The organism is Pseudomonas sp. GD04091, from assembly GCF_029836165.1.
Lineage (GTDB): Bacteria > Pseudomonadota > Gammaproteobacteria > Pseudomonadales > Pseudomonadaceae > Aquipseudomonas.
Window position 1 is genome coordinate 342957 of sequence record NZ_JAOEBG010000001.1, and the last position, 56681, is coordinate 399637.

The 56681-nt window shown below is 62.0% G+C and carries 54 protein-coding genes and 1 tRNA gene (2 of these 55 cut by a window edge); 25 read left to right on the forward strand and 30 right to left on the reverse strand.

Translation table 11 applies throughout. The features are described 5' to 3' along the window. The 3 genes from N7422_RS01545 to N7422_RS01555 all read left to right on the forward strand — a co-directional run. Positions 1-654, forward strand: the 3' portion of a protein-coding gene (locus N7422_RS01545; protein ID WP_279804801.1) for a DUF748 domain-containing protein. 420 nt of this gene lie to the left of the window's left edge; the window shows 654 of its 1074 coding nt (coding positions 421-1074); the start codon falls outside the window, past its left edge; it ends in the stop codon at positions 652-654. A gap of 167 nt (positions 655-821) precedes the next feature. Continuing rightward, a complete protein-coding gene (locus tag N7422_RS01550) occupies positions 822-1667 on the forward strand; it encodes a MoxR family ATPase (protein WP_011535085.1) in 846 nt (281 codons plus the stop codon). A gap of 13 nt (positions 1668-1680) precedes the next feature. Further along, positions 1681-2859 (forward strand): VWA domain-containing protein, encoded by a 1179-nt coding sequence (locus N7422_RS01555; protein WP_279804802.1) that lies wholly within the window; start codon positions 1681-1683, stop codon positions 2857-2859. A 39-nt stretch (positions 2860-2898) separates the two neighbouring features. Here N7422_RS01555 and N7422_RS01560 read toward each other — a convergent pair whose 3' ends face one another. Genes N7422_RS01560 through N7422_RS01575 form a run of 4 tightly spaced genes read right to left on the reverse strand, consistent with a single transcriptional unit; the run spans position 2899 to position 6587 of the window. Further along, a complete protein-coding gene (locus N7422_RS01560) occupies positions 2899-3822 on the reverse strand; it encodes a biotin-dependent carboxyltransferase family protein (protein ID WP_279804803.1) in 924 nt (307 codons plus the stop codon). Beyond that, a complete protein-coding gene (gene pxpB / locus N7422_RS01565; protein ID WP_279804804.1) occupies positions 3819-4514 on the reverse strand; it encodes a 5-oxoprolinase subunit PxpB in 696 nt (231 codons plus the stop codon). The genes N7422_RS01560 and pxpB overlap by 4 nt, the downstream gene beginning before the upstream one ends. Beyond that, on the reverse strand, positions 4511-5290 hold the full coding sequence (locus tag N7422_RS01570; RefSeq protein ID WP_279804805.1) for a LamB/YcsF family protein: 780 nt from the start codon (positions 5288-5290) through the stop codon (positions 4511-4513). Before N7422_RS01570 ends, pxpB begins: the two co-directional genes overlap by 4 nt. Positions 5291-5300: 10 nt before the next feature. After that, positions 5301-6587 carry an MFS transporter gene (locus N7422_RS01575; protein ID WP_279804806.1) on the reverse strand — a complete coding sequence of 429 codons (1287 nt, stop codon included), beginning with the start codon at positions 6585-6587 and terminating at the stop codon, positions 5301-5303. 129 nt (positions 6588-6716) lie between these two features. Between N7422_RS01575 and N7422_RS01580 the strand changes: the two genes are divergently transcribed. Then, positions 6717-7628 (forward strand): LysR family transcriptional regulator, encoded by a 912-nt coding sequence (locus tag N7422_RS01580; protein WP_279804807.1) that lies wholly within the window; start codon positions 6717-6719, stop codon positions 7626-7628. Positions 7629-7638: 10 nt separating this feature from the next. Here N7422_RS01580 and N7422_RS01585 read toward each other — a convergent pair whose 3' ends face one another. From N7422_RS01585 to N7422_RS01595, 3 genes are read right to left on the reverse strand one after another with little or no spacing between them, the layout of a single operon-like run. Further along, the gene (locus N7422_RS01585) at positions 7639-8160 is read right to left on the reverse strand and encodes a DUF2937 family protein (RefSeq protein ID WP_279804808.1); all 522 of its coding nucleotides are present in this window, start codon (positions 8158-8160) and stop codon (positions 7639-7641) included. 9 nt (positions 8161-8169) lie between these two features. Further along, positions 8170-8943, reverse strand: a complete 774-nt coding sequence (locus tag N7422_RS01590) for a class II glutamine amidotransferase (RefSeq protein WP_279804809.1) — start codon at positions 8941-8943, stop codon at positions 8170-8172. Between the two features lie 16 nt (positions 8944-8959). Continuing rightward, on the reverse strand, positions 8960-9466 hold the full coding sequence (locus tag N7422_RS01595; RefSeq protein WP_279804810.1) for an MFS transporter: 507 nt from the start codon (positions 9464-9466) through the stop codon (positions 8960-8962). Between the two features lie 189 nt (positions 9467-9655). Here N7422_RS01595 and N7422_RS01600 point away from each other — a divergent pair, with 189 nt between their 5' ends. Next, positions 9656-11698, forward strand: a complete 2043-nt coding sequence (locus N7422_RS01600; RefSeq protein WP_279804811.1) for a S9 family peptidase — start codon at positions 9656-9658, stop codon at positions 11696-11698. Positions 11699-11795: 97 nt separating this feature from the next. On the opposite strand, the gene N7422_RS01605 is transcribed toward N7422_RS01600, so the two are convergent. Then, positions 11796-12071, reverse strand: a complete 276-nt coding sequence (locus N7422_RS01605; RefSeq protein WP_279804812.1) for a hypothetical protein — start codon at positions 12069-12071, stop codon at positions 11796-11798. Positions 12072-12203: 132 nt separating this feature from the next. Here N7422_RS01605 and N7422_RS01610 point away from each other — a divergent pair, with 132 nt between their 5' ends. The 3 genes from N7422_RS01610 (at position 12204) to N7422_RS01620 (ending at position 13527) form a co-directional block, all read left to right on the forward strand. Then, positions 12204-12569 (forward strand): YajD family HNH nuclease, encoded by a 366-nt coding sequence (locus N7422_RS01610; RefSeq protein ID WP_023632486.1) that lies wholly within the window; start codon positions 12204-12206, stop codon positions 12567-12569. Between the two features lie 71 nt (positions 12570-12640). Then, positions 12641-13111, forward strand: a complete 471-nt coding sequence (locus tag N7422_RS01615; protein ID WP_046856681.1) for an RNA methyltransferase — start codon at positions 12641-12643, stop codon at positions 13109-13111. A gap of 77 nt (positions 13112-13188) precedes the next feature. Next, the gene (locus N7422_RS01620; protein ID WP_279804813.1) at positions 13189-13527 is read left to right on the forward strand and encodes a YgaP-like transmembrane domain; all 339 of its coding nucleotides are present in this window, start codon (positions 13189-13191) and stop codon (positions 13525-13527) included. A 110-nt stretch (positions 13528-13637) separates the two neighbouring features. Here N7422_RS01620 and N7422_RS01625 read toward each other — a convergent pair whose 3' ends face one another. Then, complete coding sequence (locus tag N7422_RS01625) at positions 13638-14846, reverse strand: hypothetical protein (protein ID WP_279804814.1); 1209 nt, start codon at positions 14844-14846, stop codon at positions 13638-13640. A 26-nt stretch (positions 14847-14872) separates the two neighbouring features. Further along, positions 14873-15322, reverse strand: coding sequence for a YcgN family cysteine cluster protein (locus N7422_RS01630; protein ID WP_279804815.1), 450 nt, complete (start codon positions 15320-15322; stop codon positions 14873-14875). 145 nt (positions 15323-15467) lie between these two features. Here N7422_RS01630 and N7422_RS01635 point away from each other — a divergent pair, with 145 nt between their 5' ends. After that, on the forward strand, positions 15468-16061 hold the full coding sequence (locus N7422_RS01635) for a nitroreductase family protein (RefSeq protein WP_279804816.1): 594 nt from the start codon (positions 15468-15470) through the stop codon (positions 16059-16061). A gap of 64 nt (positions 16062-16125) precedes the next feature. Here N7422_RS01635 and N7422_RS01640 read toward each other — a convergent pair whose 3' ends face one another. From N7422_RS01640 to N7422_RS01660, 5 genes are all read right to left on the reverse strand, one after another. Beyond that, entirely contained in the window at positions 16126-17058 is a 933-nt protein-coding gene (locus N7422_RS01640; RefSeq protein WP_279804817.1) for a D-2-hydroxyacid dehydrogenase, read from the reverse strand. A gap of 75 nt (positions 17059-17133) precedes the next feature. Next, on the reverse strand, positions 17134-17427 hold the full coding sequence (locus N7422_RS01645; protein WP_279804818.1) for a YcgL domain-containing protein: 294 nt from the start codon (positions 17425-17427) through the stop codon (positions 17134-17136). Next, the gene (gene rnd, locus N7422_RS01650) at positions 17424-18557 is read right to left on the reverse strand and encodes a ribonuclease D (RefSeq protein ID WP_279804820.1); all 1134 of its coding nucleotides are present in this window, start codon (positions 18555-18557) and stop codon (positions 17424-17426) included. The genes N7422_RS01645 and rnd overlap by 4 nt, the downstream gene beginning before the upstream one ends. A 93-nt stretch (positions 18558-18650) precedes the next feature. Continuing rightward, positions 18651-20288, reverse strand: a complete 1638-nt coding sequence (locus N7422_RS01655) for a phosphoethanolamine--lipid A transferase (protein ID WP_279804821.1) — start codon at positions 20286-20288, stop codon at positions 18651-18653. A gap of 164 nt (positions 20289-20452) precedes the next feature. After that, positions 20453-20818, reverse strand: coding sequence for a 5-carboxymethyl-2-hydroxymuconate Delta-isomerase (locus N7422_RS01660; protein ID WP_279804822.1), 366 nt, complete (start codon positions 20816-20818; stop codon positions 20453-20455). Positions 20819-20934: 116 nt separating this feature from the next. Between N7422_RS01660 and N7422_RS01665 the strand changes: the two genes are divergently transcribed. Beyond that, entirely contained in the window at positions 20935-21171 is a 237-nt protein-coding gene (locus N7422_RS01665; protein WP_279804823.1) for a YdcH family protein, read from the forward strand. Positions 21172-21229: 58 nt separating this feature from the next. On the opposite strand, the gene N7422_RS01670 is transcribed toward N7422_RS01665, so the two are convergent. Then, the gene (locus N7422_RS01670; protein ID WP_279805093.1) at positions 21230-22411 is read right to left on the reverse strand and encodes an aminotransferase class I/II-fold pyridoxal phosphate-dependent enzyme; all 1182 of its coding nucleotides are present in this window, start codon (positions 22409-22411) and stop codon (positions 21230-21232) included. A gap of 152 nt (positions 22412-22563) precedes the next feature. Here N7422_RS01670 and N7422_RS01675 point away from each other — a divergent pair, with 152 nt between their 5' ends. Then, a complete protein-coding gene (locus N7422_RS01675; protein ID WP_279805094.1) occupies positions 22564-23025 on the forward strand; it encodes an Lrp/AsnC family transcriptional regulator in 462 nt (153 codons plus the stop codon). Positions 23026-23080: 55 nt separating this feature from the next. Here N7422_RS01675 and N7422_RS01680 read toward each other — a convergent pair whose 3' ends face one another. Beyond that, positions 23081-25408, reverse strand: a complete 2328-nt coding sequence (locus N7422_RS01680) for an FdhF/YdeP family oxidoreductase (protein ID WP_279804824.1) — start codon at positions 25406-25408, stop codon at positions 23081-23083. Positions 25409-25662: 254 nt separating this feature from the next. Here N7422_RS01680 and moaA point away from each other — a divergent pair, with 254 nt between their 5' ends. Next, positions 25663-26667, forward strand: a complete 1005-nt coding sequence (gene moaA, locus N7422_RS01685) for a GTP 3',8-cyclase MoaA (protein WP_279804825.1) — start codon at positions 25663-25665, stop codon at positions 26665-26667. A 21-nt stretch (positions 26668-26688) separates the two neighbouring features. Further along, a complete protein-coding gene (locus N7422_RS01690; RefSeq protein WP_279804827.1) occupies positions 26689-27588 on the forward strand; it encodes a bestrophin family protein in 900 nt (299 codons plus the stop codon). A gap of 28 nt (positions 27589-27616) precedes the next feature. Here the strand turns inward: N7422_RS01690 and moaB are convergent, their stop codons facing one another. After that, positions 27617-28156 (reverse strand): molybdenum cofactor biosynthesis protein B, encoded by a 540-nt coding sequence (gene moaB / locus N7422_RS01695; protein WP_279804828.1) that lies wholly within the window; start codon positions 28154-28156, stop codon positions 27617-27619. Positions 28157-28345: 189 nt separating this feature from the next. On the opposite strand from moaB, the gene N7422_RS01700 reads away from it, so the two are divergent. Continuing rightward, a complete protein-coding gene (locus N7422_RS01700) occupies positions 28346-29233 on the forward strand; it encodes a LysR family transcriptional regulator (RefSeq protein ID WP_279804830.1) in 888 nt (295 codons plus the stop codon). On the opposite strand, the gene N7422_RS01705 is transcribed toward N7422_RS01700, so the two are convergent. Then, complete coding sequence (locus N7422_RS01705) at positions 29221-30000, reverse strand: AraC family transcriptional regulator (RefSeq protein ID WP_279804832.1); 780 nt, start codon at positions 29998-30000, stop codon at positions 29221-29223. The two genes, N7422_RS01700 and N7422_RS01705, sit on opposite strands and share 13 nt — an antisense overlap. Positions 30001-30250: 250 nt before the next feature. Here N7422_RS01705 and N7422_RS01710 point away from each other — a divergent pair, with 250 nt between their 5' ends. The 5 genes from N7422_RS01710 to N7422_RS01730 all read left to right on the forward strand — a co-directional run bounded on the left by N7422_RS01710 (position 30251) and on the right by N7422_RS01730 (position 36728). After that, positions 30251-31867 carry an APC family permease gene (locus N7422_RS01710; protein WP_279804834.1) on the forward strand — a complete coding sequence of 539 codons (1617 nt, stop codon included), beginning with the start codon at positions 30251-30253 and terminating at the stop codon, positions 31865-31867. Between the two features lie 23 nt (positions 31868-31890). Further along, entirely contained in the window at positions 31891-32817 is a 927-nt protein-coding gene (locus N7422_RS01715; protein WP_279804837.1) for a 4-hydroxyproline epimerase, read from the forward strand. A gap of 41 nt (positions 32818-32858) precedes the next feature. Then, positions 32859-33806 (forward strand): dihydrodipicolinate synthase family protein, encoded by a 948-nt coding sequence (locus N7422_RS01720; RefSeq protein ID WP_279804838.1) that lies wholly within the window; start codon positions 32859-32861, stop codon positions 33804-33806. Positions 33807-33902: 96 nt separating this feature from the next. Then, on the forward strand, positions 33903-35480 hold the full coding sequence (locus N7422_RS01725; protein ID WP_279804840.1) for an aldehyde dehydrogenase (NADP(+)): 1578 nt from the start codon (positions 33903-33905) through the stop codon (positions 35478-35480). 3 nt (positions 35481-35483) lie between these two features. Next, entirely contained in the window at positions 35484-36728 is a 1245-nt protein-coding gene (locus N7422_RS01730; protein WP_279804843.1) for an FAD-dependent oxidoreductase, read from the forward strand. Positions 36729-36874: 146 nt separating this feature from the next. On the opposite strand, the gene N7422_RS01735 is transcribed toward N7422_RS01730, so the two are convergent. After that, entirely contained in the window at positions 36875-37966 is a 1092-nt protein-coding gene (locus tag N7422_RS01735) for an NADH:flavin oxidoreductase/NADH oxidase (RefSeq protein ID WP_279804844.1), read from the reverse strand. A gap of 51 nt (positions 37967-38017) precedes the next feature. Between N7422_RS01735 and N7422_RS01740 the strand changes: the two genes are divergently transcribed. Continuing rightward, the gene (locus tag N7422_RS01740; RefSeq protein ID WP_279804845.1) at positions 38018-38353 is read left to right on the forward strand and encodes a helix-turn-helix domain-containing protein; all 336 of its coding nucleotides are present in this window, start codon (positions 38018-38020) and stop codon (positions 38351-38353) included. A gap of 221 nt (positions 38354-38574) precedes the next feature. Here N7422_RS01740 and mqo read toward each other — a convergent pair whose 3' ends face one another. The 6 genes from mqo to N7422_RS01770 form a co-directional block, all read right to left on the reverse strand. After that, complete coding sequence (mqo, locus tag N7422_RS01745; RefSeq protein ID WP_279804847.1) at positions 38575-40212, reverse strand: malate dehydrogenase (quinone); 1638 nt, start codon at positions 40210-40212, stop codon at positions 38575-38577. Between the two features lie 324 nt (positions 40213-40536). Continuing rightward, positions 40537-40728, reverse strand: a complete 192-nt coding sequence (locus N7422_RS01750) for a DUF4223 family protein (protein WP_023630554.1) — start codon at positions 40726-40728, stop codon at positions 40537-40539. A gap of 350 nt (positions 40729-41078) precedes the next feature. After that, positions 41079-44255, reverse strand: a complete 3177-nt coding sequence (locus N7422_RS01755; protein WP_279804848.1) for a multidrug efflux RND transporter permease subunit — start codon at positions 44253-44255, stop codon at positions 41079-41081. Between the two features lie 18 nt (positions 44256-44273). After that, entirely contained in the window at positions 44274-45464 is a 1191-nt protein-coding gene (locus N7422_RS01760) for an efflux RND transporter periplasmic adaptor subunit (RefSeq protein ID WP_279804849.1), read from the reverse strand. A gap of 6 nt (positions 45465-45470) precedes the next feature. Then, a complete protein-coding gene (locus N7422_RS01765) occupies positions 45471-45704 on the reverse strand; it encodes a hypothetical protein (RefSeq protein ID WP_279804850.1) in 234 nt (77 codons plus the stop codon). Between the two features lie 142 nt (positions 45705-45846). After that, on the reverse strand, positions 45847-46287 hold the full coding sequence (locus N7422_RS01770) for a carboxymuconolactone decarboxylase family protein (protein WP_279804852.1): 441 nt from the start codon (positions 46285-46287) through the stop codon (positions 45847-45849). Positions 46288-46397: 110 nt separating this feature from the next. On the opposite strand from N7422_RS01770, the gene N7422_RS01775 reads away from it, so the two are divergent. The 5 genes from N7422_RS01775 to N7422_RS01795 all read left to right on the forward strand — a co-directional run bounded on the left by N7422_RS01775 (position 46398) and on the right by N7422_RS01795 (position 53896). Continuing rightward, entirely contained in the window at positions 46398-47327 is a 930-nt protein-coding gene (locus N7422_RS01775; RefSeq protein ID WP_279804854.1) for a LysR family transcriptional regulator, read from the forward strand. Positions 47328-47621: 294 nt separating this feature from the next. Next, positions 47622-49193, forward strand: coding sequence for a site-specific integrase (locus N7422_RS01780; protein WP_306579469.1), 1572 nt, complete (start codon positions 47622-47624; stop codon positions 49191-49193). A gap of 474 nt (positions 49194-49667) precedes the next feature. Further along, positions 49668-51506, forward strand: coding sequence for a hypothetical protein (locus N7422_RS01785; RefSeq protein ID WP_279804855.1), 1839 nt, complete (start codon positions 49668-49670; stop codon positions 51504-51506). Positions 51507-51749: 243 nt separating this feature from the next. After that, complete coding sequence (locus N7422_RS01790) at positions 51750-52637, forward strand: replication initiation protein (protein WP_279804856.1); 888 nt, start codon at positions 51750-51752, stop codon at positions 52635-52637. Between the two features lie 872 nt (positions 52638-53509). Next, positions 53510-53896 (forward strand): hypothetical protein, encoded by a 387-nt coding sequence (locus tag N7422_RS01795; protein ID WP_232905576.1) that lies wholly within the window; start codon positions 53510-53512, stop codon positions 53894-53896. A gap of 148 nt (positions 53897-54044) precedes the next feature. On the opposite strand, the gene N7422_RS01800 is transcribed toward N7422_RS01795, so the two are convergent. From N7422_RS01800 to purC, 4 genes are all read right to left on the reverse strand, one after another. Then, a complete protein-coding gene (locus N7422_RS01800) occupies positions 54045-54908 on the reverse strand; it encodes an NgoMIV family type II restriction endonuclease (protein WP_232905575.1) in 864 nt (287 codons plus the stop codon). Next, entirely contained in the window at positions 54908-55864 is a 957-nt protein-coding gene (locus tag N7422_RS01805; protein ID WP_100413323.1) for a DNA cytosine methyltransferase, read from the reverse strand. The genes N7422_RS01800 and N7422_RS01805 overlap by 1 nt, the downstream gene beginning before the upstream one ends. A 367-nt stretch (positions 55865-56231) precedes the next feature. Continuing rightward, positions 56232-56321, reverse strand: a tRNA-Ser gene (locus N7422_RS01810). 91 nt (positions 56322-56412) lie between these two features. Continuing rightward, positions 56413-56681 carry the 3' portion of a phosphoribosylaminoimidazolesuccinocarboxamide synthase gene (gene purC, locus N7422_RS01815; RefSeq protein WP_279804858.1) on the reverse strand. 442 nt of this gene lie beyond the right edge of the window, so only the last 269 of its 711 coding nucleotides appear in the window; its start codon lies off the right edge, out of view; it ends in the stop codon at positions 56413-56415.

Genomic DNA, 56681 nt, shown 5'->3' on the forward strand with positions numbered 1-56681 from the left:
CTGAACGAGGTTCGGGTGGACAACGCCACCCTGACCTTTCGCAATTTCACCTCCAAGCCACCGGTCGACCTCAAGGCGACCCAGCTCGACGCCAGCATCCGCAACCTGACCAACGTGCGCGACGAAAAAGGTCGGCGCGATGCCAGCTTCGACGCCACCGCCCTGCTGCTGGGCGATGCCAGGGTGGAGAGCCGTGCCACGTTCGACCCGTTCAGCGACTTCGATGACTTCCAGTTCCGCCTGCGCGTCACCGGCGTCGAACTGCGCAAGCTCAACGACTTCGCCAGCGCCTACGGCAAGTTCGACTTCAACGCCGGGCATGGCGATGTGGTGATCGAAGCCGAGGCCGAGAACGGCCGACTCAGGGGCTATATCAAGCCGCTGCTGCGCGATGTCGACGTGTTCAACTGGCAGCAGGACGTGGAAGACCAGGACAAGGGCTTCTTGCGCTCGGTATGGGAGGCCCTGGTAGGTGCCACCGAGACCGTGCTGAAGAACCAGCCGAAGAACCAGTTCGCCACCCGTGTGGAGCTCAGCGGCAGCGTGCACAAGCAGGATATCAGCGCCTTCGAGGCGTTCCTGCAGATCCTGCGCAACGGTTTCGTCCAGGCGTTCAACGCACGGTACGAGCAGCCACCGCCCGAATCCGACTGAACCCTGAGTGACGGACCATTCAGGGACTGAATACCTGGTCTGCGTTTGCAGGCACCGGGCACAGGGTTATAGTCGCGGACAAATCACAGACAGATGTTGTCCGAATCGGCCCTTTCGCGGGCAAGACCGCGAAAGGGCCGGTACTGGCACCCATAGAGGATGGCTCCATGAAGTTCGAAGGCACCCGCGACTACGTCGCCACAGACGACCTGAAGCTGGCGGTCAACGCGGCCATCACCCTGGAGCGCCCGCTGCTGGTCAAGGGCGAACCCGGCACCGGCAAGACCATGCTCGCCGAGCAACTGGCCGCCTCCTTCGGCGCGCGCCTGATCACCTGGCACATCAAGTCCACCACCAAGGCTCACCAGGGCCTGTACGAGTACGACGCGGTCAGCCGCCTGCGCGACTCGCAGCTGGGCGTGGACAAGGTCCACGACGTGCGCAACTACCTGAAGAAAGGCAAGCTGTGGGAGGCCTTCGAGGCCGACGAGCGGGTGATCCTGCTGATCGACGAGATCGACAAGGCCGACATCGAATTCCCCAACGACCTGTTGCAGGAACTCGACAAGATGGAGTTCTACGTCTACGAGATCGATGAGACCATCAAGGCGAAACAGCGCCCGATCATCATCATCACCTCCAACAACGAGAAAGAGCTGCCAGACGCCTTCCTGCGGCGCTGCTTCTTCCACTACATCGCCTTCCCCGACCGCGCCACGCTGCAGCAGATCGTCGACGTGCACTATCCGAACATCAGCCAGTCGCTGGTCAGCGAGGCGCTGGATGTGTTCTTCGACGTACGCAAGGTGCCGGGCCTGAAGAAGAAGCCGTCCACCTCCGAGCTGGTCGACTGGCTCAAGCTGCTGATGGCCGACAACATCGGCGAAGCGGTGCTGCGCGAGCGCGATCCGACCAAGGCCATCCCGCCACTGGCCGGGGCCCTGGTCAAGAACGAGCAGGACGTGCAGCTGCTCGAGCGCCTGGCGTTCATGAGCCGGCGCGGCAACCGCTGACAGGAGCCGGGCCATGCTGCTCAACCTGTTCAATGAAATGCGCGCGGCCAAGGTACCGGTGTCGGTGCGCGAGCTGCTCGACCTGCATCACGCTCTGCAAAAGGGCGTGGTGTTCGCCGACATGGACGCGTTCTACTACCTGGCCCGGGCCATCCTGGTGAAGGACGAGCGCCATTTCGACAAGTTCGACCGCGCGTTCGCTGCCTACTTCAAGGGCCTGGAAAACCTCGACCGGCATATCGAGGCCTTGATTCCCGACGACTGGCTGCGCAAGGAGTTCGAGCGTTCACTGACCGACGAGGAACGGGCGCAGATCCAGTCCCTGGGCGGCCTGGACAAGCTGATCGAGGAGTTCAAGAAGCGCCTCGAGGAGCAGAAGGAACGCCATGCCGGCGGCAACAAGTGGATCGGCACCGGCGGCACCAGCCCGTTCGGCTCCGGCGGCTTCAACCCCGAGGGCATCCGCGTGGGCGAGGCCGGCAAGCGCCAGGGCAAGGCGGTGAAGGTGTGGGACCAGCGCGAGTACAAGAATCTCGACGACCAGGTCGAGCTGGGCACGCGCAACATCAAGCTGGCCCTGCGTCGCCTGCGCAAGTTCGCCCGCGAAGGCGCCGCCGAGGAGCTGGACATCGACGGCACCATCGACCATACCGCCCGGGACGCGGGCCTGCTGAACATCCAGATGCGCCCCGAGCGGCGCAACACGGTGAAGCTGCTGTTGCTGTTCGACATCGGCGGTTCGATGGACGCCCATGTGAAGGTGTGTGAGGAACTGTTCTCGGCCTGCAAGACCGAGTTCAAGCACCTGGAGTACTACTATTTCCACAACTTCATCTACGAATCGGTGTGGAAGAACAACCTGCGTCGCACCTCCGAACGCTTCTCCACCTTCGACCTGCTGCACAAGTACGGCGACGACTACAAGGTGATTTTCGTCGGCGACGCGGCCATGGCGCCCTACGAAATCACCCAGCCGGGTGGCAGCGTCGAGCACTGGAACGAAGAAGCCGGGTACGTGTGGATGCAGCGCTTCATGGAGAAGTTCAGGAAGATCATCTGGATCAACCCGTATCCGAAGCAGGCCTGGGACTACACGGCCTCGACCCACCTGGTGCGCGACCTGATCGAGGACAAGATGTACCCGCTGACCTTGCAGGGGTTGGAAGACGGGATGCGCTACCTGTCCAAGTGATGCATTTTCAGGACCGGCCCTGTCGCGGGGCCGGGACCTTCATGCCCAGCGCGTCAGGTAAGCCTGCTGCTCCCGCCACGCCTCATCCTGCACCACCGCCCGAAACCGCACGGCCGCCCCCGGCATGCACTGCGCCAACTGCGCCAGCGCCAACGGCGTCAATGCCCCCAGTCGCGGATAACCGCCTATGGTCTGCCGGTCGTTGAGCAGCACGATCGGCTGCCCGTCCGGCGGCACCTGCACCGCCCCAAGGGGAATGCCTTCGGAAATCATCGGTGCGCCCTGATAGACCAATTGCGGCCCCAGCAGGCGGATCCCCATGCGGTCGGCACGGCTATCCAGAGTCCAGTCATGATTGAACGCCTCGAACAGGCTGGTTCCGCCGAAGTCACCGATCTGCGCGCCCATCACCAGGTCCAGCACAGGCTTTCCCATGTACATCGGGCGCTGTTCTTCTGGCACGTGGGAGCGGGCTTGCCCAGCGATCGCCCCGGCAGCGTGCAACACCTCCCCTTTCACCAACGCCCGGCCATGGCCGTCCACCCCACCCAGCTCTTCCCTGACCACGGTGGCGCAACTTCCCAGCACCGCCTCGCCCAGGAACCCGCCCGGTGCCGCCAGATAGGCGCGTACCCCATGACGCGGCTGGCGCAGCGTCAGGCGCTGGCCTTTGCCCAGGCGCAAGCTGCGCCACGGCGCCAACGGCTGCTCATCGACTCGCGCATCCAGGTCGGCTCCGGTCAGCGCCAGCACGCAATCCTGCTCGGCAACCACGCTGAACCCGCCGAGGGCGATCTCCACCACAGCGCTGTCCAGGGCATTACCCAACAGCCAGTTGGCCCAGCGCATCGCGACCCAGTCCAGCGCGCCGCCCTGGGTCACGCCCAAGTGCCTGACGCCGAAACGCCCGGCATCCTGCAACAGGCACAGCGGCGTGCTGGCTTCGATTCTCAAGCGGCTCATGCCTGGACCTCCAACGGGCTGTCGTCACCGCCCAGACTGATGAATTCTGCGTGGCCCACGGCCACGAAGCGCACGCGATCCCCTGGTTGCAGCAGGCTGTAACCTTCGCGTTCGCGGTCGAACAGACGCACCGGCGTGCGGCCGATGAGGTTCCAGCCGCCAGGCGATACCGCTGGATACGCGGCGGTCTGGCGCTCGGCGATGCCGACGCTGCCTGCAGCCACGCGTTTGCGCGGGGTACTCAGGCGTGGCGTCGCCAGGCGCTCGTCGACCAGCCCCATGAAGCCGAAACCGGGCGCGAAGCCCAGGGCGAAGACCGGATAGTCGCGCCCACTGTGCAGGCTGACCACCTCGGCCTCGCTCAACCCGCTGCGCGCTGCCAGTAGCGGCAGCTCGGGGCCGACACTGGCGTGGTACCAGACGGGTATCTCGTGCCGACGCCCGGCATTGCCGGCATCCGGCCGCAAGCCCTCGAAGGCCTGCAGGATGCGCTGGCGCGCCTCGCCCGGCGCCAGGTCGAACTGCACCATCAGCGTGGTGTAGGACGGCACCAGGTCGACCAGGCTGCCACCGAACACGGCCCGCAAACGCTGGCTGGCGGCAAGGATCCACGGCATGTTGCCTTCGTCGATGGCGTCGAACAGGCGCACCATCAGGCTGTCGATGGCCACGACCTCGATACGTGGCGTCATGCTTGCTCCCATGCATCGAGGGCTTGGCGGATCTGGCGCACGGCGGCCACCGAACCGTCATTGTCACCGTGCACGCACAGGGTGCTGGCGTTCAGCCGTACCTCGCTGCCGTCGTCGGCCAGCAGGGCCTCCCCCTTGGCCAGGCGCAAGGCCTGCTCGACCACCAGCGCCGGATCGTGATGCACCGCGTTGGGCAACCGTCGCGACATCAGGTGGCCGCTGGCGGTGTAGCCACGGTCGGCGAAAGCCTCGAACCACAGCGGCACGCCGATCTCGTCCCCCAGTGCCTGGGCAGCGCTGTCGTCGGCGGTGGCCATGAGCATCAACGGCAGGTCGGCGTCGAACGCCGCCACGGCTTCGAGCACGGTGCGCAGGATGTCCGGGTTGGCCATCATGTCGTTGTACAGCGCGCCATGGGGCTTGATGTAGGCGACACGGCCGCCGAGCACCTTGCAGATGCCATCCAGGGCACCGATCTGATAATGCAGCAGGTCACGGATCTCATCGCTGCTGCACGCCATGGAACGCCTGCCGAACCCCATCAGGTCCGGATAGGCCGGATGCGCGCCGATGGCCACCCGGTGCTCCAGCGCCAGGGCCACGGTGCGGCGCATGGTGGACGGGTCGCCGGCATGGTAGCCACAGGCGATGTTGGCGCAGTCGATGAACGGCATGACCTTGGCATCCTGGCCCATGCGCCAGTTGCCGAAGCTCTCGCCCATGTCGCAATTGAGTAGCAGGCGTTTCACCTGGCGGATCTCCATCTCGATGTTCATGCTGCCTACCTTAGCGCGCCTGGAGCTGTTTGCCGCGTGTTTCCGGCAGGCTCAGGGCCGCCAGGATCACCACGCCATAGGACACCGCGGCGAACGCGCCGATGCCCAGCCCCAGTGGCACCTTCTCGCCCAGCAGGCCGATCAGCAGGGGGAACAGCGCCGCGATGACCTTGCCGATGTTGTAGCAGAAACCCTGCCCCGAGCCGCGGATGCGGGTGGGGAACAGCTCGGTGAGGAACGACCCCATGCCGCTGAAGATGCCCGAGGCGAAGAAGCCCAGCGGGAAGCCCAGCCATAGCATCACCCCATCGCTGACCGGCACCTGCGTGTAGAGCAGGACGATGACGAACGAGCCCACGGCGAACAGGATGAAGTTCTTGCGTCGTCCCAGCAGGTCGCAGAGGTATGCGCTGACCACATAGCCGATGTAGGAGCCGACGATCACCATGGCCAGGTAGCCACCGGTGCCCAGCACGCTCAGGCCACGCTCGTTCTTGAGGAAGGTCGGCAGCCACGAGGTGATGGCGTAGTAGCCGCCCAGGGCGCCGGTGGTCAACAGCGAGGCCCGTACCGTGATCCACAGCATGCCGGGGGCGAAGATCTCGTAGAAGTGCGAAGGCGCCTCGGCCTTCTCTACCGCCTTGGCTTCGCGGTAGACCTCCGGGTCCTTGACCAGGCGGCGCACGAAGATGACGAAGATCGCCGGCAGCAAGCCCAGCAGGAACAGCGCTCGCCAGGCCTGCTCGGCCGGCAGCCAGGAGAACAGCAAGGCATAGAGGATCGCCGTCAGGCCCCAGCCGATGGCCCAGCCCGACTGCACCATGCCCACCGCCTTGCCACGGTCCTGGGCCCGGATCACCTCGCCAATCAGCACCGCGCCAGCGGTCCATTCGCCACCGAAGCCGAAGCCCATCAGGGTGCGTGCGATCAGCAGCTGTTCGTAGTTCTGGGCGAAGCCGCAGAGGAAGGTGAAGAAGGCGAACCACAGCACCGTCAACTGCAGGGTGCGCACACGACCGATGCGGTCGGAGAGGATACCGGCGATCCAGCCGCCCAGGGCCGAGGCGATCAGGGTGCTGGTGTGGATCAGCCCGGCTTCGGCGGTGGAGATGCCCCAGATCAGGATCAGGGTGGGGATGACGAAACTCAGCATCTGGGTGTCCATGCCGTCCAGGCCATAGCCGATCTTGCAGCTCCAGAAGGTGCGTCGTTGCTGGGAATCGATGTCGCGGTACCAGGCGAAGGGGCCGCTCGATGGTCGGGCGGGGGCCTGCTGCTGCACGCCGGTCGGGTTCATGGTTGCCTCGGCTTGTTGGTATTGTTTTACGGGCGACGTCGGGCGTCGCGGCCTGTGCGTCATGTTCAGAGGCCGCGCAGCGGGCGTCCAACGAGAAAAACCTCCGGTCTGGAACAAGAAAAACTGATCATGAACCTTCGCTTTCTCGAAACCTTCGTCTGGGTCGCCCGACTCAAGAGCTTCCGCCTCACCGCCGAGAAGCTGTTCACCACCCAGGCCTCGGTCTCCAGCCGCATCGCCGCGCTGGAGGCCGACCTGGGGGTGAAACTGCTGCTGCGCGACTCGCGCGGGGTCAGCCTGACGCCGGAGGGCGGCAAGGTGCTGGAATACGCCGAGCGCATGCTCGAGACCGCCAAGGCCATGAAACAGTCGCTGGACAGCGACCGGGCCAAGACCGGACGCATCCGCCTGGGGGTGATGGACACTGTCATCCACACCTGGATGAGCGCGCTGGTGGCGGAGCTGGGCGAGCGTTACCCGCAGGTGGAGATCGAGCTGGTGGCCGATACCGCGCTGAACCTGCGTGAACAGCTGCACAAGGGCTTTCTCGACGTGATCCTGCAGACCGACCTGCTGCGCGAGCCCTCCATTCGCAGCCACGACCTGGCCCGCTATCCCATGGGCTGGATCGTCGCCGCCGGCTCGCCGCACCATCGCGACTACGCCTCGCTGGCGGAGCTGGCTCGCGAGCGGATCGTCACGTTTTCAAAGAACTCACGCCCCCATCAGGAAGTGCTCAGCCTGCTGCAGGCCGCCGGGGTAGAGGCGCCCCGCCTGAACTGCGTGAACTCGGTGGCGGCGATCACCCGCCTGCTGCGCGACGGTTTCGGCATCGGCGCGCTGCCGCCGGCGCTGGTGGATGGCGAATTGAATCGCGGGGAACTGGTATTGCTGGAGGGCTTGCAGCCACCGCCGAGCCTGGAGCTGGTGGTGGCCTGGCAGACCGGCGTGGTGCTGGTCGATGAGGTGGTGGCGGTGTGTCGCCAGGTGCTGGGGCGCTATGCGCAGGATGTGGGGGGACAGCGGATCGTGCTGGTGTGAAGGGCCGGCGCTAGCGCCAGCTCTCCTTCACCGCTTTGCGCCGCCCGCCAAGTATCACCCAGCCGATAACCAACAGCAGGCTCTCGACCACCAATGCCAGCACGAATCCAGCGCCGATTCCCCAGCCGATCGCCTCGGGCACCAGCAGGATCTGGTAGCTGTAGCCCTTGAGCGTCTCCTCGCGCAGCGCCGGCTCCGGCCGCACCAGCACATGCCAGGTGCGGCTCACCCAGGAACCTTGCAAGGCCTGCCACTCCTGCTCGAGCAGCTGGTTGCGGATCAGCAGGCTCTCGATGCTGTTGGCATCGCTGTTGAACACCGGATCGTCACTGGTACGGTAGTGACGCACCAGTGCCTGCAGATCACCCTTGAAGAAGCGCTGGGCGGTCTGGCGGAAACCGTCGAGCGCCTGGCGCGACTCGAGCAGGTGCGCCTCGACCCGTTGGCTGTAGTCCTTGACCAACCCTGGCACCTGGATACCGGCCAACAGGCCGAGGGTGAACAACAGCAACCGCAGGTAACTTCTGAACATGCCGCGTCCTTAGCTCTGTCCGTGGGCGACGCACTCACCATGACGCCACAGGCCCCATTGACCCGGCTCGTAGCGGTTCCAGGTCTCGTTCTCGGTCAGGGCCTCGGTGGCGATCACCGTGACCACGTCATTGGGCGTGGTTTGCGTGTGGAAGTCGACGATCAGGTCGACATCCTTGAGCCGCGCCGCACCGAACGGCGCGCGGCGGGTAATGTGCACCAGTTTGGTCGAGCAGAAGCAGAACAGCCAGTCACCGTCGCTGAGCAGGCAATTGAACACACCCTTGCCGCGATAACCGCTGCAGGCTTCGACCAGCACCGGCAGCAACTGCTCGACCTCGACCGGTTCCGGGAAGGCTTCGCGCAGCCGGTTGAGCAGGTCGCAGAAGGCGGCCTCGCTGTCGGTGTCGCCGACCGGGCGGTAGAAGGTGCGCTGGCCACTGAACTCACCCAGTTGGCCGTTGTGCGCGAAGCACCAGTTGCGGCCCCACAGCTCGCGCACGAACGGATGGGTATTGGACAGGCAGACCTTGCCGACGTTGGCCTGGCGGATATGGCCGATGACCACTTCGCTCTTGATCGGGTAACGCTGCACCAGGTTGGCCACTTCCGACTCGCTGCTCGCCGCCGGGTCCTGGAACAGGCGCAAGCCACGCCCCTCGTAGAAGCCGATGCCCCAGCCATCGCGGTGCGGGCCGGTTCGCCCGCCGCGCTGCATCAGGCCGGTGAAGCTGAAGACGATATCGGTGGGGACGTTGGCGCTCATGCCCAGCAGTTCACACATGCTCGCGGCTCCTGGCTTACAGACGAGGTTCGACGCGGCCCTGGCCGGGGCCGGCACGCCGCGCAGGCGCAGGCTGCGGCTCGTCGCGGTAGCGATCCTGGCGGTTGGCGGCCACCGGTGCCTCAACCATCACTTCATCCTCCTGCGCCTCGCGGCGGGCGGCAGCCTCACGCTGGACACGGCGCTCACGGGCGCGTTTTTCCAGCGGCCAGCGAATCAGCACGAAGACGATGTACAGGGCAAAGGCGATCATGCCGTACATGGCAAGGTCGGAGGCCGCGCGCCAGGCGTTGTTGCCGACCTTGAAGGCCACGTCCAGGGCGGTGATGGCGATGGCCGGCGCGAAGCTTTCCTTGACCGGGTCGACGATGGTCGGGGCGAACAGCAGCACGGCGATGATCACCCGCAGCGGCTCGCGCAGCCAGCGCCACATCCAGCCGGTCAGCTTGAAACCCACCAGCAGGCAGCCCAGGGCGGCAACGGCGTACAGGCCCCAGGCCAGCGTATAGTCGTGTTCGGTCATGGTGTTGATGCAAGCCAGGCAAAGAGACGCCTATGATAAACACTTTTACCGGCGCAGGCTGCCCCCGGCGGCACAGTGAGCCTGTCAGGGCCTCTTCGCGGGTAAACCCGCTCCCACAGGTTCAGCGATGCCTCTGTGGGAGCGGGTTTACCCGCGAAGAGGCCGGTAGCCCCAACCAAGAGACTTCCGATGCCCAATGCTCTTCGCCCCCCTATCGCTCACCAAGCCGAAGGCGCCGACCCCTACGCCTGGCTGCAGAATCGCGACACCCCCGAAGTGCTGGCCTACCTGGCCGAGGAAAACGCCTACCAGCAAGCCTGTCTGGCCGATCAGGCGCCGCTGCGTGAACAGCTGTTCGAGGAAATCAAGTCCCGCATCCTCGAAACCGACCTGTCGCTGCCCTCCCCCTGGGGTCCCTACCTCTACTACACCCGCACCACCGCCGGCGACGAATACCCGCGCCACTACCGCTGCCCGCGCCCGAGCGACGACAGCAACACGGTCGATGAAAGCCGCGAGGAGCTGCTGCTCGACCCCAACGCCCTGGCCAATGGCGGCTTCCTGTCCCTCGGCGCCTTCAACATCAGCCCCGACCACCGCCTGCTGGCCTACAGCCTCGACACCAGCGGCGACGAGGTCTACACCCTGTACGTCAAGGACCTGGCCAGCGGCGCGCTGACCAGCCTGCCGTTCGACGACTGCGACGGCAGCATGACCTGGGCCAACGACAGCCAGACCCTGTTCTTCGCCGAACTGGACGACACCCATCGTCCGTGGCGCCTGCGCCGCCACACCCTCGGCGAGGCGGGTGCCAGCACGGTGTTCGAAGAGCCCGACGGGCGTTTCTTCCTGCACTGCTACCGCGCCAGCTCCGAGCGCCAGCTGGTGCTGCTGCTCAACAGCAAGACCACCAGCGAAGCCTGGGTACTCGATGCCGCCACGCCGCAGGCCGACTTCACCTGCCTGGCGCCACGGCTCGAGGGCCATGAGTACTACCCAGACCACGGTCAGCTCGAAGGTCAGTGGCGCTGGTTCATCCGCAGCAACCAGGACGGCATCAACTTCGCCCTGTTCCAAGCGCCGGCGGATCAGGTGCCCGACCGCGCGCAGTGGCAGGTGCTGGTGCCGCACCGCGACGACATCATGCTCGAAGGGGTGAGCCTCAACGCCTCGGCGCTGTCCCTGAGCCTGCGCGAAGGCGGCCTGCCGATCATCGAGGTGCACCCGCAAGGGTTGCCGGCCTATCGGGTCGAACTGCCGGATGCGGCCTACAGCCTCTATGTGCAGGACAGCCTGGAGTTCGCCAGCACCCGCATCCGCCTGCGCTACGAGGCCCTCAACCGCCCGGCCCAGGTGCGCCAGCTGGAACTGGCCACAGGCGATCAGCAGGTGCTCAAGCAGACGCCGGTGCTGGGCGCGTTCGACGCCGACGACTACGTCAGCCAGCGCCTGTGGGCCGAGGCAAAGGATGGCACGCGAGTACCGATCAGCCTGGTGCGCCGCCGCGCTGACCTCGACCAGTGCGTGCCGCTGTACCTCTACGGCTACGGCGCCTACGGCGAAAGCCTCGATCCGTGGTTCTCCCACGCTCGCCTGAGCCTGCTGGAGCGCGGCGTGGCCTTCGCCATCGCCCATGTGCGCGGCGGCGGCGAGCTGGGCGAGGCCTGGTACCGAGCCGGCAAGCAGGAGCACAAGCACAACAGCTTCGACGACTTCATCGCCTGCGCCGAGCACCTGATCGACGAGGGCGTGACCAGCCGCCAGCGCCTGGCCATCAGCGGCGGTAGTGCCGGCGGCCTGCTGATGGGCGCGGTGCTCAACCTGCGCCCTGATCTGTTCCACTGCGCCATCGCCGAAGTGCCGTTCGTCGATGTGCTCAACACCATGCTCGACCCCGAGCTGCCGTTGACCGTCACCGAGTACGACGAATGGGGCAACCCCGAGGAGCCAGAGGTATACGCGCGGATCAAGGCCTACGCCCCCTACGAGAACGTCAAGGAACAGGCCTACCCGGCCATGCTGGTGGTCGCCGGCTACAACGACAGCCGCGTCCAGTACTGGGAAGCGGCCAAGTGGGTGGCGCGCCTGCGTACGCGCAAGACCGATGACAACCTGCTGCTGCTCAAGACCGAGATGGGCGCCGGCCATGGCGGCATGAGCGGGCGCTACCAGGGGCTGCGCGATGTGGCGCTGGAGTACGCGTTCGTCTTCAACGAACTGGGCGTGGCGTAAGGCCCGTCTGGCACCAGACCCGCGAATGCATCAGCAGGCATGGCCACGCTGCCAGATCCTGCGCCTTCGCGGGCCGACCCGCTCCCACGGCACGGGACTAGTCGGCCTTGCCCGGCGTTTTCGGTGGCTCCTGGCTCAATCCCGGCAGGGGCTGGTCCTTCGGCGGCCCCGGAACGGGCATCGGCGGCAACAGCGGCGCGCCGGGTCGATTGGCGCCAGCCTTGGGCGGCGTGCTCGGGGTGATCTGCGGGTAAGGCGTCGGGGTCGGCGTTCCAGGCGCGCCAGGGACGGGCGTGAGCGGCCGCTGCTGACCCGCGGCGTCAGCCATGGGCACCGCGCCAAGCAGCAGGGCGGCGAGGATCGCATGCAGCATCGGCAGCCTCCTGTCAGGAATCTTCCTACAGGCTACGCCCAATGACGCATTTTCGCCTGTCCGCTCGCCCCACAGGCGCGCTAGACTCGAAGGCATAACCGTCATTGCCCTGATCAGAAGAAAGGTAACACCATGAGCTCCACCTCCGACGCCACCGCCCGCCTCGACCGCATCCTCGCCGACGCCAAGCGCGACAAGGAAATGGGCTACCGCGACAAGGCGCTGAAAATGTACCCCCATGTCTGCGGGCGCTGCACCCGCGAGTTCTCCGGCAAGCGCCTGTCGGAACTGACCGTGCACCACCGCGACCACAATCACGACAACAACCCCCAGGACGGCTCGAACTGGGAGCTGCTGTGCCTGTACTGCCATGACAACGAGCACGCCCGCTATACCGACCAGCAATATTTCAGCGAAGGTTCGCTGAGCACGCCGAAAGTGGCCGTGGCCACCCACAACCCGTTCGCCGGCCTGGCCGCGCTGATGAAGAAGGACTGACCGTCGATTGCTCCCCCCGCGCCATCTGCAAGCCCGTATAATCGCGCTCTTTTTGCAAAGGGCCCCGACTCGTGGCTAACAAACGGTACAGCTGCATCGGCCTGTTCAACCCCAAGTCGGCCGAGAATGTCGGCTCGGTGATGCGCGCGGCAGGCTGCTACGGCGTCAACTCGGTGTTCTATACCGGCAAGCGCTATGAGCGCGCCCGAGATTTCGTCACCGATACCAAACGGGTGCATTACGACATCCCGCTGATCGGCATCGACGACCTGCAGCGCATCATCCCGCTGGGATGCACACCGGTGGCGGTGGAGCTGGTGGACGGCGCGCGGCCACTGCCCGAATACACTCATCCGGACCGGGCGATCTATATCTTCGGGCCCGAAGATGGCTCGTTGAGCGAAGATGTACGGGGCTGGTGCGAAGAGACGATCTACATCCCGACCCAAGGCTGCATGAACCTTGCGGCGACGGTCAACGTGGTGCTCTACGACCGCATGGCCAAGGGCTTGAACACCCGCTCGGGGCCGAAGTTCAAATAGCTCGGCACGCAATTTCACTGAACGCAAGCGTGAGACATGAAGTCTGCTGGTTATCACTGCCCAGAGGAGACTTCCCGATGCTCGATTTCCATTCGACCCCGGTCCTGCGCGAACACAATGTCCACGGCCTGGAGCGCGCCAGCTCCCTGGCTGGCGGTGCGCTGATGATCAGCAAGGGGCTGCGCCACGGCGGCCTGCTCGGGTTGCTGCAGGTGGCGGTCGGCGGGCTGGCGCTGGCCCGTGGCGTGAGTGGGCATTGTTCGACCAAGGCCTGGTGGCAGCGGCATCGTGCGCAGTATCTGCGCCTGCATGCGGACATCGAACGCGGGGCGGCTGAGCTCAAGGCGTTGAAAGCCAGCGCCGATGCGGCGACACGCACGGCGACGGTAACCGGTAAAGACCCGCTGGAGCGTTGAGCCATGTGTCGCCTGCGCGGGCAAGCCCGCCTCCACAGGGGCATTGCCAACCTTGAAAGGCGTGCGAATCCTGTGGGCGCGGGTTTACCCGCGAAGGGGCCGCTACAGGCCTAGCGCAACACCTTGCTCTGCAGCACCTCGGACTGGCGCCCCAGCACATTCTCGCTGATCTGCACGAACTCCTCGGTACTGACGCTCGACAGGCGCATCAGCGCCCGGGCGACATCGTCCAGCGAACGCTTGTCGTGATTGTGCAGGCGGATCTCGCGGTCCAGGGCCTGAAGCAGCAGTACGCCACGGGCGACCTGCGCGGCGTCGGCCTTGGCGCCCTTGAGGTGAGTCACCTTGGCGGCCAGTTTGTGCTGACGGGCCTGCAACGCTTCGTAGCGATCATCGCTCATGCCCCCGGCGCGGCGCAGCAGCTCGGTGGCGTAGTAGTCGGCCAGGCTCTCGCCCAGCCAGTCGCTGCCCTCGCGGTCGTTGATCTGGGCGAACAGCTGCACCAGCTCACGCAGCAGCGGGCTGGTGCCGTTCTCGCTGACCAATGGCCGGCCACTGTGCAGATACAGCGAGTTGTTGCCGCCCAGCACGCCACGCCACATCTCGTCACGGGCACCGACCAGCAGCAGCTTGGGGGGATTGCGCGGGAACACCGCCTGCAGCTGCGGCCAGACGAAGGTCAGCAGGGTCAGCGTGTCCATGCGCCGCATGCCCTGCCCTTGTGGCGCGGCGACAGTCACCTCGGTATCGCCCAGCCGCGCCCGGCGGCTACCCAGGTTGCCGGCGAGCATCCAGCCGGTGGGACGGTCGAACAGCCGCGACACATCATCGATGCGAAACTTTTGCCGACCGATGCGCGGCCAGGCGGTTTCGACACTCTTCCAGCCCGTCGGCAGGTCGAAGGTCAGCCGCGAGACCAGTTCGGTGCCATCCTGCTGGTCAAGGCGCGCCGGCGGCACCAACTGGTCGCCACGCAACAGCGCCCAATGCGGCGTGATGCGCGTCTCATGGGCCGCGCCACGGGGCTGCTGGTCGAGCCGCACGCGGTAACTGAGGCTGGTCTTGCCCGGCGCCGGGCGCCAGATGCCGCGCCCGTCCTGAGCGTGCCATTGGCCATCGGCGAGAAAATCGCTGTAGACACTCCCCTTGCCCAGGTCGAAATCCAGGCTGCGCACCGCGCCGCCGTCGGCCAGGGTCAGGCGCACCTCGGCCTGGCCGCTCTGTGGCAGCAGGCGCACCTGATAATCGAGATCGACCTTCTTCGCCAGGACCTGCGAGCTGACCAGCAGGCCGACAACCAACAACAGCGGGCGACGCATAGCGAAACTCCTTGTTCCCCGGAAACTCAACCAGCGCGGAAGATGAGGTGGTCTTCCCAGTCGTCTTCATCCACGTCGTTTTCGCTGAGCATGCGCCCGGACCGGGAGATACGCTGCTCATGCACCTGCTGGCGATCGCCACTGACCAGGTGGTGCCAGGCGGGCAGGTCTTGCCCTTCGCTGACCAGGCGATAACCGCAGGTGGGCGGCAGCCACTTGAACTGGTCGGCCTTGCCTGGGGTGAGCTGGATACAGTCGGGAACCTGGGCGAAACGATTGGCATAGTCGCTGCACTGGCAGGTCTGCAGGTCCAGCAGCTTGCAGGCGATGCTCGTGTAATAGACGCTGTTGTCCTCTTCGTCCTCGAGCTTCTGCAGGCAGCACAGGCCGCAGCCGTCGCAGAGCGACTCCCACTCCTTGTCATCGAGCTGGTCGAGGGTCTTGCGCCGCCAGAAGGGCGCGGTATCGGCGATCATCACACGGTTTCCTGCAGTCAACATCAATCCGCGGCGCGCGGCGGCGCCAGTCTAGAGGCAGTCCGACGGCAACGCCAGACCGCTTGTCAGTGCTCGGCGGACGCAGTAGCGTGCGGTATTTCCCCCCGCCCTTGCAGGAGCACCCATGAGCGCCACCCCACGCATCGCCGACTACGCCATCAACGAGCAGTTCATCAATCGCTGGTCGCCCCGTGCCTTCACCGCCGAGCCGATCAGCCAGGACACCCTGCTGAGCTTCCTCGAAGCCGCACGCTGGGCGCCATCGGCCTACAACTCGCAGCCGTGGCGCTTCCTCTACGCGCGCCGCGACACGCCGAGCTGGGAGCGCTACCTGGGCATCCTCAACGAGTTCAACCGCAGCTGGGCACAGCAGGCCTCGGCCCTGGTGCTGATCATCTCCAAGACCACCTTCGCCGCGCCGGGCTCCGACGAGGAGAAGCCGGCGCTTTGGCACACCTTCGATACCGGCTCGGCCTGGGGTCACCTGGCGCTGCAGGCCAGCATCAGCGGCTGGCACACCCATGGCATGGCCGGCTTCGACCAGGACCTGGCGCGCCGCGAGCTGAAGATCCCCGAGGGCTATGCGCTGCACGCCATGGTGGCGATCGGCAAGCTGGGCGACAAGGCCTCGCTGGCCGAAGGCCTGCAAGCCCGGGAAATGCCGAGCCCACGCCGGCCACTGAGCGAGCTGGCGGCCGAAGGCGAGTTCAGCCTGTAAGCCTTTCGCTGCCTGTACCGGCCTTTTCGCGGGTAAACCCGCGAAGAGACCGCTACAGGCCGACTCAATAACCGCGGGTGAAGTCCACCTCGCCCCGCAGTTCCTGCTCCGCGGCGTACGCCCGCACATTCTCGACGAACAACCGCACCATCGCCAGCGGCGAGGTCGGCGCGGAGCTGTGCCCGGTCAACAGCAGCCCCCAGGCGGTCCAGAACGGGTGGCGCTGGGGCAATGGCTCCTGGCGGCAGACATCGATCACCGCACCGGCCAGGTGCCCCTGCTTGAGCGCTTCGACCAGATCGGCATCGACCACCGCGACGCCACGCCCGGCGTTGATGAACAAGGCGCTTGGCTGAAAGCACTTGAACAGCGCCGCATCGTACAGGTCATGGGTCGCCGGCGTGTCAGGCAGCAGGTTGAGCACATAGTCGGCCTGGCCGACCAGGCGCGGCAACTGGTCGAGCCCGGCCACCTCGGCGAACGGCGCCTGCTCGCGGGCGCCGCTGGCCACGCCATACAGAGTGACCCCGAACGGCACGAGGAACTCCGCCACCCGCTGGCCGATATCGCCGACGCCGACGATCAGCACCCGACGCCCCTCCAGGGTGCGTCCCGGGCGGTCATCCCAGCGCCGCTCGACCTGACTGACCAGGCGCGACAGCACATCGCGCTCATGGACGAGCATGTAGGTGAGCATGTACTCGGCCATCACCTGGCCAAAGATTCCCACGGCCCGGGTCAGGCGGTAGTCGCGCGGCAGGCCGTCGGCCAGCAGCGGCGTGATGCCGGCCCAGGTCGATTGCATCCACCGGGGTTTATGGCCCTGGCGCAGCAGGCTGGCCAGCAGATCCGGCTGGCCCAGCCATACCGGGCAGTCGGGGGCGAGGCGCGCCAGTTCGGCGGAGTCGCCACTGGTCAGGACCTCCAGGTCCGGCGCTGCCTCGCCCAGCAGGCGAGCGTAGTTGGCATGATCCTGTTCAGCGATCAGAACGCGCATGTGACACATAACCTTGGCAAACAACGAAAGCGGCCCGCCAGGCGGGCCACAGGGAGAAAGGAGACCGTGCCTGGATCAGGCCGGGTCGTTGCGGCGCAGCAGCTCTTCGGGCAAGTGCTCGATGTAGTCGTCTTCCGGCGGCGGCATCTGCAGGTGATAGCCCTGGCTGTCGAGGTTCTCCAGCACCTTGGCGATATCTTCGCGGGCCAGCTTGCGCTCGGGGCTGAGCACCAGGTCGAAGGCATGCATGGGCGTGCCGAAGAACGGCAGCAGTGCCTGCGGCACACGCTCCAGGCCTTCGGCCTTGAGCACATAGAGGTACATCTCGTGCTTGCGCGGGCTCTTGTAGATCGAACAGATACGTTTCATCGGGAATCTCCGGCGCCGGCCAGGTCGTCCAGCAGGGCCTGGCCCATGCGCTCGCGACGCCAGCCGCGCAGCGCATCGGGCAGTTGATAGGGGCCGTCGGGGTAGCCGCTCTTGAGCAGCGCTTCGAGGGCTTTCTTGCGCAGCATCAGCTCCGGGGCGATGCCCAGCCGCTCGCCCTCGGCCTGGCCAATGGCGCGCAGGCGCTTGAGGATGCCGGCGGCTTCGATCGGCAACGGCTCGGGCAGCGGCTCGGGCCACTGCTCCGGCGGCAGGCTGGCGGCGCGCTTGATCAGCTGGATCAGGCTCTCGCCGTCCTGGCGGATGGTGCGCGGGTGCATCTCGTCGATCTTCGCCAGCGCCGCCGGGCTGTCGGGCTGGCTCCTGGCCATGGGCCACAGCGAGTGTTCCTTGAGGATACGATTGCGCGGCACGTCACGGCTGCGCGCTTCGCGCTCGCGCCAGGCGCACAGTTCGCGCAGCACGGCCAGTTGCTGACGGCCAAGCTTCCAGGCCAGCTTGACGTCGCGGTACAGCGTCTGTGGCTCGACCTCGCGGCGCAGCTGGGCGACCAGCTCGGCGCCGTCCTCCAGCACCCAGGCGTACTTGTCATCGGACAGGCGCGGGCGCAAGGCGCTGAACAGCTCCGCCAGGTGCACGGCATCCTCGGCGGCGTAGCTCACCTGGGTTTCCGACAGCGGACGCTGCAGCCAGTCGGAGCGGGTCTCGCCCTTGGGCAGCTCGAGCCCCAGCACTTCCTGCACCAGGCGCGAATAGCCCATCGAGAAGCCGATGTTCAGGTAGCCGGCGGCCAGCTGCGTGTCGAACAGCGGCTGGGGCAGCTTGCCGGTCAGGCGCAGCAGCACTTCCAGGTCTTCGCTGCAGGCATGCAGCACCTTGACCACGCCGCTGTCTTCGAGCAGCTCGGCCAGGGGCTGCCAGTCACGGATCAGCAAGGGATCGATGAGGTAGGCATGCTCGCCGACGCCGATCTGGATCAGGCCGGCCTTGGGGTAGAAGGTGTCGACCCGCATGAATTCGGTGTCGAGCGCTACGAAGGGCAGTTCGCGCCAGCTTTGGCAGTGTTCGGCCAGGGTCTGGTCGTCACGGATCCAGTGAATTTCGATGGCCACGAGGCTCTCCCACTAACATTGGCGCGCAGTATATACGGCGCGGCCCCTGGGGGTGAAACCTCGCGCCATCCGTGGTGCCGGGCGGTCACCCGCTCAGCGGTGCGCCGCCAGCCATGGCCGGCAGCCGGCGAACATGTCCAGCGACGGCTGGTAGACCTCGGTGCGCACCTGCAACAGGCCGAGCATCGAGTGGAACAGGTTGTCCTGGGACAGCGGTGCGTCGCGCAGCCCGGCCAGGCAATCGGTGTCCAGGCCGAAGTCCTGGCGGTAGCTGTCAGAGAACCAGGCCAGCAGTGGCACGTGCTTCTGCTGGTCCGGCGCCATCATGTACGGCGTACCGTGCAGGAACAGGTTGTACTCGCCCAGCGACTCGCCATGGTCGGACAGATAGATCATCGCGGTGTCGACCTTGTCCTGCTTGCTGCGCAGGGTGTCGATCAGCGCGGCCAGCACCTTGTCGGTGTAGACCAGGGTGTTGTCGTAGCCATTGACGATTTCCTGCTCGCTGCACTGGTTCAGGGCATTGCTGCGGCACACCGGGGTGAAGGATTCACTGCCCGCCGGATAGCGCTTGAAGTATTCCGGGCCGTGGCTGCCCATCTGGTGCAGGACCAGCACGGTGTCCTGGTCGAGGTTGTCGATCAGCTCGCCCAGGCCCTGCAGCAGGACCTCGTCATGGCATTCGCCACCCGCGCACAGCGCCGGGTCCTTGAGGTTGCTCACGTCGATGAACCGCACCCGGTCGCAGGTGCCCTTGCAGCCGGACTGGTTGTCGCGCCATTGCACGGCCAGCCCCGCGCGCTGGAGGATGTCCAGCAGCCCCTCGCGGTTCCTGGCCACGCTGGCGTCATAGTCCTTGCGCGCCATGCCGGAGAACATGCAAGGCACCGACACCGCGGTCTCGGTGCCGCAGGAGTGGACATCGCGGAACGCCAGCAAGCCCTGCTCCCTGGCCAGGCGCGGGGTGGTGTCGCGGGCATAGCCAAGCACGCCGAAGTTGTCCGCCCTGGCACTCTCGCCAACCACCAGCACCGTCAGCGACTTGCGCTCATGGTGCTGCCAGGCCGCATCGCGCCGCGCATCCTCGCCATAGCGCTGGAACGGCTGGGCGACCGTGCCGATCTGCTCGCGGACATAACCGAAAGAGGCGCCGACGATATTGCTCGGGGTGAGCATCAGGCGCAGTTCATGGTGATTGCGAAACAGCGACGACAAGCCCTGGTAGTTGACCAGCGCCACCGAGCCCAGGGCCGCGACGCAAGCGCCGCCGACCACCAGCTTGCCGAGCAGCTCGCGGTACCAGGGGCGATAGGCGATCTTCGCCTTCCACACCAGCAGCGAAGGCAGTACGCCCAGCAGGAGGATATACAAGGCAAACTTCAAGGAGAGCAGGTCACGCACTTCCGCAACATTGGTCTCGGCGATATTGCGGAACATGCCGACATCAATAAGTACGCCATATTGATTCATGAAATAAGCAGCCGCCGAACCGCTCATGAACAAGGTGATCAATATGGGCTTCAATACATAACGGAACGCCAGCAGCGTCAGAATGAGATTGAAGGCGAACAACATCAGCACGGCGAATGCCAGGCTCAGCCACAGCCCCACCATGCCGGGCGGCACGATGGACTCCAGGTGCTCCCAGAGCAGCGCGTTAAAACCAATCAGCAGGTACAGGCTGGCCAGCAACGTGACCCACTCGGTCCGCAGGGATTTGAATGTGAGCATGGCGTTCGCAGTAAGAGTTCATCAGCGGCCAACACGCCCGGACGGGCAGGTTGGGAAGTTGGCCGAACTCTAGAAAGCCTACCATCAATTTTTCGTGAAAAAGACGCCAACAATTGGTCGGCCGGCATCTTTCATCAATTAAACAACTTTCATTCAGCTGCCATTCAGCCAGGCAGGCGAAGTTTGGCGTACGGCTCGCGATCGATGTCCAGGACCTCCACGCACAGCTGGATGTCCAGGCCGGGTTGGCCGGGGATCGCTTCGCGCAGCACTTCGAGCAGGCTGGCGGACAGCTGCTGTTTCACTTGCTGTGTGCGTCCGCTGAGAATCGCCAGGCGTACATGGGCGAAGGCCCGCTCGCCCGGGGCGGTGCCGACCCGGTACTGGGCAAAGGCCTGGGCACGGCTCTTGATGTCCAGCTCCTCGGCGAACTGGCCACTGCCGACCAGGGCATGGTTCAGGCGCAGCAACAGCACATCGACGTTGAGCTCACGCAGGTTGTCGCTGTATTCCAGGTTCAGGTGAGGCATGGCGCAGGTTCCGGTTACGCAGGGAGGGGCAACAGACTACCCCAGTCCCGCAATGCGGCAAAGGCGACTATCCTCTTGGTTCAGGCTCGTTTACCAACCCTGAGAGAGGTGAAGAAATGCCAGTTCCGCATGATTTGCTCGCAGACCTGCACGTGACCGCCGACCAGTTCCAGGCCCTCATCGACAAGAACCAGGACCTGCACAAGCTGCACAAGGAATACAACGCCAAGGACAAGGAAGTGGTGGCCGCCGAAGGCAATGCCACCAACGACGACACCGTCAACCTCCTGCGCAAGGAGCGGCTGCTGATCAAGGACAAGATCGAACGAATCGTCCATCCGCCCAAATCCTGACCGACTCGAACATTTGCCGGTCTCTTCGCGGGCTCACCCGCGAAAGGGCCGGCAGCCATCACACAGAAGCTGAAGCCTCGAGCGCTGTCTCCAGGTCCTCGATCAGGTCCCGGTAATCCTCGATCCCGATCGACAACCGCACCAGGTTCTCGCTGATCCCCATCACGCCTTTCTGCTCCGGGCTCAGGGAGTTGTGCGACATGCTCCAGGAGTGGTTGATCATGCTCTCCACCCCGCCCAGCGAATCGGCCAGGACGAAGATCGACAGCGCCTCGACCAGGCGGTTGACCGCCGCCCTGTCGCCTTTGATGCGTAGCGCCACCACCGCGCCGCCGGTGCGCATCTGGCGCTTGCACAGTTCATGCTGCGGGTGGCTTTCCAGCCCCGGGTAGTAGACCTGCTCGACCTGCGGATGCTGCTCGAGGAACTGCGCCACGCGCAGGGCGTTGGCGCTCTGGCGCTCCATGCGCACGTCCAGGGTCTTGAGCCCGCGCAGGGCCAGGTAGCAATCGAACGGCCCCTGGATCGCGCCGACCGCCATGCTGATCTTGCGCAAACGGCCCAGCAGCTCGTGATTGGCCGCCACCACCACGCCGCCGGTCAGGTCGGAGTGGCCGCCGATGTACTTGCTCGCCGAATGCATTACCAGGTCCACGCCGAGGGTGATCGGCTGCTGGTTCCAGGGCGAGCAGAAGGTATTGTCGATGCAGGTCATGACGCCACGGGCGCGGGCCAGGTCGCAGACCGCCTTGATGTCCACCAGATGCAACAGCGGGTTGGTCGGCGACTCGATCCAGATCAGCTGGGTCTCGGGGCGGATCGCCGCGGCCACGGCATCGACGTTGTTGAGGTCGACATAGCTGGTGGTCAGGCCCGAGGTGCGTCCACGGTAATCTTCCAGCAGGCGGAAGGTGCCGCCATAGACACCGTTCATCACCACCACATGGGCGTCCTTGGACAGCAGTTCGAGCACCGTGGCGGTGGCGCTGACGCCCGAAGCGCAGGCCACCGCGCCGACGCCCTCCTCCAGTGCGGCCACGCAGGTCTCGTAGGCGTGCCGGGTCGGGTTGCTGACGCGGCTGTAGGCGTATTCGGGGTTGTCGTCCAGGCCGCGCTTGATGAACGAGCTGGAAGTGACGATGGCCGGGAAGATGGCATTGTCGGCGACGCTGGACTGCTCGCCGGCGTGGATGGTGCGGGTGGCGAAATTGCGCGGCTTGTCGGACATGTTCGGGTCCATGGACTGTGGATGGAAAGCCGCCACTATCTCATATCCGCCAACGCCGGGCGCCCTTGGAACAATTCTGTGCACTCGACGCCCACGATGGTTTCATCGTTCGCCGCGAGCGGCTACTCTCGGAAAACTTTTCCCACTTTCAGCCCCGCGACGATATGGACAGTTTCGACCAGCACATCCTCACCCTGCTCCAGCGCGACGCCTCCATGTCCCTCAAGGACCTGGCCGAGGCGGTCAACCTCTCCACCACGCCCTGCTGGAAACGGGTCAAGCGCCTGGAAGAGGAAGGCTACATTCGCGGGCGTGTCGCCCTGCTCGACCCCGAGCGCCTGGGCCTGGGCCTGACGGTGTTCGTCCAGCTCAAGACCCAGCGCCACGACAGCGCATGGCTGGCGCAGTTCGCCGCCACGGTGACGGCATTCGAAGAGGTGATGGAGGTGTATCGCATGTCCGGCGACTGGGACTACATGCTGCGGGTGGTGGTGGGCGACATCGCCGCCTACGACCGCTTCTACAAGAAGCTGATCACCAGCACCGACGGGCTGTCCAACATCACCTCGAGCTTTGCCATGGAGCAGATGAAGTACACCACGGCGTATCCAGTTTCTCGCCCTTGAAATGTACGGGTCCCTGCGCGGGTTTACCCACGCAGGGGCCGGCCAGTCTGGCCAATCAGTCCGCGCTGGTCGCCGCGATCCGGTTCCCAGCCTTGGCCTTCTCCAGCTTGATCGCCACGAACTTCGAGGTCGGCGTGTAGGTCCCCTCGCCATAACTCTCAAGCGGCACCAGCGGGTTGGTCTCCGGGTAGTACGCGGCGGCCTGCCCCGGCGGCAGGTCGTAGGGCACCAGGCGGAACCCCGACACTCGTCGCTCGCGCCCGTCCTCCCACAACGACACCATGTCCACATGCTCGCCCGGCTCGAAGCCCAGACGGCGGATGTCGGCCTCGTTGACGAACACCACCTCGCGCAGCCCGAACACGCCCCGGTAGCGGTCATCCAGCCCGTACAGGGTGGTGTTGTACTGGTCATGGGAACGCAGGGTCTGCAGGATCAGGTCCGGCTTGTCGCCACGGGCCAGCACCTGGGCATTGACCAGCTGCTCGGGCAGCTGGCTCGGGCTGAAACGCGCCTTGCCGGTGGCCGTGCGGAAATTACGGTCCGCTGCATTGTTGCCCAGGTGGAACCCGCCCGGGTGCTGCAGGCGCTCGTTGAAATCGGCAAAGCCTGGAATCACGTCGGCGATCATGCTGCGGATGCGGCCATAGTCGGCTATCGCGTAGTCCCAGTCGATCGGCCTGTCGTCCAGGGTGGCCTTGGCCATCCCGGCGACGATGGCCGGCTCCGAGCGCAGGTGCGGCGAGCGCGGCTTCAACTGGCCGTGGGAGATATGCACCATGCTGAAGGTATCTTCCACGGTGACGCCCTGCGGCCCTTCGGCCTGGATGTCGATCTCGGTGCGGCCCAGGCACGGCAGGATCAGCGCCTGCTTGCCATGGACCAGATGGCTGCGGTTGAGCTTGGTGCTGATCTGCACGGTCAGCTCGCAATTGCGCAGCGCCGCGTGGGTGCGCGGGGTGTCCGGGGTGGCCTGGGCGAAGTTGCCGCCCAACCCGATGAACACCTTGGCCCGACCCTCCTCCATGGCCTTGATCGCCAGCACGGCGTTATGGCCATGCGCGCGCGGCACCTTGAACTGGAAGCGTTTTTCGATGGCATCGAGCAATGCCGCCTTGGGTTTCTCATCGATACCCATGGTGCGGTCGCCCTGCACGTTGCTGTGACCGCGTACCGGCGACAGGCCCGCGCCCGGCTTGCCGACGTTGCCGCGCAGCAGCTGCAGGTTGACGATCTCCTGCACGGTCGGCACCGAGTGACGGTGCTGGGTGACGCCCATGGCCCAGCACATGATCACCCGCTCGGCCTTGCGGTACATGCGCGCGGCCAGCTCGATCTCGGCCTTGCTCAGGCCGGACTGCTCGATGATGTGCTCCCAGGGGGTGGCATCGACCACTGCCAGATATGCCTCGACGCCGCTGGTGTGCTCGGCGATGAAGGTATGGTCGAACACGGCCGGCAGGCCATTGGCCTGGGCTTCACGCTCCCACTGCAAGAGAAACTTGGCGATGCCGCGCATGGCCGCCATGTCGCCGCCCAGCGCCGGGCGGAAGTAGGCGGTGTTGGTCGGTTCGGAGCCGTTGCTGAGCATCTCCAGCGGGTGCTGCGGGTGCTGGAACCGCTCCAGGCCACGTTCCTTGAGCGGGTTGAAGCAGATCACCTGGGCCCCGCGCCTGACCGCCTCGCGCAGCGGTTCGAGCATGCGCGGATGGTTGGTGCCGGGGTTCTGGCCGATGACGAAGATCGCGTCGGCCAGCTCCAGGTCATGGAACACCACCGTCCCCTTGCCCACGCCGAGGGTTTCGGCCATGCCCACGCCGCTGGCCTCGTGGCACATGTTCGAGCAGTCGGGGAAATTGTTGGTGCCATAGGCACGCACGAACAACTGATACAGGAACGCCGCCTCGTTGCTGGCCCTGCCCGAGGTGTAGAACTCCGCCTGGTCAGGCGACTCGAGATTGTTCAGGTGCCTAGCGATCAGGGCGAATGCGTCGTCCCAGCTGGTCTCGACATAACGGTCGGTGGCCGCGTCGTAGCGCATGGGATGGGTGATGCGCCCCTGGTATTCGAGCCAGTAGTCGGTCTGCTCGAGCAGCGCGCTGACGCTGTAGCGGTCGAAGAACGCCGGATCCACCGAGCGGCCGGTGGCCTCCCAGTTGACCGCCTTGGCGCCGTTCTCGCAGAACTTGACCATGTCGCTTTCCGGCGACTCGCCCCAGGCACAGCCTGGGCAGTCGAAGCCGCCGTTCTGGTTGGTCTTGAGCATGGCGCGCAGGTTCTTGAAGGCGTTCTCGCTGCCCAGCCAGCTCTTGGTCACGCTCTTGAGCGCGCCCCAGCCGGCGGCCGGTCCCTTGTAGTCCCTGATGTGTTCGTCCTGGCTCATGCTCTGTGTTTCCCGCGCGATGTTTTTTCCAGACTAAGAAGCGCCCCTCCCTGCGTCCAATCGATATGAATGAAAGCGTGATAAACAATCTCGATCACTCGATACAGGCCCCGTCAGCCGTGGCCTGCAGCCGTGATAGAGGAGATTGATCGTACAGTCGGGGAAAGCAATTTGACGCCACTGGGCGCAGGTTATAGCTTGAACCTTGTCTGCGGCCTTTCGCCGCCCCTCTCACTTCAATGCCGAGCGCGAACGTGGAAAAGAACCCCCAGGCCCTGATCGACGGTTTCAACCGCAAAGTCGATTACCTGCGGATGTCGGTCACCGACCGCTGCGACTTTCGCTGCGTCTACTGCATGGCCGAAGACATGCAGTTCCTGCCGCGCCAGCAGATCCTCAGCCTCGAAGAGCTGTACCAGGTTGCCGAGCGCTTCGTCGCCCTGGGCACCCGCAAGATCCGCCTGACCGGCGGCGAGCCGCTGGTGCGCCAGGGCATCGTCGGGCTGTGCGGGCGCATCGCCGCCCTGCCCGGCCTGCGTGAACTGTGCCTGACCAGCAATGGCTCGCAGCTCGGCCGTCTGGCCCAGCCACTGTTCGACGCCGGCGTCTCGCGCCTGAACATCAGCCTCGACAGCCTCGACCCCGAACGCTTCCGCGCCCTGACCCGTACCGGCGACCTCAACCAGGTGATCGCCGGCATCGACGCCGCACGCGCTGCGGGCTTTCGCCGCACCAAGCTCAACGCGGTGGTGCTCAAGGGCCGCAACGACCACGAAATCGTCGACCTGGTGCGCTTCGCCATCGACCGCGAACTGGACATCTCCTTCATCGAAGAGATGCCCCTGGGCGTGATCAGCGAGCACGAGCGCGCAGAGTCCTTCTGCTCCAGCGACGACGTGCGCAACCGCCTGGCCGAGCACTTCACCCTGATCGAGTCGGCCGAATCCTCCCAGGGCCCGGCCCGCTACTGGCGCCTGGCCGAAGCCGCCAACACCCGGGTCGGCTTCATTTCACCGCACAGCCACAACTTCTGCGCCACCTGCAACCGCGTGCGCCTGACCGTCGAAGGTCGCCTGCTGCTGTGCCTGGGCAACGAGCACTCCGTGGACCTCAAGCAGGTCCTGCGCCAGCACCCCGGTGACAGCGCGCGCCTGGAGCAGGCCATCCGCGACGCCATGCAGCTCAAGCCCTACCGTCACCATTTCGAAGTCGGCGGCGAAGTGCAGATCCTGCGTTTCATGAACATGACCGGCGGCTGATCGGCCGCCTCTGGAACTGCCTTGATCGTCCACCCACGCCCCGACATGCTGCGTGTGCTGTTCACCCTCAAGGGCTCGATCGTCCAGCGCATCGCCCTGCGCTGCCTGGGCGTGACCCTGCTGGCGGCCCTGATCGTGCTGATCGAGCGACACTACCCGACGCTGTTCTACCCGGTCAGTGCCACGCCCTTCACGTTGCTGGGGCTGTCGCTGTCGATCTTCATGAGTTTTCGCAACAACGCCTGCTACGACCGTTGGTGGGAGGGGCGCAAGGCCTGGGGGCGGATGATCATCGAGGTGCGCTCGTTCGTGCGCGAAAGCGTGGCGATCGAGGATCGCCAGCTGCGCGCGCAGATGCTGCGCGGCCTGTGCGGTTTCGCCCATGCCCTCAACGCCCGCTTGCGCAATGAAGAGGAACTGCCCCTGGCGCGCACCTGGCTGGCCGAAGACGCGCCGATCACCGCGCACAATGTCTGCGACGGCATCCTGCGTGATATCGGCGGGCAGTGCTCACGGCTGGCGCAGGAAGGCGCGATCAGCGAGTTCCGCTACACCGTGCTGGAGCAGCGCCTGACCGGGCTGTCGGACGTGCAGGCCACCTGCGAACGGATCAAGGGCACGCCGCTGCCCTTCCCCTATACGCTGCTGCTGCATCGCACCATCTACATCTTCTGCATGCTGCTGCCGTTCGCCCTGGCCGAGCCGCTGGGCTGGCTGGCGCCGCTGTTCACCACCATCGTCAGCTACACGTTCTTCGGCCTGGATGCGATCGGCAACGAGCTGGAGGATCCGTTCGGCCGAGACGAGAACGATTTGCCGACCGATGCACTGGTGCGCACCATCGAGCGCGATGTGCTGTCGGCCCTGGGACATGAGCCGCTGCCTCCGGCGCTGGTGCCCGTGGATCATGTGCTGAGCTGAAAGCCTGTCCCGTGATGGATCCTGGCGGTCACCCGCGGCTTGCGCAGGCCCCGATCGGCTTCAGGTGCGCCACGAAGTTGCACGGTCGGTGCCGCGCATCCAGCTGCTCGGCGAGGATCCCCTCCCACGCCGTGCGGCAGGCGCCGGTCGAGCCCGGCAGGCAGCACACCAGGGTGCCGTTGGCCATGCCTGCCAGCGCCCGGCTCTGCACGGTCGAGGTGCCGATGTCGAGAATCGACAGGGCACGGAACAGCTCGCCGAACCCATCGATGCGCTTGTCCAGCAGGCAGCCCACCGCTTCCGGCGTGCTGTCGCGCCCGGTGAAACCGGTGCCACCGGTGATCAGCACCACCTGCACCTGCTCGTCGGCGATCCAGGTCGCGACCTGGGCGCGGATCTTGTACAGGTCGTCCTTGAGCAGCTCCCGCGCCACCAGGCGGTGGCCCACGCCGATGGCGCGGCTGGCCAGCAGCTCGCCGGAGGTGTCGGTGTCGTAGGTACGGGTGTCGCTGACGGTCAGCACCGCAATGTTCAGCGGTACGAACACCGCGTCCGGTTTCACGCTCATGGCCTCTGCTCCAGGATTGCACTCGCGGCCACGTTAGAGACAAGCCAGGCAAGCGTCCAATCGATAGCACGTAACGGATGATCGACGCCCTCTATCATCCGCGAAGAAAGCCGTGATCCGCTCACGAATGATTAGCCACGTGCTTCACTCTTGGTTAAGGTCTACCCACCCCGCAACCCAGGCCGCACCATGGATATCAAACAGCTCAAGTTCCTCATCGCCCTCGACCAGACCCGCCACTTCGGCCAGGCCGCGGCGCTGTGCCATATCACCCAGCCGACCTTGTCCATGCGCCTGCGCAACCTCGAGGACGAACTGGACCTGGTGCTGGTCAAGCGCGGCCAGCGCTTCGAAGGTTTCACCGAGGCCGGCGAGCGCATCCTGGCCTGGGCCCGCACCCTGCTCGCCGCCCATGACGGCCTGCAGGCCGAGGCCGCCAGCTGCCGCGGCCAGGTGGTCGGCAGCCTGCGCCTGGGGACCGTGCCGCTGGCCAGCTTCAACCCGATGCAGTTGCTCATGCCATTGCGCGAGAAGTACCCGGAGCTGCACTTCCAGCTGTCGTCGCTGAGCTCCGAGCAAGTGGTCGATGGCCTGAGCCGCAACCAGCTCGACCTGGGCATCTGCTACCTCGACCAGGTCAACACCAGCTTCTTCGACGTGATCGAGCTGAGCACCACCACCATGGGCCTGCTGCACGACACCCGGCACTTCCGCTTCGAGGCCGACAGCCTGCGCTGGGACGACCTTGGCGACTTGCCGCTGGGCCTGCTGAGCAAAGGCATGCACTACCGCCAGTCCCTCGACCTGAGCTTCCGCAGCCGTGGCCTGGAGCCCAATGCCGTGCTCGAGAGTGACTCCACCTTCCAGCTGATCCAGGCGATCAACACCGGCGTGTGCTGCGCGATCATGCCGCTCGATTGCGGCCTGGAAGAACTCAGCCAGCACATGCGCATCATCCCGGTACAGGAGGCCAGCATCCACAGCCCGGTCGGCCTGTTGCTGCGCCGCAGCGAGCCACGCTCGGCCATCGCCGAGCAGTGCTTCGACGAAGCCCGCGCCCTGTTTCAGCCCTCCTGAGCCGTGGCCCGGCGGTACTGGCGCGGCGTGAAGCCGGTCAGTTGCCTGAACTGCCGGCTGAAGGCGCTGTGGTCGGTGTAACCACAGCGCAAGGCCACCTCGATGATCGGCAGGTCGCTGTGCAACAGCTGGTGGGCATGCTCCAGGCGGGCCTTGTGGATCATCTGTCGGGGCGTGAGGTGGAACACGCGCTTGCAGTAGCGTTCCAGTTGCGCCACCGAGATGCCGGCGATGCGGGTCAGCTCGCCCATGCCGATCGGCTGATGGAAATGCGCGCGGATATGCGCGTCCACCGCCGCCAGGCGCTGGTAGGCGGGGTGGGTGTCGGCGGCTGACTGCAGGTCCACCGAAATGCCCACCAGGCCGATGATCCTTCCCGCCGGGTTGAACAGCGGGCGCTTGTGGGTCAGGCACCAGCCTGGTTCGCGGCTGCCATACAGGTGCAGCTCCAGTTGGTCTTCCAGCACCAGCCCCTGCTCCAGCACACGCCGGTCCTGCTCGGTATAGCCGGGGCCGAGCCGCGCCGGGAACACGTCGGCGCTGGTCTTGCCCAGCAACGGTTGCAGGTGCTTCAGGCCGCAGCGCTGCACCAGCGTGCGGTTGGCCAGTACATAGCGGGCCTGATCGTCCTTGATGAAGATCGCTGCGTTGGCGATGACGTCGAGCATGGGCAGCAACCAGATCACCCCGGTCAGCAACGCCTCGAGCGACTCGGGGCGGTGCTGGTCGAGGTGCTGGTACAGGGTTGCCAGTGAGTCACGTGACATTGAACAAGTTCTCCGGTGCCAGTGCCGGCTATGCAATCCAGCCTATCCAGCCACCGCCCCTGCTCACCAGTCTTTTCTGCAACTGTGCCGATTTCGTCACCCACCTTGCAGAAAACCATCAAGAACCCTGGCCGCGATCGGTCCACTCTATGCCCCACGCAAGCCGCCCCACGACCTACAAGAGCGCGGCCCACGAAGCCGCATCGTGACATCAGACCTGCCTATCCAAAACCTACAAAAAGGCGAAATCATGTCAGGCAAATTCAAGAAACAGCTCTCACTGCTGGACCTCACCTTCATCGGCCTTGGCGCCATCTTCGGCTCCGGCTGGCTGTTCGCCGCCAGCCACGTCTCGGCCATCGCCGGCCCGGCCGGCATCCTCTCCTGGTTCCTCGGCGGCTTCGCCGTCCTGCTGCTGGGCATCGTCTACTGCGAGCTCGGCGCCGCCCTGCCGCGCGCCGGCGGCGTGGTGCGCTACCCGGTGTACTCCCACGGTCCGCTGCTCGGCTACCTGATGGGCTTCATCACCCTGATCGCCTTCTCCAGCCTGATCGCCATCGAAGTGGTCGCCTCACGCCAATACGCCGCGGCCTGGTTCCCGGCCCTGACCAAGGCCGGCTCCAGCGACCCGACCGTGCTCGGCTGGCTGGTGCAGTTCGCCCTTTTGGGGCTGTTCTTCCTGCTCAACTACCGCAGCGTGAAAACGTTCGCCAAGGCCAACAACCTGGTCAGCGTGTTCAAGTTCATCGTGCCGCTGCTGGTGATCGGCGTGCTGTTCACCTTCTTCAAGCCGGAAAACTTCGAGGTTCAGGGCTTCGCCCCGTTCGGCCTGTCCGGAGTGGAAATGGCCGTGTCGGCCGGCGGTATCATCTTCGCCTACCTGGGCCTGACGCCGATCATCTCGGTGGCCAGCGAAGTGAAGAACCCACAGCGCACCATCCCCATCGCGCTGATTCTCTCGGTGCTGCTGTCCACCGCCATCTACGCCCTGCTGCAACTGGCTTTCCTCGGCAGCGTGCCGACCGAGATGATTGCCAACGGCTGGGCCGGGGTAACCAAGGAACTGGCCCTGCCCTACCGTGACATCGCCCTGACCCTGGGCGTCGGCTGGCTGGCCTACCTGGTGGTGGCCGACGCGGTGATCTCGCCCAGCGGCTGCGGCAACATCTACATGAACGCCACCCCACGGGTGATCTATGGCTGGGCGCAGACCGGCACCTTTTTCAAGTACTTCACCCGCATCGACGAGCAGTCCGGCATCCCGCGCCCGGCACTGTGGCTGACCTTCGGCCTGGCGGTGTTCTGGACCCTGCCGTTCCCGTCCTGGGAAGCGCTGATCAACGTGGTGTCCGCCGCCCTGGTGCTGAGCTACGCCGTGGCCCCGGTGTCGGTCGCCGCCCTGCGCCGCAGCGCCCCGGACATGGCCCGGCCCTTCCGAGTCAAGGGCATGGGCGTGCTCGGCCCGCTGTCGTTCATCATCGCCGCGCTGATCGTCTACTGGTCGGGCTGGAACACCGTGTCCTGGCTGCTGGCCCTGCAGATCGTGATGTTCGTGCTGTACCTGCTGTGCCGCCGCTTCGTGCCTACCGAACACCTGTCGCTGGGCCAGCAGGTGCGCTCGTCGGCCTGGCTGATCGGCTTCTACGCCGTGACCATTTTTCTCTCCTGGCTGGGCAGCTTCGGCGGCCTGGGCGTGATCGGCCATCCGCTGGACACCGTGATCGTGGCCGCCTGCGCCCTGGGGATCTACTACTGGGGCGCGGCCACCGGCGTGCCGGCGCGGCTGGTGCGGCTCGATGGCGACGATGAGAGCGAAGCCAGCAGCGAAACCCATGCCGGCCAGCATCCCGCCGCCGTCGCCTCCTGACTCACTAGCGAATGGACATCCTGATGAAACACGTTCATGTCATCGACTCCCATACCGGCGGCGAACCGACCCGCCTGGTGATGAAGGGCTTCCCGCAGCTGTCCGGCCGCAGCATGGCCGAGCAGCGCGACGAGCTGCGCGAACTGCACGACCACTGGCGCCGCGCCTGCCTGCTGGAGCCGCGCGGCAACGATGTGCTGGTGGGCGCGCTGTACTGCCCTCCGGTCTCCTCCGACGCCACCTGCGGGGTGATCTTCTTCAACAACGCCGGCTACCTGAACATGTGCGGCCACGGCACCATCGGCCTGGTCGCCTCCCTGCAGCACCTGGGGCTGATCGGCCCCGGCGTGCACCGGATCGATACGCCGGTCGGCCAAGTCAGCGCCACCCTGCATGACGACGGCACCATCACCATCGGCAACGTGCCCGCCTACCGCCATCGCCAGCAGGTGGCCGTCGAGGTGCCCGGCCATGGCCTGGTGCGCGGCGACATCGCCTGGGGCGGCAACTGGTTCTTCCTGGTCAGCGAGCATGGCCAGCGCATTGAACTGGACAACGTCGAGGCACTGACCGACTACACCTGGGCCATGCTCAAGGCCCTCGACGACCAAGGCATCACCGGCGAGCACGGCGCGCCCATCGACCACATCGAGCTGTTCGCCGACGACGCCAACGCCGACAGCCGCAACTTCGTGATGTGCCCCGGCAAGGCCTACGACCGCTCGCCCTGCGGCACCGGCACCAGCGCCAAGCTGGCCTGCCTGGCCGCCGACGGCAAGCTCGCCGAAGGCCAGACCTGGATCCAGGCCAGCATCACCGGCAGCCAGTTCCACGGCCGCTACGAACGCGACGGCGAACGCATCCGCCCGTTCATCACCGGCCGCGCCTACATGACCGCCGACAGCACCCTGCTGATCGACGAACGAGACCCCTTCGCCTGGGGCATCTGACTCCGTTCATTTCCCACTGAATACCGCCAGGAGTGACAACAATGACCGACAACATCTTCACCGGCACCATGCCCGCCCTGATGACCCCCTGCACCGCCGAGCGCAAGCCGGACTTCGACGCCCTGGTGCGCAAGGGCCGCGAACTGATCGACGCGGGCATGAGCGCGGTGGTGTACTGCGGCTCGATGGGCGACTGGCCGCTGCTGACCGAGGCTGAGCGCCAGGAGGGCGTGGCGCGCCTGGTGGCCGCCGGCATCCCGACCATCGTCGGCACCGGCGCGGTGAACACCCGTGAAGCCGTGTCCCACGCCGCCCATGCCGCCAAGGTCGGCGCCGCCGGCCTGATGGTCATCCCCCGGGTGCTGTCCCGCGGCGCCTCGCTGACCGCGCAGCGGCACCATTTCTCGGCCATCCTCGCCGCCGCGCCGAAGCTGCCGGCGGTGATCTACAACAGCCCCTACTACGGCTTCGCCACCCGCGCCGACCTGTTCTTCGAACTGCGCCGCGAGTACCCGAACCTGATCGGTTTCAAGGAGTTCGGCGGCGCCGCCGACCTGCGCTACGCCGCCGAACACATCACCTCCCAGGACGACGACGTGACCTTGATGGTCGGCGTCGACACGCAAGTGGTGCACGGTTTCGTCAACTGCAACGCCACCGGCGCCATCACCGGTATCGGCAACGCGCTGCCGCGCGAAGTTCTGCAACTGGTCAGCCTGAGCAAGCGCGCCGCCAAGGGCGACGCCAAGGCCAGGCGCCAGGCCCGGGAGCTGGAGTCGGCGCTGGCGGTGCTGTCGTCGTTCGATGAAGGCTGCGACCTGGTGCTGTACTACAAGCACCTGATGGTGCTCAACGGCGACCGCGAGTACCGCCTGCACTTCAACGAAGCCGACGCCCTCAGCGACGCCCAGCGCCGCTACGCCGAACAGCAATACGCGCTGTTCCGCACCTGGTACGCCAACTGGTCCGCCGAGCAGAACCAGGCTTGATCGCCGCAACGCCTGTGGGAGCGGCCGTGTGTCGCGAAAGGGGCGCATAGCGCCCCCAACAGGTTCAGACCTCACCCAGATTCTCCAGGACACCCCATGACCCTCACCGGCAACCTACTGATCGGCCAACGCGTCGTCACAGGCACCCAGGCCGCGATCCACGCCATCGACCCGGCCACCGACACCCCACTCGAGCCACCCTACGCCGGCGCCAGCGCCGAACAGGTAACCCAGGCCTGCGCCCTGGCCTGGGCGGCATTCGATGCCTACCGCGAAACCACCCTCGAACAACGCGCCCGTTTTCTCGAAACCATCGCCGAACAGATCGAAGCAGTGGGCGATGCGCTGATCGAACGCGCCTGTGCCGAGACCGGCCTGCCCAAGGCACGCATCCAGGGCGAGCGCGGCCGCACCTGCGCCCAGCTGCGTACCTTCGCCCGGGTGGTACGCGCGGGCGAATGGCTGGACGTACGCGTGGACAATGCGCTGCCCGAACGCCAGCCACTGCCTCGCCCGGACCTGCGCCAGCGCCAGGTGGCCCTGGGCCCGGTGGCGGTGTTCGGCGCCAGCAATTTCCCGCTGGCGTTCTCGGTGGCCGGCGGCGACACCGCCTCGGCCCTGGCGGCCGGCTGCCCGGTGGTGGTCAAGGCCCATGGCGCCCACCCCGGCACCAGCGAGCTGGTCGGCCAGGCCGTGGCACGGGCGGCCAAGCTATGCGAACTGCCCGATGGCGTGTTCTCGCTACTGTATGGTGCCGGGCGTGAGATCGGCATCGCCTTGGTCAGCGACTCACGTATCAAGGCGGTCGGGTTCACCGGCTCGCGCAGCGCTGGCATCGCCTTGTGCCAGGCGGCCCAGGCGCGCCCGGAGCCAATCCCGGTGTATGCCGAGATGAGCTCGATCAACCCGGTGTTCCTCTTCGAGGCCGCCCTCCAGGCCAGGGCCGAAGACCTGGCCCAGGGTTTCGCCGCTTCGCTGACCCAGGGCGCCGGCCAGTTCTGCACCAACCCCGGGTTGGTGATCGCCCGCCAGGGCGCGGCGCTGGAGCGCTTCATCGTCGCCGCGGCCGAGCATGTCGGCCAGGCCGTTGCGCAGACCATGCTCACCCCCGGCATCGCCAGCGCCTATGCAAGCGGCGTCGCGGCGCTGAGTGACAACCACAATGCCCGACAGGCCGCCCGTGGCCAGCCCCGGCAAGGCCCGAACCAGTGCCAGGCGCAGTTGTTCGTCACCTCGGCACAGGCGTTTCTCGCCGACCCGGCCCTGCAGGCCGAAGTGTTCGGCGCCGCCTCGCTGGTGGTCGCCTGTGACAGCGATGAGGAAATCCATCAGGTCGCGGAACATCTGGAAGGCCAGCTCACCGCCACGCTGCACCTGAACGACGCCGACCTGGCCAAGGCGCGCGAACTGCTGCCGACCCTCGAACGCAAGGCCGGACGCATCCTGGTCAACGGCTGGCCGACCGGCGTCGAGGTCTGCGACGCGATGGTCCACGGCGGCCCGTTCCCGGCCACCTCCGACGCCCGCGGCACCTCGGTGGGCACGGCGGCGATCCTGCGCTTCCTGCGCCCGGTGTGCTACCAGGACTGCCCCGACGCACTGCTGCCCAGCGCCTTGCGACACGGCAATCCGCTGGGCCTGCGCCGGCTGCTCGACGGCCAGAGGGAACGCTGAGCCATGCCTGCCACCGACACGGACATCGCCGTGGTCGGCGCCGGCATCGTCGGCGTCGCCTGCGCCCTGCAACTGGCCCGCCAGGGCCGTCGGGTGCTGCTGATCGATCGCCAGGCGCCGGGTCACGGCGCTTCGTATGGCAATGCCGGACACCTGGCCACCGAGCAGGTGTTTCCCATCGCCGACCTGTCGATCCTCAAACGCCTACCGGCCATGTTGCTGGACCCGATGGGCCCGCTGCGCCTGGACTGGAAGTACCTGCCCCGGGCCCTGCCCTGGTTCACCCGCCTGCTGCTGAACCTGCGTCCGGCGCCGTTCCAGCGCAGCGTGGCCGGTATTCGTGCGCTCAACGAAGCAAGCCTGGGGGCCTGGCAACGGCTGCTCGCGTCCATCGAACGCAGCCCCCTGCTCAAGGAGGACGGTTCGCTGCTGGTGTTCGAGCGCCATGAATCGCGCCAAGCGCTCGAAGCCCTGCGTACACGAATGCGGCAGCAAGCCGTGCCCGTGGATTTCTGGACGGGGGAAGCGGTGCGCGAAGCTGCGCCACAACTGAACTCATCGATCCAGGGTGGCCTGTTCTTTCCCCGCACCGGGCATTTCCTGGATCCGTACCAGGTGGTCCGTGAACTGTTCAACGCCGCCAGCACCAGTGGCGTGCGCTTCGTCCGCGCCGAGGTCAGTGGTGGGCACGTCCACGGTCAGGGTGTCAGCCTGGCCAGCGACCAGGGCACGTTCGAGGCTCGTCAGGTGCTGGTCAGCGCTGGCGCGCATTCGGCCAGGCTCACGGCTGCCTTGACCGGCAGACACGTGCCGCTGGACACCGAGCGCGGCTATCACCTGATGCTGCCGGCGGAACGACAGCGCCTGCCATTCGCCGTCACCTCGCTGGAGCGCAAGTTCATCATGACGCCCATGGCCGACGGCCTGCGCCTGGCCGGCACGGTGGAGTTCGCCGGGCTCGAGGCGCCGCCGAGCATGCAACGGGCGTGGCAACTGCATAGGTTGAGCAAGGGTTTGTTCCGGCGGGAGCTGGATACCGAGGGGGCGACGCCGTGGATGGGGTTCCGGCCTTCGTTGCCGGACTCGCTGCCGGTGATCGACCGGGTGGCCGATGGCAAGGTGTTGCTGGCTTTCGGGCACCAGCACCTGGGGTTGACCCAGGCGGCGGTGACGGCGGAATGGGTGGGACGGTTGGTAAATGGCGAAGACTGCCCGCAAATCGGAGCCTATCGATTGTGCCGGTTTTGAAACGGGGCCGCGTCGCGCCCCTTTCGCCGGCAAGCCGGCTCCCACAATGATCGGCGCTATCCAGCGAGAACACCGTCTGGCTGCGTCTAGTACCCTGTGGGAGCCGGCTTGCCGGCGAAAGGGCTGCAAAGCAGCCCCAGCCTCACTCAGCGATAACGCTCAAGCCAGTGCGCATAAGGCGCCGGCAGCGTCCACGCCGCCTTGTCCACGCCCAGTGCCTTGGCAGCGGCATACGGCCAATGCGGGTCGGCCAGGTGCGCACGCCCCACCGACACCAGGTCGAGCTGGTTGGCCTGCAATGCGCCTTCAGCCAGCTCCGGCGTGCCAAAACCCCAGGCCGAGGTCACCGGCAGCTTCGCCTCGCGGCGCACCCGCTCGGCGATCGGCCCCAGGAACGCCGGGCCCCATGGGATGCTGGTCTCGGGAATGGTGAAACCGACGCTGACGCTCAGCAGATCCAGGCCACCGGCCTTGAAACGGCGAGCCAGCTCGATGGACTCCTGCAGGGTCTGCTCGTCACGGCCGTCGTACTCCACCACACCGAAACGCGCGGTCAGCGGCAGGTTCTCCGGCCACACTTCACGCACCGCCGCGAGGGTCTCCAGCAGGAAGCGCGTGCGGTTGTCGAAACCGCCGCCGTAGGCGTCGGTGCGCTGGTTGGAGTGCTCGGAGAAGAAGCTCTGGCCCAGGTAGCCGTGGGCGAAGTGCAGCTCGATCCATTCGAAGCCCGCGTCACGGGCACGGCGTGCGGCAGCGACGAAGTCCTGCTTGACCCGGGCGATGTCGTCCAGGCTCATGGCCCGCGGCACCTTGGCCAAGTCGGCGCCGTAGGCGATGGCCGAGGGCGCGATGGTCTCCCAGCCACGGGCATCGTCGGCGGCGATATGGTCGTCACCTTCCCACGGGCGGTTGGCGCTGGCCTTGCGCCCGGCGTGGGCGATCTGGATGCCCGGCACGGCGCCGGCGGCCTTGATCGCCTGCACCACCGGCACGAAGGCCTGGGCCTGAGCGTCGTTCCAGATACCAGCGCAGCCGGGGGTGATACGCCCTTCCGGCGACACGGCGGTGGCCTCGACCACCACCAGCCCGGCACCACCACGGGCCAGGCCTGCCAGGTGGACGTGGTGCCAATCGTTGATCATGCCGTCTTCGGCCATGTACTGGCACATCGGCGGAATGGCGATGCGGTTGCGCAGGGTGACGTCTTTGAGGGTATAGGGTTCGAACAATGCTGCCATGACGAGACTCCAGGGACGGGTTGGATACGATTGTTCGATCATATTCGAACTATGGCAATTTGTGAAACCCCCGTTATCATGACGACCATGCGAGCCTATACCCATCCCAACCCCGAAGACCTGACGCTGGAGCGCCTGCTCTACGCCCTGAGCGATCCTGTGCGCATGGAAATCGTGCGTCGCCTGGCTGGAGTCGCCGAAGCCAGCTGCGGCGAGCTGGACGGCGGCCGGCCCAAGTCCAGCATGTCCCATCACTTTCGCGTATTGCGCGATTCCGGGCTGGTGCACACCCGTAATGTCGGCACCACGCACATGAACTCGCTGCGCAGCGATGAGCTGGAAAGCCGCTTCCCAGGGCTGCTGGGCAGTATTCTCGAGCAGCGTTGAGTTTCCAGGCCACGCGGAGCCAGGCACCGTAGCGCCTGCTTCGCGGGCAAGCCCGCTCCCGCAGGGATACAGTTCCCTGCACGACAGCGCAGCCCCAAAGGGCTGGGCGATCTCCTCCAAGGCCCCTGGTCCGGGCAAAACTCAGGCACAAAAAAACCACGAGGCCGCCAGGGGCGATCCTCGTGGTCGGTGTTGCCGGGCAAGCCCGGCAAGCATGGGCCTTACAGTGCCATGTCGTTGGCAGGCTTGCTCTCGACCGGTGCGGCTGGCGCGACGCGGGTCTCGACGCTCTGGTCGATCACTGGCGGCTTCTCCAGCTGCAGCACTTCGGCGGTGTAGTCCCACTCTTTCTGGGTGGCGGCCGCCGAATCGTTCAGCTTGGTACCGTAGCTCGGCACGATCTCCTTGATCCTGGCCTGCCACTCAGGGGTGGCGACCTTCTCCTTGAACACGGTTTCCAGCACGTTGAGCATGATCGGCGCGGCAGTCGAGGCACCTGGCGAGGCGCCCAGCAGGCCGGCGATGGTGCGGTCCTGGGAGGCGACGACTTCGGTACCCAGCTTCAGCACCCCGCCCTTCTCTTCGTCACGCTTGATGATCTGCACGCGCTGACCGGCCTGCCACAGCTTCCAGTCTTCCTTCTTGGCGTTCGGGAAGTAGGTCTGCAGCGCGGCGAAGCGGTCGTCGTCCGACTGCATCAGCTGGCCGGCGAGGTACTCGACCAGCGGGTACTGGTCGATGCCGACGCGGGCCATAGGCCAGACGTTGTGGGTGGTGGTGCTGCTCAGCAGGTCCAGGTACGAGCCGTTCTTCAGGAACTTGGTCGAGAAGGTGGCGAATGGCCCGAACAGGATCACGCGCTTGCCGTCCAGCACGCGGGTGTCCAGGTGCGGAACGGACATGGGTGGCGCGCCGGTGGAGGCGATGCCGTAGGCCTTGGCCATGTGCTGCATGGCCACGGTCGGGTTCTCGGTCACCAGGAACGAACCACCTACCGGGAAGCCGGCGTATTCCTTGGCTTCAGGAATGCCCGACTTCTGCAGCAGCTTCAGCGCGCCACCGCCGGCACCGATGAACAGGAACTTGGCGTCGGTGGCCGTTACGCTACCGTCCTTCAGGTTCTTGTACTCGACGTGCCAGGAGCCGTCTTCGTTACGGGTGATGTCCTGCACTTCGCTGGACAGCTTCAGGTCGAAGTTCTCTTTGGTCTTCAGGTGACCGACGAACTGGCGGGTGATCTCACCGAAGTTGACGTCGGTGCCGATCGGCGTCCAGGTCACGGCCAGCTTCTGGTTCGGATCACGACCTTCCATCATCAGCGGGACCCACTTGGCGATCTGCGCGTGGTCTTCCGAGTACTGCATCGAGCGGAACAGCGGGCTGGCCTGCAGGGCCTCGTAACGCTGCTTGAGGAACTTGATGTTGTCATCGCCCCAGACGAAGCTCATGTGCGGCGTGGTGTTGATGAACGAGTGCGGGTTCTTCAGCACGCCCTGGCGTACCTGCCAGGCCCAGAACTGGCGGGAGATCTGGAACGACTCGTTGATCTCGATGGCCTTGGTGATGTTGACCTTGCCATCTTTGTCCAGCGGGGTGTAGTTCAGCTCGGCCAGCGCGGAGTGGCCGGTACCGGCGTTGTTCCAGCCGTTGGAGCTTTCTTCGGCGACGCCGTCCAGGCGCTCGACCATCTCCATCGACCAGCTTGGCTCCAGCTCGTTGAGCCAGACAGCCAGGGTGGAGCTCATGATGCCGCCGCCAACCAGCAGCACGTCGACTTTCTTGGTGTCAGCAGCGTGCGCTTGCATGAAGCTCGCCGCGACAGCCAGACCCAGCAAGGTCTTGCCAGCTTTCTTGAACATTGATCGATTCCAGTCAGTAGAACGGAGGGTGGGCCTGTGGCTGGCCCCGGTTTCCATGTTCTTCAGCGCAGGCTTGTTGTGATCATTGTTCAGCAGCCAGAGAGCATTGGACGCGCCAGCCTTTGGTCGGATTGACCGACAAGGCTGAAACGATTTACGGATTGTAACCGAATTGCCAGCACAAACAAACGCGGGCCGGGGCGTCAAGACGACAGGTTGCCACGCGACAAGCCACCACGCCCGGAAAACAAAAACCCCCAGCCACATCCATGGCCGGGGGTCTTGGATCAGGTCGCGAACGACCCGATCAGGGCATTTCCAAGATTACTGCTGTTGCGGCAGTTTATCGATCGGGCCGCAGCCGCCGATGATCTTGGAGATCGAAACCGATGGGTGGAACAGGTAGTCGTACGAGCAGTTCTTAGGCTGGTTGTAGACCTGGCCGGTGCAGCCGGACAGCAGGGCAACGCCCGAAACGACAGCAACAGCGACAGTAGCTTTGATCAGCTTTTTCATAACAATCCTTATAATCCATGATCCACCATCAACTCTGATGGCGCGCGGATCATACGGGAAAAGAACGCAGGAGAGAAAGCCGTTAGTTCTAGCGCACTCGCTACAGCATCGACTTTCATATGCGCTCCGCGCGCAACTTTACCTGTTCAGCGCCTGCTTAAACGATACAGTCGTGACACGTTCAACACCGTGACAGTTAATAGCCTGAATTCTCGCAGCACACGCGGGGACAGGAACTTTCCGAGTAGCGGACCGGCAAGTAACTATCCCCCGGCGCTTCAGATCTGAAGGCCAACCTTAAACTTTCAAGCAACATGACGCGATCTTTCGCCCTTCAGCAGTGACACTTTTCAGCCAGGCACGACATGAGGATCCGGCCGCGTCATGCTTGAAGGATGGGCGGGAAGGCTCGCCCCGAGCTTCCTCAGCACAACGTAGAACACCGGCGTCAGGAACAGGCCGAACAACGTCACCCCGAGCATCCCGCAAAATACCGTGACCCCCGTGGCATGGCGCACTTCGCTACCCGCACCGCTGTCCACCAGAAGCGGCACGGCACCGGCGATGAAGGCCACGGAAGTCATCACGATCGGGCGCAGGCGCAACCGACAGGCTTGTAATGCCGCCTCGAGGGTGGCGCGGCCCTGCATCTCCAGCTCCCGAGCGAACTCGACGATCAGGATCGCGTTCTTGCAGGCCAGCCCCATGAGCACCACCAGCCCGACCTGAACGAACACGTTGTTGTCGCCACCGCTCAGCCAGACTCCGGTCAGCGCGGCGAACATGCAGATGGGGACGATCAGGATCACGGCGAGCGGCAAGGTCCAGCTTTCGTACAGCGCCGCCAGGACCAGGAACGCGAGCGCGACAGCGATCGGGAACACGATCGCCGCCGTGTTGCTCTGGGTAACCTGCTGGTAGCTCAGATCGGTCCATTCCAGCTCGATACCCCGCGGGAGCGTGCGGGCCGCAATCGCTTCGAGCTTGCTGATGACCTCCCCCGAAGACATCGCTTTCGGGTCGGCATCGCCGATCAGGTCCGCGGCGGGGTAGCCGTTGAAACGCATCACCGGATCCGGCCCGTAGGTCGGCACGATCGTGACCATTGCGCTGACAGGCACCATCTCGCCCCGAGCGTTTCGTACGCGCAGGTTAGCGACATCTTCCCTGGTTTGCCGGAAGCTGGAATCTGCCTGGGCGACCACTCGGTAGACCCGGCCAAACAGGTTGAAGTCGTTTACGTAGACCGATCCGAGATACGTCTGCAGCGTATCGAAGATGGCCGTCAACTCCACGCCCTGGGCTTGAGCCTTGGTGCGATCGACCTTCACTTCAAGCTGGGGGATGTTGGACTGGTAGGAGCTGACCGGGAAGGTCATGCCAGGCGTACTGGCAACTTCTGCCTGGAACCTGGCAAGGGCTTGCTGCAACGCGGCATAGCCCAGACCGCCCCGATCGGTCAGGAACAGGGAATAGCCGGAGCCGTTACCCAACCCCTGGATCGGCGGCGGCAGCAACGCGTAGGCGGCACCGTCCTTGATCGCCGCGAACCGGCTGTTCAGCTCGGTGTTGATGTCCTCTGCGCTGCGCGTGCGTTCGCCAAACGGCTTGAGGATGACGTAGGCGGTCACCAGGTTCGGCGTGGTGGTGCTCTGCAGTGCGTTCAAACCCACATAGGAGTTGGCGTAGTCGACACCCTCCACGGTCGAGGCTATCGCCGACATCTGCCGGGCGACGGCCTCGGATCGGGACAGCGAGGCACCTGGCGGCAGTGTCGCCCCGGCGAACAGGTAGAGCTTGTCCTGGTTTGGAATGAAACCGCTGGGAATCGTCTTGAACAGCACCCCGGTAATACCCAGCAAGGCGGCATAGACCACGAACACCACCCCTTTACGTGGCAAAAGCCGTGCAATGCTGCCTTCGTAACGCGCCGAAGTCCGATTGAAGAACCGGTTGAATGGGCGCAACAGCCAACCCAGCGCGCAATCCATCCAACGGCTCAGGCGATCCTTGGGGCTGGCGTGGTGACGCAACAGCTTCGCCGCCAAGGCCGGCGACAGGGTGAGCGAGTTGATCGTCGAGATCACGGTAGAGATGGCGATCGTGACCGCGAACTGCTTGTAGAACTGCCCCGTGACGCCGCTCATGAAGGCCATGGGAATGAACACGGCGCACAGTACCAGGCCGATCGCCAGAATAGGCCCTGATACTTCGCGCATGGCCTGATGGGCCGCCTCGAGCGGCGTCAGGCCAAGTTCGATGTTCCTCTCGACGTTTTCCACCACCACGATCGCGTCGTCCACCACGATGCCGATGGCCAGCACCATGCCGAACAAGGTGAGGGTATTGATCGAATAGCCGAGCAGGTAGAGAAACGCGAAGGTCCCCACTATCGATACCGGGACGGCGATCAACGGAATGATCGACGCGCGCCAGGTCTGCAGGAACAGCACGACCACCAGAACGATCAGGACCATCGCCTCGAACAGCGTGTGCTGGACAGCGCTGATCGACTCGCGCACGAACACCGTCGGGTCCCAGACACTGACGTATTTCACGCCCTCGGGGAAATCCTTCGATAACGCATCGAGCTTCGCGTAGACCTTGTTGGCGACATCGATGGCGTTGGCTCCCGGCGTCAGGAAGATACCGACCGCGACTTCCTGATTCTTCCCACGAAACACCCGCATCGTGTAGTCGCCGGCGTCCAGCTGGACCCGAGCCACGTCGCCCAGGCGCGTGACCTGCCCGTCGCTTCCGGTCTTGAGGACGACGTCGGCAAACTCCTGCTCGGTCTTCAACCGGCCCTGGACATTGATCGAGATGAGGAACTCCGTCCCTTGCGCAGAAGGCTCGGCGCCCAGCTGGCCCGCGGAAACCTGCACGTTCTGCTGACGCACCGCGCGGATCGCATCCTCGGCCGTGATGTTACGCGCGGCAAGCTTGTTCGGATCGAGCCAGATGCGCATCGCGTAATCGCCCGAGCCGTAGAGCACGACGTCGCCGACCCCTTGAATACGGGCCAGCTCGTCCTTCACGTGCAGGCGCAGGTAGTTACGCAGATAGAGCGCATCGAACGTGTCGTTGCTGGAGTACATGTCCACGTACATCAGCGGCGTCGGCGATTGCTTCTGGGTGGTGATGCCGTATTGACGGACCGATTCCGGCAAGCGCGAAAGCGCCTGGCTGACGCGGTTCTGGACGCGAACCGCGGCAGTGTCGGGGTCGATCCTGGCATTGAAGGTGACGACCACCTGGAGGGTGCCATCGGAGCTGGCCACCGACTTCAGGTACACCATGTCCTCGACCCCATTGATCGCCTCCTCCAGCGGAACGGCGACCGACTCGGCAATTTCCTTGGGATTGGCGCCGGGGTAGGTCGCTTTCACCACCACGGTGGGCGGAACCACTTCCGGGTACTCACCGACCGGCAACAGCGGAATCGCGATCAGGCCGGCGGCGAAAATAACGATCGACAGGACTATCGCGAAGATTGGCCTGTCGATAAAAAACTTAGAGAAGTCCATGGTAAGAGCCTTTGCGGATCATCGTCCGTCATGACGGGTGCTGGAAACTTTCAGCTCATCGTTTTCAGGCGCGAGCACATTGGCCAAGACCGGTGTTCCGGCGGCATAGATTTGCTGCAACCCGGAAACGATGACTTTGTCGTCCGGGCCAAGGCCCGCCGTGATGACCCGCTGCCCCTCCAGCAACCTGCCCATTTCGACATAACGCTTTTCGGCCGTCTTGGCGCCGCTCAGCACATAGACATACTGCTTGTCCTGGTCGGTCAGAATGGCTCGATCAGGCACCACGACAACGTCCACCGGCTCGCCTACCGAAAGCTGCACCTTGGCGTAAAGGCCGGGGGTCAAAAGCCTGTCCGGGTTGCGCACCACGGCGCGCGCGCGGATCGTGCCTGTCGCCGCGTTGACCTGGTTGTCCAGGAACGTCAGGTCACCTTCGTACGCAAAGCGTTCGTCGGTGGCCAGGCCAATGCGCACGGCCGTCTTTGCCGAGGTCTTGAGCGTCTTCTGATAATTCAGGTAACTGTGCTCGTCGGGGTCGAAGTAGACATGGACCGGATCCTGCGACACGACCGATGTCAGCACGGACTGATCCGCCACCGCCAGGTTGCCGACGGTCAGTTGAGCTCGGCTGGTACGGCCGTCGATGGGCGATCGAACCTCGGTAAATTCAAGGTTCAATGCTGAGGTGGCCACTGCAGATTCGGCCGCATGCACCTCGGCAACGCCCTGCTCGTAGGCCGTCCGCCGCTGCTCGGCCAGCTCCTTCGACACAGCGTTGGCGCTGATGAGCTTTTGTGCGCGCAGGTCCTGCTGTCTGGCAAACGTCAGCGAAGCACGTGCCCGCTCCAGCTGGGCGCGCGCGCTGTCCAACGCTGCGCGATAGGGGCGCTGATCGATGACGAAAAGCAGATCGCCCTTGCGGACCTCGCCACCTTCCTTGTAAGCCACTCGGGTGATATATCCGCCCACCCGAGGGAGGATTGCCACCGTTTCCATGGCGCCAACGCGGCCATTGAAACTGTCCCAATACCGGACGTGTCGAACAGCCACACTGACCACATCGACGACTGGAGGGCTTGCGGCTATCGGGGCTGATGCTTCGTTGCAACCGCTGATAAATAAAATCGCGGTGATGATTCCGATAACGCTGACTGAATGGGCGCGCACAGGGCAGTCCTTCCTAAGCCAATGGATGATGAGGGCCATTGCAGATCACTTCGCAATCCGTTCATGGCCCGTCTTGTTGTTTCCGGACGCTTTCTCCATGAGCGCTCTGGAAGACTCGAGCTCGCGCTGTTCACGCGCAGCGCGGTCTTTGATCTGCTGAGCGAAAACAGCCCTGTTGTGATCGTGAAAACGTTTTGCTGCCTGCGCCCCATCTTCGGCATGAGCGAAGAACGGCAGTGCAAGTACGACAACTGCACCGAACTTGATTATTGAACTCATGTCATTTCCTCGAATGACGCGCACAGCCATGCGCCAACTGAACTTCAGTCTGAAATCGATATTTGATGTAAGTACCCGGTGGCTCTCAGCGGGCGATCAATTGACCCACCGCTCTGCAGGCCGCTGAATGTTGGCGCAGGACTTATCGCGGTTGCATGGCGAAGCCGACGCCAAAACGGTTCCAGGCATTGATGGCCGCGATGACGAAGGTCAGCTCGGACAACTCCTGTGGGTTGAACTGGGCGGCCACCGCTTCATAAATCTCGTCGGGCGCGTGCGTCTGTGCAACCAGCGTCAGGGTCTCCGTCCACAACAGTGCCGCCCGTTCGCGTGCGTCGAAGAATGGGGTTTCCTTCCAGGCACTGATGGCCATCAAGCGACGCGGGGTTTCCCCGCCCTTCATGGCATCGCTGGTGTGCATGTCGATGCAGTAGGCGCAGCCGTTGATCTGCGAAGCGCGGATCCGCACCAGTTCGCGCAGCGATGCCGGCAGGATCGATTGAGAGGCCGCCTTTTCCAGGCCCATCATGGCTTTCATCGCTTGAGGGGCCGCTTCGTAGTAGTTGATGCGTTTGTTGCTCATGGACGTTCTCCGACAGTTTGACCACACGCCGTGGCATGGGCGTACTGTAGAAAAACCCAATAGCCGGATAAACTAGGCCACATCGTTTTGTTTTTACGGAATTACGGACAATGGCATTGGACCGATTGGAAGCCATGCGCGCGTTCTGCCGCATCGTCGAAGTAGGAAGCTTCAGCGGGGCGGCAGCGTCGCTCGATCTGGCCAAAACCACGATTTCAGGCCAGGTGCAGGCGCTGGAGGCCCTGCTGGGCATCAAGCTGCTGCACCGCACCACGCGCAAGGTCTCTCCCACCACGGAAGGGGCTGCGTACTATGCCCGGGCGCGCGCGGTGATTGATGATGTGGACGAGCTCGAGGCTTCGGTGTCCCAGAGCCGCAACATTGTGCGGGGCCGTGTGCGTATCGAAATGCCCTCACCGGTCGGCATTCTGCTCATCGTGCCGGCACTGGCCAGTTTCACCGCCAGGTTCCCGGAGATTCATCTCGACATCGGCTGCAGCGAGCGGGTCGTCGACCTTGTCCAGGAAGGGGTCGACTGTGCGATCCGTGGCGGCGTGGTGGCCGACCAGGACCTGGTGTGCCGCCCGATCGGCCAGATGCGCTTCTGCTTCTGCGCCGCCCCTGCCTACCTGGCGGCGGCCGACACGATCAGCACCCCTGCCGACTTGCCCCAGCACAAGCACCTGGGGTTCAAGTTTCCAGCCACGGACAGGCGCTATGTGCCAACCCTTAGCCGTGGAGCCGAGCACTTCACCCTCGATCATCCGCCGAGCATGTATTTCAACAACGGCAGTGCGATGGCAGGCGCGGCGGTCGCGGGCCTCGGCGTCGCATTCCTGCCCAGAGCCGAGGCCGAGCCTCACTTCAGAAGTGGCGCACTGGTCGAGATCTTGCCGCAATGGCAGATGGCGAGCATGCCCATGTCCATCGTCTATCCCTACACGCGGCATTTGTCGGCGAGAGTCAGGGCGTTCGCCGACTGGGTGACGGCGTTGATGGCGAGCGATCCACTGTGGTCACCCGAGGAGAATGCGTCGTAGCGGCAATCGTGGGACGTGCCTGGCGTCGGCAAAGAACTGCGGCCATGAATGACCTGGCCCTGCCCTAAAGCAATCCCCTGAAACGACGAAGCCCCCGAAAACTTCAACGTTTTCAGGGGCTTCGACTACTTCGCGCATGGCGGAGAGATAGGGACTTTCCGAATCCAACCCCTCAGCCCTTTAAAATCAATGGCTACATGGCTTTCAGGCGATTTTGCTACAAAATTTCGCTACAAATCCAAACCAAAAACAGCTACCTTTTTGCCATCAAAACCCACTCGGTCAGGGACGAAAATGGCAAGCGAAAACCTCCTTTTACGGTCAGGAACGTGGCACGTCCGTCTTAGCGTCCCGAAGGACGTTCGGCACGTCCTGAACCGAAGCGAGTTCACCGAATCGCTCAGGACCGGCAGCAAGCCAGAAGCTCAGGTGAAAAAGCTGGCCTACCTCTACATGTGGAAGGAGGCCATTACAAAAGCCCGGCAGCTCGTGGCAGGGCCTACCCCCGACCACCTCCCAGAAACGTCGTTTAGCGTTTCCCAGATGATCCAGACGAGCCAGCAAAACGGGCTGCTAGGCCTTGTCATGCCTAAAAATCCCGATGACGTAGACCCGAGGCTCAGCCGGGAAAGCTTGGACGAACTCGGAAGTTACATCATCGATGTAATCCTCCACACTCAAAAATGGACAACCACCAAGGAAGCCTCAGAAGCGAAATTTGACCTATACGGCCAAAAACCCTACCGCGAATATCAAGCTTTCAAAGAAAAATGGTATGAGTTGGGCGAGGAAATCCCGCTCGAAAGGAAGATTGAACGGTTCAATGACTACATTAAATTGCATAAAGCAGTAGAGCACTACGCCATCACTGCGGGGCAAGCCATCAGCGTTGGCACCATTGAAGAAATTAAGTCAATCCTCGAAGACCCCAAAAACTACAAAACCAAGTCCCCCATTACGACGAACAGAATAGCCTCATTTGAAGCCTATCAGACGAATACCAAGGGTATTATTCAAAAGACAGTCGATACGCAGGCCAATCGATTGAAAATGATGGGTGCTTGGCTTGAGGCAGAGCAACGCGACCTCAACCACGAAAGCATTGCCAGTTATCTCGATACGCTCGACCTATCCATTAAGACCAAAAAACAATACCTATTCGCAGGGTCAAGCTTTTGGAAATGGGCGATTAAACACGATGAGAATTTCAAAAAACTGCACCGTGACCAGCAGTCCCCCTTTGAAAAGCACGATTTCCCAGTCAACCGCAGCAAAAGGAACGATGGATCAATGGAAAGGAAGGCATTCACCCCGGAAGACGTTACAAAGCTCCATGAAGCCGCAAAAGCCACCAAAAACCGCGAAACCCTTACAGATCTCATCCTTTTAGGTGCTTACACCGGAGCACGTATTGAAGAGCTTTGCCAGCTTCAGGCCCAAGATATCGTCAGTGAGGAAGGGATTAAATGTTTCTACTTCTACGATGGGAAGACTGCCGCCAGCGAGCGACATACCCCAATACATCCGGCGATACAGGACACCGTAGAAAGGTTGATCCGTAATTCAAAAGACGGTTTCTTGATTGAGTCACCTGCAGGAAATAAATACGGCAACCGCTCAGACGCTCTCAGTAAGCAATTCGGGCGATTAAAGACCAGCCTCAACTATAATAGCCAGTTTGTATTCCACAGCTTCCGCAAGACCGTTATCACGCAATTACAACGTGCAGACGTGCCGGGAATACTCATTGCCTCAATTGTCGGACATGAGACAGGTACAGTCACGTTTGACGTATACAGTGCAGGGCCAAGTCCAAAGCAAAAACACGACGCGATATCAAAACTAAAATACGAGCTAAAATCTTAAAATCGCAAGCGTTACACGTTAAAATTCAGAACAATAATCAAAGGCTCCAAAGCTCTTACCCACCAGAAGAGCTTTTGACCTTCCCTAAACTACCATCTTTTTTTACAAATCGTCTCGCATAATGCACTCCCCTGCACACGCCTCATGTGCACGCACACGCACGCCCGCGTCTTTAGTTATCAATATATAGATATCAAATATACTAGATAACAATAATAAAGATTACTACACCGCACGCACGCATACACAACCGCCACACACAAACAATCAGCACAATCATGCTTGATATACATTTTTTATGTGGTTCAATATATGTATATGGCTCAAATTTTCAAAGAAGCCCTTTAAAGCATACCTGCTATGTTAACCATCCCACTTTTGCTACGCAAAAGATGTGACGGTTAACGCAGGTGCCTAGTCGGCAGGACAGAAGCAAAAGCCAAGAGCAAAAACAAACCCACCACTGAGGATAAAATGAATGACACCAATTTGCAGACAATCACACTAACCAAAAGAGACAGGAACTATTCCAACCTCAAGGGGCTGGACAGTTCGCTGAAACACTCGCTTAGACTGGACCAAAACGAGTATGACGACTTTGAATTCAACCCCAATCCAGACCACCCAAATATCGCCATTGTAGGTGGCGTTGAACAAGTATTAACTAGGGAATTGGCAGAGCAATTGCTGGCCGACTTCAACGACCAACTACAAACCAAACTCAAAGCAACAGAAGCGACTGACGAGATAGCAGCAGAAAAAGAAAAGCTCCGAAAACTAAAATCCAAGCTGGTTAAATTCATCAACGCAACCGAACCCACCCAAATAAAAGAATACGTCACATCGGTTATGGAGGGAGAAAGGCCGTTGGTAGTCGGAGACTACGCCGCCCTACTCAATCAGCACAGAATCAGCCGTGTAGCTCAGCGTATCGACCTTCTAGAGAACTACACCACCAAGAAGCGAGAGATCGAGCAAAACGCACCAGATCGAGCCGTATCAAGGACGGTCAACAGGGTTAAAGAAATCATCCTTGTGATACCTGAACCCAATAAATTGGCTATCACAAAGGGATACACAGACCTTTTGCAGAAAGCCATGCATCAGTTCTATCAAAATAACTTCCCTAATAACGACATCTTATTTTCATTCAGCCACTTGGACGAGACAACCAACCACGTTCACGCCTTCCTTGACCTTCAAAATACGAAAACTGGAAAATATGATTTTTCAGCCCAAGAATTTGAGTTCGCATCGCAATACTATGCGAAGAACAAGGCCCGACTTGACAAGATATCCGAGCCGCCGAAATTAGAAGACTTCAAACTGCCCAACCGCAGCGAAGAAAAGCAGAACCACAGATTTATTCGAGCACGCGAATCATGGAAGTCAAAAGTGATGCAGGTGGCTTTCTATGAGCACTTTAACAGCTTAGCGGCTGCATATGGCTTGCAAGCCAAATTCCTACCTAAAACAAAGGAAAACACCGAATATTTAAGCCCTATTGAAAAGGAAGCCAAAAAACCGAAAAGTGAACGAAGCCACAACTATTACACCAGACAGCTAGAAAAGCTGCAGCAAGAACTAACCAGTAAGAAGGTCGAACTTATCGAGCAAAGGGCCACTGTCGTCACACTTAACACCACGATAAAAGACCTACAAGGAACGGCTAGAAACTACAAAGCAACCATACAGAGCTTAGAAATACAGGCCAGCGAGCAGAGAAAAGAAAATGCCGAGCTAGATAGTCAAAAGCAGAAATTAGACGACGAAATAACGGTAAAAACCACAAAGACTGCAGAGCTGTCATCTAATTTCAAAACCATGAAATCCAGAATGACAAAAGAACTAAATGAACTACGCAAGAAAATTAAAGAGGACACCAGCAGAAAAACCATCTTGGAAAAAGCAATCAAGGCATACGAGGAAGAGCTTGAGCCTTTGATGAAACGTTTTGATATTTTGGTGGATCGACTACTTGAAGCCCGAAGGCTCGACGAGAACCCAGAGCAATACTATAAGAGATTACGAGAAAACACGTATGAAATGGCTAGTCGTTTGGGCAAAGAGAAACGAAAGGACTATCTATTCAACGTTGCCGAACAACTCAAAGAACAGGGTTTGGACGATACGCAAGCCGCATTAGGATTTACCGACAAAGTAAAACTGTGGGCATCTGATACGTTCACCAGCAAGCAAGTGGTTGAATTCGACAAGGAAGAAGCCGAGCAGGCGAAGCAGGCAAGAAAGAGAAGACTTCTAAAACCTAAGCCACCAAGCCCATTTCAAGACCCTTACGACCCGTTTCAATAGTCAAACCATTAGATAATAGAAACCCGCTGGAAAGCGGGATTTTTAGCATCCAAATTTGACAAACCTCGAAAGTGTGGCAACTTGAAAGGAGCAGAAAAAGAAAACCACCTTGGGGAAGGTGGCGAAAGATACTACTACAATATTTTATAAAACTTACACCTCCATTTAATCACCAAATAATTTATTGTCAAGTCATCTCCCAAGGTTTTCTTTTTCTAAATAACCAATTAGAAGAGGATGACGATGGGATGCGTAAAATTATTTGAGGACTACTTACCAAAGAGACCTTATCACACCGATGATATAATCAGCGGCTTAAAAATCAACAAAAAAGAAAAAGCGAAACTTGCTCGTCTGGTCCAACCAAACGGCCCAACCCATAGATATTGGATGGTTTTCGATCTGGACAAGACCAACGCGGGGCTGCACTGGGATGACGTTGGAGCACCAGCCCCTAACCTAATCGCTCGAAATCCGGCCAATGGGCACGCCCATTTGCTCTACCTGCTACAAACCCCTGTCCGAACCGCAATCGACGGTAAAACAGCCCCTTTACGCTATGCTGCGGCCATCGAAGCGGGTCTGCGTAACCGTTTAGGTGCAGACCGAGGCTATTCCGGGTTGATCTGCAAAAACCCGATCAACTCCCATTGGATCGTTACCGAGTGGCAGGCCGATCCATATACCTTGGACGACTTAGCCGAATACGTTGATTTAACCCCTGAAAAGGCCAGAGAGACGCCTGTAGAGGATTACGGCTTGGGCCGTAACTGTATGCTTTTTGACCAATTAAGAGCGTGGGCATACAAGGCAATCCGTCAGGGATGGCCGACGTATGAACAATGGCTAAACGCTTGCCTTGACCGTGCCATAGGCTACAACGTTAATTTTACTACGCCGTTGGACATATCCGAGGTTAAACACACAGCCAAGAGCGTAGCGAAGTGGACACATAGAAACTTTACCCGTGGCTCCTTTGACGATTATGTCGCCAGAACTCACACAAGCGAGATGCAGGCATTCAGAGGTAAGAAAGGCGGTAGACCCGCCACAACAACTGCGAACGGTAGACCTTGGGTGGAGTTGGGCGTTAGCAGAGCGACTTGGTACAGGTTACAAAATCGAAAATAGTATTATAATGGTGAGACAAAAGCCTATATCAGATAGTAGCACCCGGTGAGGGTGTTTCTTCTTCCCCCTTCCCCCATACCTACCCACATATACATACACCGCACCACCGATAGCCATAAAACGCAAGGAAACGGTTAAAATCTGCGTTTATTTATCTTATTGATACGAAGACACCAAACCACACCACTACATGCCTAAAATAACCGAATGGGTAAGCGACCACCCTGCAGCACCTAACCAGCACCCCTATACTTCCCAAGGTTTGGAGATATATCCCTGAACCTATATGTATGTATACATACATATCAACCTTCTCTCCTGATGAAAATTTCACACTTTCTCAAATTCATCGAAAACGGTGAATACCCCTCACTGGGCTGATTAGCCTAAATATCCCAAAAGCGATTTTGGCCAGCACTGAAAAAACGGGATTTAGAGAAAGTCATTTTTCTCTAAAATACGCCCAAGAAATTTTAAGGATTTATACCAAATTTTTGATATATGGGATTTCTCAACCATCGAATTACGGCTTAAAAACAGCAAAACACCTTGTCAAGAGAAAAATGAAAATAAATATAAGGTTCAACCGTAATCGTTAAACAGGGTTCAACCCTAAATTAATTACTTAGTTCACTTTTGCTACAAAGCAGAGAAAAAATCGCACCTGCGAAACTCAAAAAATCGCCCTCAAATTAATTTCACAAAAAAACGCGGGGTGTTGGCCACATCTAAAATTCAAAAAAATTGAACATGTCGAATTTCCTACAATGTATATCCCTGAAGTAAATTTATAGGTTCGGAGATATGACCCTGAAGCATTGACTTACATAAAACCTATGGTATTTGTATTATAACAACATAGGAGTTCTAACATGAACAAAGCAGAACAAGCAGGAAAAATAGGCGGATTAGTTGGCGGATTTAAAAGAAGAGAGCGTCAGAAGTTTTTAGTAGCATTTATAAAGCTGGTAGAAATGGAGGAATTTCCAGACTTAAAGCTGACCTCATGCCTCGCAAAAAAACTGATAGCAGCATTCTCTGGCTGCAAATCAATCTCTAACGATGTTTTGATAAAAGAGTTTGGGAGGCCCGGCAACAAGGTAAAACAGCAAAACCTTGACGATATTGTATTGATTTTAACAGAGCGATATAGCGAAACGTATAAGTCACTATGGAGCGATGCGAAGAAAAAAATTGAAGATGATGCAAATGAATATAAGAAACAAAAAATTCAAGAAATGCGAACATCAATATCATAAATATATATCCATGCAGCGTTTTTTCGCTACATGGCTGAGCATACTTAGGTTCAAGGATATACCCCCCAACCTTTACCCTCTTAACACCATCACATGGAGCAGAATAAAAAAGGCCGATACCGGCCTTCTGCTTACAACTGACTAAATTTTAAGTTGCCAAGTCGAGCGGCAAATCGCTTATGTCCTTCAAACGCCGACCATCAACCATGATAGCTAAAAGCTCAGACGAATCGTCCATTCCTAATTCTTTCAATGTTGCTTGTAGCTCATACAAGGCGAAATGATAAACGCAATCTATATCGCCAGTACCGAGAGCAATTGAAGCTAATCTGCTAGGGGTAGGCTCAGCGGTGACTACCATGATATTAGGCAGGTGGCCTTTGCGATTCCGCATCAGGTTTAACGCTTCGGAACGTGCATTCTGTGCCCTATCGCTTCGGATAGTCCACTTACATGACACGCTTGCATGTAGAAGCGGTTTGCCCCCAGCTGCAGCCCGCAAGCTAGCCCGTGTGCTTACGGACGCATCTACCAAAAATTCATGACGGTTAATATTGTCGTCACTTTCCAAACCCCTAGCTACAACGATATCAGGGGTGATTGTGTAGTCACTTCCCAAAGCCGCAGCTAGTTCGGCATCAGCTTTAGCAGCTCGATCCAATGCTATCAAGTGTGCGTATTGCTCATATTTAGCTATTTCTAGACGATTGCGACCAGAAACTTGATGCACGTCCCAGTCACCGGGACGAAGATGCCCAAGCTTTAAAAACGTGCTTTTCACATATTCGGCACAAATACCCTCAAACTCATTGCCAGACGTTTGACCGGCTTGCCGTTCGGCAATAGTTTCTGCCTTCAATAGCTCCGCAATTCCTTTTGCGATTGCAATGCTGGTTTTGTTGCTACTATCAGCGTTACTTGGCACACCCTTGTCATTAATAGTCAGGGTTGTTTTGAGAAGCGAGGCATGGAACTCTTTCCGTGCTTGTAAAAACTCGGGAGGAATATTCATCAGGCAACCTGTACCAAGCGTTTTACTGAAAGAGCCTTAAAAATCTGCGTTGCTACTGCACAAGCCACTGGAGGCGGGAAAGCGTTACCTATCTGTCGATAGGCTGCAGTTTTCTTACCGTGGAATTGCCAATCATCAGGGAACCCCTGAATGCGTGCGGCCATGCGAGTTGTCAGCTTCGGCATACCTTCAAAAAACTCGGTAGGAGGCTCATTCGCAATGCCCATTCCGCAGACGCCAATAGACGCCCAAGCTTTTTTCGCCCTTGTCGGTCCCAGATCGGGGCCACCATGCTTTTTCGAGCCGCCGACCAACGTTGGTGCAATTGTGTTAGCTTGCTCTCGCCAAGCATCAGCACCACGCCAACCATCCGCCTTCATTAAATCGTGAAGAAGTTCACCAACAGTCGGTGGAGTGATTAGCTTTGGCTCAGGCCATGAAAAACCATCAGCAAGGTCTTTTCTGATACCGACGAAGACCACACGAGGCCGAAGCTGAGTAACGCCAAAATCGGAAGCATTCAGCAGCCGCCAGCCCGGTACATAGCCAAGCTTTTTTAATTGCTTCTCGACTTTATTACGGTAATCGTCGAAAACCGCGTCTAAGAGCCCACGCACGTTTTCCAGCATTACTGCCTTTGGACGACACTCATCAACGAGACGCAACGCCTCGGGAAATAGATCCCGCTCATCGTCTGCACCGAGCTGCTTGCCCGCCTTGGAGAAGGGAGGACAAGGAACCCCACCCGCGACCAAATCAACGCCGAAAAACGGCAGCCCGTTGAACTGACGCAGATCCTGTTCCTGAACGTTCCACTCTGGACGATTCAGTCGAAGGGTTGCACATGCAGGGGGTTCAATTTCCACCAGCACTTCGTGCCCAAAGCCCGCCATTTCAAGGCCGAGAGCTTGCCCGCCTGCTCCGGCACACATTTCCAATGACGTGAATAGGCTCATTTTGTCTCCTCGCTACGCTCTACTTCAAAGCGGCTACTTAAAAATCGGTGATACTAGCATGGTGTATGGATAGACAGGTAACCCATCTGACCCTTCGACGCACTGCTGCAGAGCCGCAGCACATCAAAGGGTCTTGATCAGATCAATACAGGCAGATAGCTACAAACCCGCTCTAACGCTCCCACGGAGGCTTCTAGGTCACAGGGCAGCACATTAGCTAGGAAGGTCAAAAGACAGACGAAAAAAAATGGCGATCTGTAGGCTAGCTTGCAATCAAAATTCGCTACAAATTTTGCTACAAACTATTGCTACAAATCGCCATTTTCCAGCCCTCGTAAATCATTGATTTATAAGGACTTTTTGAATATGGCGGAGAGATAGGGATTTGAACCCTAGGTACTGTTGCCAGTACAACGGATTTCGAATCCGTCCCGTTCGACCACTCCGGCATCTCTCCAATGGCGCGCATCATACCAGCGTTTTCGTTTCTGGCAAACCTTTTTTGAAAAAAATTCGCGTGGTATCAGGCGCTTGCGTGAACGCGCCGCTTACAGCGGCACGCCCAGGCGCTTGGCAACTTCTTCGTAGGCTTCGATCACATCGCCCAGCCCCTGGCGGAAGCGGTCCTTGTCCATCTTCTTGCGGGTTTCCTTGTCCCACAGACGGCAGCCGTCCGGGCTGAACTCGTCGCCCAGGACGATCTGGCCATGGAACACGCCGAACTCCAGCTTGAAGTCGACCAGCAAGAGGCCTGCGTCATCGAACAGCTTGCTCAGCACTTCGTTGACCTTCAGCGACAGCTTCTTCATCTCGGCCA

Coding starts and splice junctions, on each gene's coding strand:
- N7422_RS01550 (WP_011535085.1), top strand. CDS start 822: ATGAAGTTCGAAGGCACCCGCGACTACGTCGCCACAGACGACCTGAAG.
- N7422_RS01555 (WP_279804802.1), top strand. CDS start 1,681: ATGCTGCTCAACCTGTTCAATGAAATGCGCGCGGCCAAGGTACCGGTG.
- N7422_RS01560 (WP_279804803.1), bottom strand. CDS start 3,822: ATGAGCCGCTTGAGAATCGAAGCCAGCACGCCGCTGTGCCTGTTGCAG.
- pxpB (WP_279804804.1), bottom strand. CDS start 4,514: ATGACGCCACGTATCGAGGTCGTGGCCATCGACAGCCTGATGGTGCGC.
- N7422_RS01570 (WP_279804805.1), bottom strand. CDS start 5,290: ATGAACATCGAGATGGAGATCCGCCAGGTGAAACGCCTGCTACTCAAT.
- N7422_RS01575 (WP_279804806.1), bottom strand. CDS start 6,587: ATGAACCCGACCGGCGTGCAGCAGCAGGCCCCCGCCCGACCATCGAGC.
- N7422_RS01580 (WP_279804807.1), top strand. CDS start 6,717: ATGAACCTTCGCTTTCTCGAAACCTTCGTCTGGGTCGCCCGACTCAAG.
- N7422_RS01585 (WP_279804808.1), bottom strand. CDS start 8,160: ATGTTCAGAAGTTACCTGCGGTTGCTGTTGTTCACCCTCGGCCTGTTG.
- N7422_RS01590 (WP_279804809.1), bottom strand. CDS start 8,943: ATGTGTGAACTGCTGGGCATGAGCGCCAACGTCCCCACCGATATCGTC.
- N7422_RS01595 (WP_279804810.1), bottom strand. CDS start 9,466: ATGACCGAACACGACTATACGCTGGCCTGGGGCCTGTACGCCGTTGCC.
- N7422_RS01600 (WP_279804811.1), top strand. CDS start 9,656: ATGCCCAATGCTCTTCGCCCCCCTATCGCTCACCAAGCCGAAGGCGCC.
- N7422_RS01605 (WP_279804812.1), bottom strand. CDS start 12,071: ATGCTGCATGCGATCCTCGCCGCCCTGCTGCTTGGCGCGGTGCCCATG.
- N7422_RS01610 (WP_023632486.1), top strand. CDS start 12,204: ATGAGCTCCACCTCCGACGCCACCGCCCGCCTCGACCGCATCCTCGCC.
- N7422_RS01620 (WP_279804813.1), top strand. CDS start 13,189: ATGCTCGATTTCCATTCGACCCCGGTCCTGCGCGAACACAATGTCCAC.
- N7422_RS01625 (WP_279804814.1), bottom strand. CDS start 14,846: ATGCGTCGCCCGCTGTTGTTGGTTGTCGGCCTGCTGGTCAGCTCGCAG.
- N7422_RS01630 (WP_279804815.1), bottom strand. CDS start 15,322: ATGATCGCCGATACCGCGCCCTTCTGGCGGCGCAAGACCCTCGACCAG.
- N7422_RS01635 (WP_279804816.1), top strand. CDS start 15,468: ATGAGCGCCACCCCACGCATCGCCGACTACGCCATCAACGAGCAGTTC.
- N7422_RS01640 (WP_279804817.1), bottom strand. CDS start 17,058: ATGCGCGTTCTGATCGCTGAACAGGATCATGCCAACTACGCTCGCCTG.
- N7422_RS01645 (WP_279804818.1), bottom strand. CDS start 17,427: ATGAAACGTATCTGTTCGATCTACAAGAGCCCGCGCAAGCACGAGATG.
- N7422_RS01655 (WP_279804821.1), bottom strand. CDS start 20,288: ATGCTCACATTCAAATCCCTGCGGACCGAGTGGGTCACGTTGCTGGCC.
- N7422_RS01660 (WP_279804822.1), bottom strand. CDS start 20,818: ATGCCTCACCTGAACCTGGAATACAGCGACAACCTGCGTGAGCTCAAC.
- N7422_RS01665 (WP_279804823.1), top strand. CDS start 20,935: ATGCCAGTTCCGCATGATTTGCTCGCAGACCTGCACGTGACCGCCGAC.
- N7422_RS01670 (WP_279805093.1), bottom strand. CDS start 22,411: ATGGACCCGAACATGTCCGACAAGCCGCGCAATTTCGCCACCCGCACC.
- N7422_RS01675 (WP_279805094.1), top strand. CDS start 22,564: ATGGACAGTTTCGACCAGCACATCCTCACCCTGCTCCAGCGCGACGCC.
- N7422_RS01680 (WP_279804824.1), bottom strand. CDS start 25,408: ATGAGCCAGGACGAACACATCAGGGACTACAAGGGACCGGCCGCCGGC.
- moaB (WP_279804828.1), bottom strand. CDS start 28,156: ATGAGCGTGAAACCGGACGCGGTGTTCGTACCGCTGAACATTGCGGTG.
- N7422_RS01700 (WP_279804830.1), top strand. CDS start 28,346: ATGGATATCAAACAGCTCAAGTTCCTCATCGCCCTCGACCAGACCCGC.
- N7422_RS01705 (WP_279804832.1), bottom strand. CDS start 30,000: ATGTCACGTGACTCACTGGCAACCCTGTACCAGCACCTCGACCAGCAC.
- N7422_RS01710 (WP_279804834.1), top strand. CDS start 30,251: ATGTCAGGCAAATTCAAGAAACAGCTCTCACTGCTGGACCTCACCTTC.
- N7422_RS01715 (WP_279804837.1), top strand. CDS start 31,891: ATGAAACACGTTCATGTCATCGACTCCCATACCGGCGGCGAACCGACC.
- N7422_RS01720 (WP_279804838.1), top strand. CDS start 32,859: ATGACCGACAACATCTTCACCGGCACCATGCCCGCCCTGATGACCCCC.
- N7422_RS01725 (WP_279804840.1), top strand. CDS start 33,903: ATGACCCTCACCGGCAACCTACTGATCGGCCAACGCGTCGTCACAGGC.
- N7422_RS01730 (WP_279804843.1), top strand. CDS start 35,484: ATGCCTGCCACCGACACGGACATCGCCGTGGTCGGCGCCGGCATCGTC.
- N7422_RS01735 (WP_279804844.1), bottom strand. CDS start 37,966: ATGGCAGCATTGTTCGAACCCTATACCCTCAAAGACGTCACCCTGCGC.
- N7422_RS01740 (WP_279804845.1), top strand. CDS start 38,018: ATGGCAATTTGTGAAACCCCCGTTATCATGACGACCATGCGAGCCTAT.
- mqo (WP_279804847.1), bottom strand. CDS start 40,212: ATGTTCAAGAAAGCTGGCAAGACCTTGCTGGGTCTGGCTGTCGCGGCG.
- N7422_RS01750 (WP_023630554.1), bottom strand. CDS start 40,728: ATGAAAAAGCTGATCAAAGCTACTGTCGCTGTTGCTGTCGTTTCGGGC.
- N7422_RS01755 (WP_279804848.1), bottom strand. CDS start 44,255: ATGGACTTCTCTAAGTTTTTTATCGACAGGCCAATCTTCGCGATAGTC.
- N7422_RS01760 (WP_279804849.1), bottom strand. CDS start 45,464: ATGGCCCTCATCATCCATTGGCTTAGGAAGGACTGCCCTGTGCGCGCC.
- N7422_RS01765 (WP_279804850.1), bottom strand. CDS start 45,704: ATGAGTTCAATAATCAAGTTCGGTGCAGTTGTCGTACTTGCACTGCCG.
- N7422_RS01770 (WP_279804852.1), bottom strand. CDS start 46,287: ATGAGCAACAAACGCATCAACTACTACGAAGCGGCCCCTCAAGCGATG.
- N7422_RS01775 (WP_279804854.1), top strand. CDS start 46,398: ATGGCATTGGACCGATTGGAAGCCATGCGCGCGTTCTGCCGCATCGTC.
- N7422_RS01780 (WP_306579469.1), top strand. CDS start 47,622: ATGGCAAGCGAAAACCTCCTTTTACGGTCAGGAACGTGGCACGTCCGT.
- N7422_RS01785 (WP_279804855.1), top strand. CDS start 49,668: ATGAATGACACCAATTTGCAGACAATCACACTAACCAAAAGAGACAGG.
- N7422_RS01790 (WP_279804856.1), top strand. CDS start 51,750: ATGGGATGCGTAAAATTATTTGAGGACTACTTACCAAAGAGACCTTAT.
- N7422_RS01795 (WP_232905576.1), top strand. CDS start 53,510: ATGAACAAAGCAGAACAAGCAGGAAAAATAGGCGGATTAGTTGGCGGA.
- N7422_RS01800 (WP_232905575.1), bottom strand. CDS start 54,908: ATGAATATTCCTCCCGAGTTTTTACAAGCACGGAAAGAGTTCCATGCC.
- N7422_RS01805 (WP_100413323.1), bottom strand. CDS start 55,864: ATGAGCCTATTCACGTCATTGGAAATGTGTGCCGGAGCAGGCGGGCAA.